The 57,135-nt window shown below is 71.1% G+C and carries 54 protein-coding genes and 1 pseudogene (1 of these 55 cut by a window edge); 29 read left to right on the plus strand and 26 right to left on the minus strand.

Annotated elements, in window-relative coordinates; genetic code table 11:
* Positions 1-1,067 precede the first annotated feature (1,067 nt).
* The 5 genes from ACIA77_RS42315 (at position 1,068) to ACIA77_RS42335 (ending at position 4,912) form a co-directional block, all read left to right on the plus strand.
* Positions 1,068-2,306, plus strand: a complete 1,239-nt coding sequence (locus ACIA77_RS42315; protein ID WP_395891794.1) for a diguanylate cyclase — start codon at positions 1,068-1,070, stop codon at positions 2,304-2,306.
* A gap of 99 nt (positions 2,307-2,405) precedes the next feature.
* A complete protein-coding gene (locus ACIA77_RS42320) occupies positions 2,406-3,218 on the plus strand; it encodes a heavy metal-binding domain-containing protein (RefSeq protein ID WP_395891795.1) in 813 nt (270 codons plus the stop codon).
* The gene (locus ACIA77_RS42325) at positions 3,215-4,033 is read left to right on the plus strand and encodes a heavy metal-binding domain-containing protein (protein ID WP_395891796.1); all 819 of its coding nucleotides are present in this window, start codon (positions 3,215-3,217) and stop codon (positions 4,031-4,033) included. The genes ACIA77_RS42320 and ACIA77_RS42325 overlap by 4 nt, the downstream gene beginning before the upstream one ends.
* A complete protein-coding gene (locus ACIA77_RS42330; RefSeq protein ID WP_395891797.1) occupies positions 4,033-4,449 on the plus strand; it encodes a hypothetical protein in 417 nt (138 codons plus the stop codon). Before ACIA77_RS42325 ends, ACIA77_RS42330 begins: the two co-directional genes overlap by 1 nt.
* Before the next feature lie 46 nt (positions 4,450-4,495).
* A complete protein-coding gene (locus ACIA77_RS42335) occupies positions 4,496-4,912 on the plus strand; it encodes a VOC family protein (RefSeq protein ID WP_395891798.1) in 417 nt (138 codons plus the stop codon).
* Here the strand turns inward: ACIA77_RS42335 and ACIA77_RS42340 are convergent.
* The 3 genes from ACIA77_RS42340 to ACIA77_RS42350 all read right to left on the minus strand — a co-directional run bounded on the left by ACIA77_RS42340 (position 4,909) and on the right by ACIA77_RS42350 (position 7,792).
* A complete protein-coding gene (locus ACIA77_RS42340) occupies positions 4,909-5,664 on the minus strand; it encodes an SDR family NAD(P)-dependent oxidoreductase (RefSeq protein WP_395891799.1) in 756 nt (251 codons plus the stop codon). The two genes, ACIA77_RS42335 and ACIA77_RS42340, sit on opposite strands and share 4 nt — an antisense overlap.
* A 71-nt stretch (positions 5,665-5,735) precedes the next feature.
* Complete coding sequence (locus ACIA77_RS42345; protein ID WP_395891800.1) at positions 5,736-6,335, minus strand: GTP cyclohydrolase II; 600 nt, start codon at positions 6,333-6,335, stop codon at positions 5,736-5,738.
* Positions 6,332-7,792 carry a carbohydrate kinase family protein gene (locus tag ACIA77_RS42350; protein ID WP_395891801.1) on the minus strand — a complete coding sequence of 487 codons (1,461 nt, stop codon included), beginning with the start codon at positions 7,790-7,792 and terminating at the stop codon, positions 6,332-6,334. Before ACIA77_RS42350 ends, ACIA77_RS42345 begins: the two co-directional genes overlap by 4 nt.
* Positions 7,793-8,303: 511 nt before the next feature.
* On the opposite strand from ACIA77_RS42350, the gene ACIA77_RS42355 reads away from it, so the two are divergent.
* Both ACIA77_RS42355 and ACIA77_RS42360 read left to right on the plus strand, forming a co-directional pair.
* Positions 8,304-9,377: an OmpA family protein gene (locus ACIA77_RS42355; protein WP_395891802.1), complete on the plus strand. Its 1,074-nt coding sequence runs from the start codon at positions 8,304-8,306 to the stop codon at positions 9,375-9,377.
* A gap of 13 nt (positions 9,378-9,390) precedes the next feature.
* Positions 9,391-10,236, plus strand: a complete 846-nt coding sequence (locus ACIA77_RS42360) for a hypothetical protein (protein WP_395891803.1) — start codon at positions 9,391-9,393, stop codon at positions 10,234-10,236.
* 89 nt (positions 10,237-10,325) lie between these two features.
* Here the strand turns inward: ACIA77_RS42360 and ACIA77_RS42365 are convergent, their stop codons facing one another.
* Both ACIA77_RS42365 and ACIA77_RS42370 read right to left on the minus strand, forming a co-directional pair.
* Entirely contained in the window at positions 10,326-11,192 is an 867-nt protein-coding gene (locus tag ACIA77_RS42365) for a hypothetical protein (RefSeq protein ID WP_395891804.1), read from the minus strand.
* A 64-nt stretch (positions 11,193-11,256) separates the two neighbouring features.
* Positions 11,257-12,273, minus strand: a complete 1,017-nt coding sequence (locus ACIA77_RS42370; protein WP_395891805.1) for a S1 family peptidase — start codon at positions 12,271-12,273, stop codon at positions 11,257-11,259.
* Positions 12,274-12,546: 273 nt separating this feature from the next.
* Here ACIA77_RS42370 and ACIA77_RS42375 point away from each other — a divergent pair, with 273 nt between their 5' ends.
* On the plus strand, positions 12,547-12,981 hold the full coding sequence (locus ACIA77_RS42375; protein WP_395891806.1) for an SRPBCC family protein: 435 nt from the start codon (positions 12,547-12,549) through the stop codon (positions 12,979-12,981).
* A gap of 27 nt (positions 12,982-13,008) precedes the next feature.
* Here ACIA77_RS42375 and ACIA77_RS42380 read toward each other — a convergent pair whose 3' ends face one another.
* Positions 13,009-13,320 carry a GNAT family N-acetyltransferase gene (locus ACIA77_RS42380; RefSeq protein WP_395891807.1) on the minus strand — a complete coding sequence of 104 codons (312 nt, stop codon included), beginning with the start codon at positions 13,318-13,320 and terminating at the stop codon, positions 13,009-13,011.
* A 279-nt stretch (positions 13,321-13,599) separates the two neighbouring features.
* Here ACIA77_RS42380 and ACIA77_RS42385 point away from each other — a divergent pair, with 279 nt between their 5' ends.
* The 7 genes from ACIA77_RS42385 (at position 13,600) to ACIA77_RS42415 (ending at position 20,682) form a co-directional block, all read left to right on the plus strand.
* Positions 13,600-15,822 (plus strand): germacradienol/geosmin synthase, encoded by a 2,223-nt coding sequence (locus tag ACIA77_RS42385; RefSeq protein ID WP_395891808.1) that lies wholly within the window; start codon positions 13,600-13,602, stop codon positions 15,820-15,822.
* A gap of 111 nt (positions 15,823-15,933) precedes the next feature.
* Positions 15,934-16,722, plus strand: a complete 789-nt coding sequence (locus ACIA77_RS42390; RefSeq protein ID WP_395891809.1) for an MBL fold metallo-hydrolase — start codon at positions 15,934-15,936, stop codon at positions 16,720-16,722.
* Positions 16,719-17,312: a DedA family protein gene (locus ACIA77_RS42395; protein ID WP_395891810.1), complete on the plus strand. Its 594-nt coding sequence runs from the start codon at positions 16,719-16,721 to the stop codon at positions 17,310-17,312. Before ACIA77_RS42390 ends, ACIA77_RS42395 begins: the two co-directional genes overlap by 4 nt.
* The gene (locus ACIA77_RS42400) at positions 17,309-19,453 is read left to right on the plus strand and encodes a phage holin family protein (RefSeq protein ID WP_395891811.1); all 2,145 of its coding nucleotides are present in this window, start codon (positions 17,309-17,311) and stop codon (positions 19,451-19,453) included. Before ACIA77_RS42395 ends, ACIA77_RS42400 begins: the two co-directional genes overlap by 4 nt.
* On the plus strand, positions 19,450-19,680 hold the full coding sequence (locus ACIA77_RS42405; RefSeq protein ID WP_395891812.1) for a glutaredoxin family protein: 231 nt from the start codon (positions 19,450-19,452) through the stop codon (positions 19,678-19,680). Before ACIA77_RS42400 ends, ACIA77_RS42405 begins: the two co-directional genes overlap by 4 nt.
* Complete coding sequence (locus ACIA77_RS42410; RefSeq protein WP_395891813.1) at positions 19,677-19,916, plus strand: ferrous iron transport protein A; 240 nt, start codon at positions 19,677-19,679, stop codon at positions 19,914-19,916. Before ACIA77_RS42405 ends, ACIA77_RS42410 begins: the two co-directional genes overlap by 4 nt.
* A gap of 10 nt (positions 19,917-19,926) precedes the next feature.
* The gene (locus ACIA77_RS42415) at positions 19,927-20,682 is read left to right on the plus strand and encodes a class I SAM-dependent methyltransferase (RefSeq protein ID WP_395891814.1); all 756 of its coding nucleotides are present in this window, start codon (positions 19,927-19,929) and stop codon (positions 20,680-20,682) included.
* 1 nt (position 20,683) lies between these two features.
* Here ACIA77_RS42415 and ACIA77_RS42420 read toward each other — a convergent pair whose 3' ends face one another.
* From ACIA77_RS42420 to ACIA77_RS42440, 5 genes are all read right to left on the minus strand, one after another.
* A complete protein-coding gene (locus ACIA77_RS42420) occupies positions 20,684-21,487 on the minus strand; it encodes a TetR/AcrR family transcriptional regulator C-terminal domain-containing protein (RefSeq protein WP_395891815.1) in 804 nt (267 codons plus the stop codon).
* A 55-nt stretch (positions 21,488-21,542) separates the two neighbouring features.
* Positions 21,543-22,064, minus strand: a complete 522-nt coding sequence (locus ACIA77_RS42425) for a hypothetical protein (RefSeq protein WP_395891816.1) — start codon at positions 22,062-22,064, stop codon at positions 21,543-21,545.
* Positions 22,065-22,197: 133 nt separating this feature from the next.
* Positions 22,198-22,392 (minus strand): ferredoxin, encoded by a 195-nt coding sequence (locus tag ACIA77_RS42430; protein ID WP_395891817.1) that lies wholly within the window; start codon positions 22,390-22,392, stop codon positions 22,198-22,200.
* Between the two features lie 18 nt (positions 22,393-22,410).
* On the minus strand, positions 22,411-23,643 hold the full coding sequence (locus ACIA77_RS42435; protein WP_395891818.1) for a cytochrome P450: 1,233 nt from the start codon (positions 23,641-23,643) through the stop codon (positions 22,411-22,413).
* A 153-nt stretch (positions 23,644-23,796) separates the two neighbouring features.
* A complete protein-coding gene (locus tag ACIA77_RS42440; protein ID WP_395891819.1) occupies positions 23,797-24,423 on the minus strand; it encodes a TetR/AcrR family transcriptional regulator in 627 nt (208 codons plus the stop codon).
* A 116-nt stretch (positions 24,424-24,539) separates the two neighbouring features.
* Here ACIA77_RS42440 and ACIA77_RS42445 point away from each other — a divergent pair, with 116 nt between their 5' ends.
* From ACIA77_RS42445 to ACIA77_RS42455, 3 genes are read left to right on the plus strand one after another with little or no spacing between them, the layout of a single operon-like run.
* Entirely contained in the window at positions 24,540-25,181 is a 642-nt protein-coding gene (locus ACIA77_RS42445) for a YbaB/EbfC family nucleoid-associated protein (RefSeq protein ID WP_395891820.1), read from the plus strand.
* 25 nt (positions 25,182-25,206) lie between these two features.
* Positions 25,207-25,524, plus strand: a complete 318-nt coding sequence (locus tag ACIA77_RS42450) for a type VII secretion target (RefSeq protein ID WP_395891821.1) — start codon at positions 25,207-25,209, stop codon at positions 25,522-25,524.
* Complete coding sequence (locus ACIA77_RS42455; protein WP_395891822.1) at positions 25,521-27,932, plus strand: hypothetical protein; 2,412 nt, start codon at positions 25,521-25,523, stop codon at positions 27,930-27,932. Before ACIA77_RS42450 ends, ACIA77_RS42455 begins: the two co-directional genes overlap by 4 nt.
* Positions 27,933-28,658: 726 nt before the next feature.
* On the opposite strand, the gene ACIA77_RS42460 is transcribed toward ACIA77_RS42455, so the two are convergent.
* Positions 28,659-29,363 (minus strand): SDR family oxidoreductase, encoded by a 705-nt coding sequence (locus tag ACIA77_RS42460; RefSeq protein WP_395891823.1) that lies wholly within the window; start codon positions 29,361-29,363, stop codon positions 28,659-28,661.
* 91 nt (positions 29,364-29,454) lie between these two features.
* Between ACIA77_RS42460 and ACIA77_RS42465 the strand changes: the two genes are divergently transcribed.
* Together ACIA77_RS42465 and ACIA77_RS42470 are read left to right on the plus strand one after the other, a co-directional pair.
* Positions 29,455-29,943: a winged helix-turn-helix transcriptional regulator gene (locus tag ACIA77_RS42465; RefSeq protein ID WP_395891824.1), complete on the plus strand. Its 489-nt coding sequence runs from the start codon at positions 29,455-29,457 to the stop codon at positions 29,941-29,943.
* 140 nt (positions 29,944-30,083) lie between these two features.
* Positions 30,084-30,656, plus strand: a complete 573-nt coding sequence (locus tag ACIA77_RS42470; protein WP_395891825.1) for a snapalysin family zinc-dependent metalloprotease — start codon at positions 30,084-30,086, stop codon at positions 30,654-30,656.
* 39 nt (positions 30,657-30,695) lie between these two features.
* Here ACIA77_RS42470 and ACIA77_RS42475 read toward each other — a convergent pair whose 3' ends face one another.
* The 8 genes from ACIA77_RS42475 to ACIA77_RS42510 form a co-directional block, all read right to left on the minus strand.
* Entirely contained in the window at positions 30,696-31,361 is a 666-nt protein-coding gene (locus tag ACIA77_RS42475) for a GntR family transcriptional regulator (RefSeq protein WP_395891826.1), read from the minus strand.
* The gene (locus ACIA77_RS42480; protein WP_395891827.1) at positions 31,358-33,511 is read right to left on the minus strand and encodes an alpha-galactosidase; all 2,154 of its coding nucleotides are present in this window, start codon (positions 33,509-33,511) and stop codon (positions 31,358-31,360) included. Before ACIA77_RS42480 ends, ACIA77_RS42475 begins: the two co-directional genes overlap by 4 nt.
* 26 nt (positions 33,512-33,537) lie before the next feature.
* A complete protein-coding gene (locus ACIA77_RS42485; protein ID WP_395891828.1) occupies positions 33,538-34,899 on the minus strand; it encodes an ABC transporter substrate-binding protein in 1,362 nt (453 codons plus the stop codon).
* A gap of 63 nt (positions 34,900-34,962) precedes the next feature.
* Positions 34,963-35,934: an acetylxylan esterase gene (locus tag ACIA77_RS42490; RefSeq protein WP_395891829.1), complete on the minus strand. Its 972-nt coding sequence runs from the start codon at positions 35,932-35,934 to the stop codon at positions 34,963-34,965.
* Positions 35,934-38,303, minus strand: a complete 2,370-nt coding sequence (locus tag ACIA77_RS42495) for a glycosyl hydrolase family 95 catalytic domain-containing protein (RefSeq protein WP_395891830.1) — start codon at positions 38,301-38,303, stop codon at positions 35,934-35,936. The genes ACIA77_RS42490 and ACIA77_RS42495 overlap by 1 nt, the downstream gene beginning before the upstream one ends.
* Positions 38,304-38,310: 7 nt before the next feature.
* Positions 38,311-39,225, minus strand: coding sequence for a carbohydrate ABC transporter permease (locus ACIA77_RS42500; RefSeq protein ID WP_395891831.1), 915 nt, complete (start codon positions 39,223-39,225; stop codon positions 38,311-38,313).
* Between the two features lie 10 nt (positions 39,226-39,235).
* Positions 39,236-40,141 (minus strand): carbohydrate ABC transporter permease, encoded by a 906-nt coding sequence (locus ACIA77_RS42505; protein ID WP_395891832.1) that lies wholly within the window; start codon positions 40,139-40,141, stop codon positions 39,236-39,238.
* Between the two features lie 77 nt (positions 40,142-40,218).
* A complete protein-coding gene (locus ACIA77_RS42510) occupies positions 40,219-42,222 on the minus strand; it encodes a fibronectin type III domain-containing protein (RefSeq protein WP_395891833.1) in 2,004 nt (667 codons plus the stop codon).
* Positions 42,223-42,798: 576 nt separating this feature from the next.
* Here ACIA77_RS42510 and ACIA77_RS42515 point away from each other — a divergent pair.
* From ACIA77_RS42515 to ACIA77_RS42535, 5 genes are all read left to right on the plus strand, one after another.
* A complete protein-coding gene (locus tag ACIA77_RS42515; RefSeq protein ID WP_395891834.1) occupies positions 42,799-43,959 on the plus strand; it encodes an AAA family ATPase in 1,161 nt (386 codons plus the stop codon).
* Positions 43,960-44,128: 169 nt separating this feature from the next.
* Positions 44,129-44,743, plus strand: a complete 615-nt coding sequence (locus ACIA77_RS42520) for a LysE family transporter (protein WP_395891835.1) — start codon at positions 44,129-44,131, stop codon at positions 44,741-44,743.
* A gap of 69 nt (positions 44,744-44,812) precedes the next feature.
* Positions 44,813-46,549 carry a glycoside hydrolase family 2 protein gene (locus ACIA77_RS42525; protein ID WP_395891836.1) on the plus strand — a complete coding sequence of 579 codons (1,737 nt, stop codon included), beginning with the start codon at positions 44,813-44,815 and terminating at the stop codon, positions 46,547-46,549.
* 51 nt (positions 46,550-46,600) lie between these two features.
* Complete coding sequence (locus ACIA77_RS42530) at positions 46,601-46,999, plus strand: carboxymuconolactone decarboxylase family protein (RefSeq protein ID WP_395891837.1); 399 nt, start codon at positions 46,601-46,603, stop codon at positions 46,997-46,999.
* Positions 47,000-47,090: 91 nt separating this feature from the next.
* Positions 47,091-48,953: an alkyl/aryl-sulfatase gene (locus tag ACIA77_RS42535; protein WP_395891838.1), complete on the plus strand. Its 1,863-nt coding sequence runs from the start codon at positions 47,091-47,093 to the stop codon at positions 48,951-48,953.
* Positions 48,954-48,967: 14 nt separating this feature from the next.
* Here ACIA77_RS42535 and ACIA77_RS42540 read toward each other — a convergent pair whose 3' ends face one another.
* Positions 48,968-49,636, minus strand: a complete 669-nt coding sequence (locus ACIA77_RS42540; protein ID WP_395891839.1) for a TetR/AcrR family transcriptional regulator — start codon at positions 49,634-49,636, stop codon at positions 48,968-48,970.
* Positions 49,637-49,710: 74 nt separating this feature from the next.
* On the opposite strand from ACIA77_RS42540, the gene ACIA77_RS42545 reads away from it, so the two are divergent.
* Complete coding sequence (locus ACIA77_RS42545) at positions 49,711-50,238, plus strand: TetR family transcriptional regulator (RefSeq protein WP_395891840.1); 528 nt, start codon at positions 49,711-49,713, stop codon at positions 50,236-50,238.
* Between the two features lie 446 nt (positions 50,239-50,684).
* Here ACIA77_RS42545 and ACIA77_RS42550 read toward each other — a convergent pair.
* From ACIA77_RS42550 to ACIA77_RS42560, 3 genes and pseudogenes are all read right to left on the minus strand, one after another.
* Positions 50,685-51,080, minus strand: a pseudogene (locus ACIA77_RS42550) (PGPGW domain-containing protein); the annotation flags it as partial.
* 96 nt (positions 51,081-51,176) lie between these two features.
* On the minus strand, positions 51,177-51,596 hold the full coding sequence (locus tag ACIA77_RS42555; RefSeq protein WP_395891841.1) for an SRPBCC domain-containing protein: 420 nt from the start codon (positions 51,594-51,596) through the stop codon (positions 51,177-51,179).
* The gene (locus ACIA77_RS42560; protein WP_395891842.1) at positions 51,593-51,931 is read right to left on the minus strand and encodes an ArsR/SmtB family transcription factor; all 339 of its coding nucleotides are present in this window, start codon (positions 51,929-51,931) and stop codon (positions 51,593-51,595) included. The genes ACIA77_RS42555 and ACIA77_RS42560 overlap by 4 nt, the downstream gene beginning before the upstream one ends.
* 166 nt (positions 51,932-52,097) lie before the next feature.
* Here ACIA77_RS42560 and ACIA77_RS42565 point away from each other — a divergent pair, with 166 nt between their 5' ends.
* Positions 52,098-52,451, plus strand: coding sequence for a YciI family protein (locus ACIA77_RS42565; RefSeq protein WP_395891843.1), 354 nt, complete (start codon positions 52,098-52,100; stop codon positions 52,449-52,451).
* Positions 52,424-53,710, plus strand: coding sequence for an RNA polymerase sigma factor (locus tag ACIA77_RS42570; RefSeq protein ID WP_395891844.1), 1,287 nt, complete (start codon positions 52,424-52,426; stop codon positions 53,708-53,710). Before ACIA77_RS42565 ends, ACIA77_RS42570 begins: the two co-directional genes overlap by 28 nt.
* Positions 53,711-53,752: 42 nt before the next feature.
* Here the strand turns inward: ACIA77_RS42570 and ACIA77_RS42575 are convergent, their stop codons facing one another.
* Together ACIA77_RS42575 and ACIA77_RS42580 are read right to left on the minus strand one after the other, a co-directional pair.
* The gene (locus tag ACIA77_RS42575; RefSeq protein ID WP_395891845.1) at positions 53,753-54,364 is read right to left on the minus strand and encodes an FMN reductase; all 612 of its coding nucleotides are present in this window, start codon (positions 54,362-54,364) and stop codon (positions 53,753-53,755) included.
* A 31-nt stretch (positions 54,365-54,395) separates the two neighbouring features.
* Positions 54,396-55,538 carry an LLM class flavin-dependent oxidoreductase gene (locus ACIA77_RS42580; protein WP_395891846.1) on the minus strand — a complete coding sequence of 381 codons (1,143 nt, stop codon included), beginning with the start codon at positions 55,536-55,538 and terminating at the stop codon, positions 54,396-54,398.
* 308 nt (positions 55,539-55,846) lie between these two features.
* Between ACIA77_RS42580 and ACIA77_RS42585 the strand changes: the two genes are divergently transcribed.
* Positions 55,847-57,135: the 5' portion of a type IIA DNA topoisomerase subunit B gene (locus ACIA77_RS42585; protein ID WP_395891847.1), read on the plus strand. The gene runs 763 nt beyond the window's last position; only the first 1,289 of its 2,052 coding nucleotides appear in the window; its start codon is at positions 55,847-55,849; its stop codon lies off the right edge, out of view.

Raw genomic sequence — 57,135 nt, forward strand, 5'->3', positions numbered from 1 at the left:
TTCCGGTCAGATCAGCGGGCCCAGTTGTTGTCGCGCACAGCCAGACCTCCCTTCGCCCAGTGGCGTGCCGGTCGTACTCACTCACCAGTTGTTGTCGCGCATCGAGCCACTCCTCTCGGGTCGCAGTCGTCTTCCGGTCAGATCAGCGGGCCCAGTTGTTGTCGCGCACAGCCAGACCTCCCTTCGCCCAGTGGCGTGCCGGTCGTACTCACTCACCAGTTGTTGTCCTGCATCTCGGAAACCTCCTCTCACTCGCTGAAACCTCCGCAGGGCCGGATCACCAGTTGTTGTCGCGCACGGGTTCGCTCCTCTCGGGTCGCAGTGGTCAGCCGGTCGGATCAGCGGGTCCAGTTGTTGTCGCGCACGTCAGCCACCTCCTCTCCGGGCCGGGCCGGTGGGAACGCAGGGTCACCAGTTGTTGTCACACACAGTCGAACCTCCTTCCGTGACAGGGATTTACCGACCACGAAGGTCACCAGTTGTTGTCCTGCATCGCAGATACCTCCTCTCACTCACCGAAACCGCACGGACCAAGGAACTCGCGGGCACGCCGGCCCGTAACCCCAGCCGCACCAACGACTCGGCGCACCGGTTGTTGTCTCGCCCAGCGGAACCTCCTCCCGAAGCAGCAGGGAAACCCTCGACCTCAGGTCGAGCTGAAGGGTCCAGACCAACCCGGATCGAGCACGGGATCCGCCGCAAGAAACCCACCACCAACCCGTCGCAGACGGTCGCGGACGCCGCGGCGACCGGGGATTATGCCGCGCCCGCGCGTCACCGAACGTGGTTGTCGCACGTCAGCAGCGGTGTGGCCGGAGACCGCGGAATCCCAGGTCCACTCGGGAATCACGGCGGGCCACCGCTACACACAGTGGTCACCTCCCCTCTGCGCCGTCCGGCCGCTGGGCTGTCCGGGCGAAATTCCCCGGCCGACTCCCAGAGTCCGGACGACGGGCGGCACACGGCGCGCCTCGTCGTTTACGGTAGAAGCCAACCGGGTGAGGTGAAGAGTGCGCGGACGAGCAAACCGGTCTGCCGGATGGTTCACGGGCTGGCGCCTTTGGCGGTTGCCCCCCTACGTCCGCACTTATGTGCTCCTCGTCAACTTCGTGGCGGTCGCCGCGGCGCTGAGCACCGCGTGGCTGGTGCCGGTGCACCAGGTGGACCTGATCCGCTTCGGCGTGCTGGCCGTGTGCGCGGCCGTGGCCATCGAGGCCACGCGCCACATCGAGCGCCAGCGCGAGTACAACCGCGCGCCGACCGTCGCGTACGTCGACACGAAGGCCGTGTGGAGCATCGCGGCCGTCGTGGCGCTGCCCGCGGTGCTGGCCACGGCGATGGTCGTGTTCACCTACGCCGTCGCGTGGTGGCGGGTCTGGCCGCGGGAACGGCCGGTGCTCCCCCACCGCTGGATCTTCTCCGCCGCGACCGTCCTGTGCGGCACGCAGGCCGCGGTCGCCGTGCTGGCGCTCGGCATGCACCACTACCCCGGGGTGCCGGCCGCCGGTTTCCTGCCGGGCCTGACCGACCTGGTCGTCATCATCTTCGCGGCCGCCCTGCGCTGGGCCATCAACACGGCGCTGGTCATGGTCGCCATCGCGCTGTCGAGCCCGCCGCGGTCGCTGTCGGACCTGTTCGCCGGCTTCGGCGACCAGCTGCTGGAAGCGGGCGCGATCGGCCTCGGCCTGGTCACCGCCGCGCTGTTGCTGCTGGCCAACCCGCTGGTGCTGGTCGGCGTCGTCGTGGCGCTGGTGGCCCTGCACCGCGGCCTGCTGCTCGCCCAGTTCCAGCGCGACGCCCGCACGGACGTGACCACGGGCCTGGCCACCAAGCGCTGGTGGCGCACGCTGGCCGAGCAGTACCTCGAGCGCGCCCGCACCGGCAACGGCACCGTCGGCGTGCTCCTGCTCGACCTCGACCACTTCAAGGCCATCAACGACACCTACGGCCACCCCACCGGCGACCTGGTGCTGCGCGAGATCGCGATCGCCCTGCGCAGCGAGGTGCGGGAGCAGGACATCTGCGGGCGCTGGGGCGGCGAGGAGTTCGCGATCATCCTGCCGAACGTGCCGACCATGGAGCACCTGAGCCACCTCGCCGACCGCATCCGCCGGCGCATCCCGCAGGTCGTCGTCGCCCTGCCCGAGCGCGACACCGTGATCAGCGACCTGACGGTGTCCATCGGCTGCGCGATGTACCCGGCCGAGCACCTGAGCGGCGTCGACGACGTGCTCGTCGCCACCGACACCGCCCTGTACCGGGCGAAGCAGGCAGGACGCAACCGAGTGGAGCCCGCCACACACTGACGGACGTTCCGGACAACCCCGCCTTCTCGTTCCGACGCGCCTTCCCCGTCGTGCCACGATGGACGTGAGGGCCCCGCCGAGGCCCGCGAGGAGGTCCGAGTGCCCGACTGGGATGGCCGTGGGCTGCCGCCGGTCGCGCGGGCGCGCGTCGACCGGGCCGGTTCCTCCGGCCTGCGCACCTCGCTGCTGAGCGTCCCCGCGGCGGTCGGCGCGGAAGTCGCCGGATTCACCCCCGTGGGGGAGGTCATGGGGTGCGTCGTCGAGCGGCTCGGCTGGGTTTCCGGCTTCGGCGTCACCCCCAACCAGCAGGCCGTCATCTACGCCGACGCGCTGCGCCAGGGCTACCGCGTCGCGCTCGACCGCCTGCGGCTCGAGGCCGACGCCATCGGCGCCGACGGCGTCCTCGGCATCACCACGTCCGTGACCAGGCTCGACGAGAGCATGCAGGAGTTCGTCGCCCTCGGCACCGCCGTGCGGGCTGAGACGCGACAGCGGCCGGGGCACGTGTTCACCACGGAGCTGCCCGGGCAGGACGTCGGCAAGCTGATGCAGGCCGGCTGGGTGCCCGCGGGCGTCGCGATCGGCATCTCGGCACACACCACGTTCGACTACAACATGCAGTACCAGACCACGATGTGGGCCGGGAACGTCGAGGTCGACGCCCACACCCGGCTCGTCACCCAGGTGCGCGCCGACGCGCGCGCCCAGTTCCACAAGTCGGTGCAGGCCATCGGCGCCGACGGCGCGATCGTGTCGAGGATGGCGCTCGACACCTGGCAGCTCGGTGAGGTGGCCGTGGCGGGGGTGTCGAGCGTGTTCGGCACCGCCATCGCGCGCTTCCACCGCGGGCGGGTCGCACCCACGTCCGCGCTCACCATCCTGCCGCTGAACCGGATGAAGGAGGCCCAGTGACCACCACGGACCCCGCCGCGCAGCACATCCCCGAGGATGCGATGCGCCGGCTCGCCGAGATGCGGCCGGGACAAACGACGAGCCTGTTCACCTCCGACCTGAGCGTGAACGAGTTCCTGCTCGTGCGCGAAGCCGGGTTCCGCCCGCTGGGGCTGGTGCTCGGGTCGAGCATCTACCACGTCGGGTTCCAGATGGGCCGCTGGAGCAAGAACCAGGAGATGGACCGGCTCTCGGCCGCGATGTACCACGCGCGCGAGCTCGCGATGACGCGCATGGAAGCCGAAGCGGACCTGCTCGGCGCCGACGGGATCGTCGCCGTGCGGCTGGAGATCGAGTTCAAGGAGTTCGGCAGCGACCTGGCGGAGTTCATCGCCGTCGGCACCGCCGTGAAGGCCGACGAACCCGGCGAGTGGCGCAACAACACCGGCAAGCCGTTCACCTCCGACCTGTCCGGCCAGGACTTCTGGACGCTCGTGCAGGCCGGGTACGCGCCGCTGGGCATGGTGATGGGCACGTGCGTCTACCACATCGCGCACCAGCGGTTCCGCCAGGCGATGAGCAACATCGGGCAGAACGTGGAGATCCCGCAGTACACCGAGGCCCTCTACGACGCGCGCGAGCTGGCGATGTCGCGCATGCAGGCCGAGGCCGAGCAACTGCACGCCGAGGGCATCGTGGGGGTGCAGCTGCTGTCACTGCCGCACCGCTGGGGCGGGCACACGACGGAGTTCTTCGCGATCGGCACCGCCGTGAAGCCGCTGCGCCCCGACCACCACATCACCAAGCCGCAGCTCGTGCTGCCGCTCACCGACTGATGGCCGGGTCAGAGCTCGGCCCGGCCGGCGAGTTCCACCTGCTGGTGGCCGCGCTGCGCGCCGACCGCACCGACGTCGAGTCCTACTCCCGCGTGCTGTCGGAGACGCTCGGTGACGCGCTGCCGCCGGGCATGGTCGAGATCGACCGGCGGCGCAGCTTCGCCGACCGCGTCGCCGGCCGGACGGGCCAGCCGGTCGAGGTGCGCGTGTCGACGCCGCACCAGCTGCTCGTGCTCACGGCCGCCCGGTCCGGCGGCGTGACGGCCGAGATCCGCCAGGTCGTCCGCGGCGTCGTCATCAGCCGCCGCGAGGCCGGGGTCGAGGAGTGGGTGACCGTGCTCGCCGAGGAGCTGCAGGCTCTGGCCTCGCGCGACGCGAAAGCCCGCGAAGCGCTGTCGCGGCTGCTGGGTGGTTGAACCGCCGACCCTTGACCTGCCCGGTATGCCCGGTTAGAACTCGAGAATGGACTGGACACTCGAGGTCGTCATCGTTCCCGTGTCCGATGTGGACCGCGCCAAGGCCTTCTACGCCGAACGCTGCGGTTTCCGCGTCGACCACGACACCGTCATCGGGCCCGGCAACCGCGTCGTGCAGCTGACCCCACCCGGCTCGGGCTGTTCGATCGTCATCGGCGAGGGGGTGGTGCCGCCCATGCCGCCCGGCTCGCTGAAAGGTCTGCAGCTCGTCGTCGCCGATCTGCCGCAGGCACGCGAAACCCTCGTGGCCGCCGGGGTCGACGTCAGCGAGATCCAGCTCCTCGGGCCCGACCCGGGTACGGGCCGGCCCGAGGACCTGGACAACATCGGGTTCATCCACTTCACCGACCCCGACGGCAACGCGTGGGCGGTGCAGCAGATCTCCGCGCGCGGGAAGGACTAGTCGACCAGGGCGCCGCAGCTGATGTTGGCCGTCGCGGCGGTCATGGTGCGGGCGCGGTCGGACGCGACGAACGCCGCGACGGCACCCACGTCGGCCAGCGTGGCGGCGCGGCCGAGCATCGTGGACTTCGCCAGTTCGGCGCCGAGCTGTTCAGCGGCGGGGAAGTCGGCCGGCAGGGTTTCGGGGACGCCGCCCGTCCGCAGCGTCACGGTGCGGACGCCGTAGCGGCCCAGCTCCGCGGCGAGCTGACGGCGCATGGCCTCCAGCGCGTGGAACGCCACCTGCAGGCCACCGACGGAGTGCTCGCGCACCGGGTCGCCGTCGCCGCCGAAGACGAGGATCACGCCGGAACCCTGGCGCTTCATGTGGCGGCCCGCGGCGCGCGCGGTGAGGAACGTGGTGCGCACGGCCGTGACGACGGGCTGTTCGTAGTCGGCCAGCGACATCTCCAGCAGCGGAGTGCCCTGCACGTCGCCGTGGGAGATGACGTTCACCGAGACGTCGAGGCTGCCGCCGGCGGCCGCCACGGCGTCGGCGTGCGCGTCGACGGCCTGCTCGTCGAGCGCGTCCAGCTCGGCGACGTCGGCTTGGCCACCGGCGGCGCGGATGTCGTCGGCGACCTTGTCCAGCTTGGCGCGGGTGCGGCCGGCGAGGAAGACGCGCGCGCCCTCTTCCGCGAACGCGCGCGCGATGGCGCCGCCGATCGCTCCGCCACCGCCGTAGACGACTGCGTTCTTTCCTGCGAGCAACATGGGCTCTCCCCTCGTCGGGTCACTGCCTTCACCCGTGCGTCGAACGAGAGAGCCGCCGATCGACAGCGGGCTCAGGCCACCGTGGCGGCGGGCACGATCGCGTGGCCGTGGCGCTCCTTGGCCTGCAGGTAGCGCGTGGTGTGCTCACCGGGGTGGTCGACGACCAGCCGCTCGGGCTTCACGATGATGCCCGCGGCCTCCAGCGCGGCGACCTTGGCCGGGTTGTTCGTCAGCAGCCGCACCCGTTCCAGCTGCAGCACGGACAACAGGCGCGCGGCGTGCTCGTACGTCCGCGTATCGGCCGGCACGTTCAGGTGCTCATAGCTCTCGAAGGTGTCGAGCCCGAGCAGCTGGCTGACCTCGTACCCGCGGGCCTTCACACCCAGCCCCGCGCCGCGGCCCTCCTGGTCGAGGTAGATCAGCACGCCGGAGCCCGCTTCGCGGATGAGCTCCAGCGATTTGTGCAGCTGCTCGCGGCAGTCGCAGTCGTTCGACTCGAAGATCTCGCCGTAGAGGCACCGGGAGTGCACGCGCACGAGGCAGTCGTCCGAGACGTCGCCGAACACAGCGGCGGCGGGCGGGTTCGGCCCGGGGACGTCATCGAGCACGTAGACGGTGAACGCACCGTCCGTACCGTGCAGCTCGTGCGTCCGCACGCCTTCAGAGGTCACGACTCGTACTCCAGGCTCTGTCGCTCCCGCGCCCGGTCGACCTGCAAGACATCAGGCGCCGAGTCGGTGAACTCTTCGATGGAAAGGGTGGCGGTCATTGCAGCAACGGCGTAATCCAGCGCTTTTTCAGTGAAGTCGCGACCTACGTCCAAGAGTTTTCGTATGAGCGCTGCCGAAAATCGTTCACGCGAAGCCGGGGTGTCGTTGAGCGGAACAGCGGGGGCTTCGATGTCCCGGCTCGAGGTGACTGTGCGGAGCCTACACCGGAAGTCTTCGACGACGCAGACCGCGTGGACGCCGAGGTTCAACAGCTGCTGAGCGACCGCGTCGACGTCGCCGGGACCGTTCGGATCGGACAGCAGCCGCCGCAGCTCCCACTCGCGGCCGACGACGTAGTCGACACCCCCGAGGTAGCGGTACACGGCTTGCGGAGTCGAGATCGGCGGCGAAGGTTGCAGCAGTACCAACGGTTTGTGACGCTGAGCGCCCGCCGTCGCGAGTGACCACTTCACGACCTCGACGGAGGGCTCGAACGTCACCAGAACTGCGTCGGCGCTCGCGAGCGCGTCCTGGATCGGGGGGCTGTGGAGATCCGCTATGGACAGTCCGACCTGCGTGTCGTTCATCCAGCCCACGTAACTGGCATCACCACTCTGGGTGACGAGCACGGCCGTGGTGGGAGTCTTCGCGCCGGGCGTTTCCTGCACGAGATCGGTCGGCAAGCCCGCTTCGTCGAGGTAGGAAACGATCGCGCGCGCGAGGTCGTCGCCACCGACCGACGCGATCAGCCGCGAATCGAGTTCCTGCCGGTGCAGCGCCACGGCGAGGTTGAGGCCCTTGCCGCCGGGGTGCCGGCGGAACGACCGCGCCTGCGTCGACCGGCCGGGGTTCGGCACGGAGTCGACGACCCACACGTGGTCCATCACCGCCCCGCCCACGACGACGACCGACTTGGCGTCCGCACGCCGGCGCCGGCCGGGCCGCGCGGGTGCGGCCTGCGGCGCGCCCGCGCACAGTTCGGCCAGCCGCTCGAGCGTTTGCGCCTCCTGCGAACCACGAAGGCTGCGCACGGACATCACCGGCGGCGCGGGGACGGCGTCGAGCAGCGCGTGGAGACGCGTCCAGTTGCGCGACAGGGCGGAGCGGCGCTCGCCGAGGTCGTCGGCGTAGAGGCCGGCCAGTTCCGGCGCGTCGCCGGCGCGTTCGCGCAGCACGCCGAGCGCGAGCACGGCGTCGGCGACGATCAGGTCGGTGGGCGACAGGTTCCGCACGGCGTCGGCGACCACGCGCACGATCGCCTCTTCCACGGGGGTGCCGGCGGAAACGACGGCTTGCACAGCGGGGAGCGCGACCAGCCGGCTGACATCGACCTCGGTCGAGCCGAGGCGTTCGACCGTGAGGCCGCTCCGCTTGCGCAACCCGAGGAAGGCGTTGAGGATGCCGTCGACCGTCGCCATCACCTCAGCGTATCCCCTCTCACGGCAATTGCCTCCCCTACCCCTGGCATTTGCATAAGGGCCGCGAAAGTCACCCCAATGCCGCATCGCTCACCGCGCGGAGCGGCACTTACCCGCCGGAAACCCGCGTGAAACTGGACCATTCGAGGTCCGTCCTCTCCCCGTTCGGCCGCCATCGGTGACCCGACGTCACGGCGCCGGGGAAAATTGGTCGGACCACAAGTGGCGACGTGGTTCAGGCAATTGACGCTCGACTCTGGCAAGTGTCATTCTGGCGCTGCTCATCGACGTTCGGGAGGTCGTCATGAAGCCCAGGTCCGCGAAGCCGGCACAACCGGCCCGACTGGTCGAAGTCCCCGCCTTTCCCATCATGCGGCGGGTTTCCACGAGAAGCACGCAGGCACGCCGCAGAGAGTACACCCGGGCGGCAATTGCCGTCGGAGGTCTGTCACTTCTCCTCACCGGGTGCGCGATCCCCGCCCGCAGCTTCACCCCGACCGGTGGCGACCGCGTGGTCGTGGTCGTCAGCGGCACGGCGAACGAGCCCAAGCCGTTCGCCACCGCCGCCACCCTCAAGATCCTCCGCGACGCCGCGAACAGCACCGACGCGTCCGCACAGGGCTCCGGGAAGAGCAGCGTCGCACTCGTGTCCGCGGCGGACGGCGGCGACGTGCCGTCGGTGCTCCTCACACCGCGGCGCGCGGACGGCGCCCTCGAGCACGGTCTGAACCGGCCGGCGCTGATCGACAAGAACGTGCAGCTGGCCGCCGACGTCATCGGCGCCACGGCCGCGCACCGCGCCGGGCTCGACCTGCTCGGCGGCATCGACCAGGCCGTGCGCGGGATCGACCCGGGCACGCTGGTCGTCGTCAGCTTCGGGTTGTCCACGGCCGGCGCGTTCGACCTGCGGCAGGTCGGCTGGAACGCCGACCCGGCCACGATCGCGAAGCAGCTCAAGACGGCCGGGCAGCTACCGCACCTCGGCGGCTGGCACGTGCTGTTCACCGGCCTCGGCGCCGTGGCGGGCGCGCAGCCGCCGCTGCCCACGCCCGCACGCGACAAGCTCGGCGCGTACTGGCGGGCCATCTGCCAGGCCGCCGGCGCGGCGTCGTGCGACGTCGACCAGTCGCGGGTGCCGGTGCGCCGGCCCGAGGCGACGATCGCGACACCCGCGGTGCCGGTGCCGGGTGTGGAGTCGGTGGTCGGCCCGAGCGGGCGGATCAGCACGACCGTCGCCGACAGCGCGCTCGGGTTCGCCGGCGATTCGGCGGACCTGTCCGCCGGGGCCCGCGACCTGCTGCGGTCGCTGGCCGAAAGCATCAGCGCGCGGCTGGCCGACCGGCCCGACGCGCCGGTGACGGTCCGCGGCTACGCGGCCGATCCGCCTGGCTCCACCGCGGCGGGCCGCCAGCAGCTCGCCGCGCTGCGGGCGCAGGCGGTGGCCGGGGCGCTCAAGGCGTCCGGTGTCACCAACCCCCTCGACGTCGCCGGGATCGGCACCCAGCCCGGCACGACGGCCGTCCTCGGCGGCCGGTTCGACGAACAGGCGGCGACCCGGATGCGCCGGGTCGAGATCACGTACTGAGGAGGCAAGGCTCATGACCAGCACCGATCAAACCCGTAACCTGCCCACGCCGCGGCCTCCCGCGGAACGGCGCATCGGCAGCACCACCGCCGCACAGGACCGGCTACTGGCCCGGATCCACGAACTGGGGTACCACACCGCGCGGGTCCTCGACGAGCACGTGGTCGGGCCGAACGGGCAGAACCTCACCGTGGCCGAGGCCCAGGCCAAGGCCGACCTGATCGACGACCTCATCGAGCTCGAGCAGGTGCGCGGCAGCCTGCGCCACCGCCGCGTCAACCGGCTGACGAGGGTGCTCACCCTGCTCGCGGTGACGATCGTCGACCTGCCGATCATGTTGTGGCTGGCCAGCTCCGTGTTCAACGTGGACTGGAGCGATCCGTGGGGCCTGCCGCTCGCGATCAGCGTGGTGATTTCGATCCTCGCCACGGGCGGCGCGGCGACCGCGCTGCACCACCTCGGGCACAACACGCGCCAGCACAAGAACCACCGCCGCCAGCTGGTCTGGCGGGACCTGTCGACGGGCGCGAAACTGAGCCTCGTCACGGTGGGACTGCTGGTGGCGCTGATGGGCGTGGTGATGTTCGTCCGCGTGTACACCGAGGGTGTCCTCAGTGGACTGTCGGACCTGGCCGTGCTGCTGGCGGTGCTCGTGGCACTCGTCATGGTGGTCTCGGCGACGCTCGTCTTCTGGACGGCCTTCCGCGACGGCTCCCTGGAGCAGGACGACCTGCGCCACTACAGCGAGACGGTCCGGCCGTACCTGCAGGCGAAGCGCCGCTACGAAGACGAGGCCCACGAGCTGCGCTGCCAGTACGACCTGCTGCGCGGGCGCAACGCCACCACCCCGGCCGACTGAGGACGGCGGTGTCCGCCACCCCCGGCGGACACCGCACGGCCCGCGGGCTCGAGAACCGAGCCGCGGGTTTTTTCACGTCCGGCGCGGGTTCAGGGCCGCGTGACACCCATCGGGTTGGGGATCGGCAGGCCGCCAGCATCGACGACGGCGCGGCTGAGCGGTTCGGCCAGTGCGAGCACGCGGTCGACGGCGTCCGGGCCGAGGGCGTCGAGCTGCTCGGCGGCCAAGTGGTCGGTCTGTTCCTCGACGTCGCGGCGGACTTCGGCCCCGCTGGGGGTGAGGGTGCCGTCGGCGGCGACCAGGCCGCGCGAGCGCAGGCTTTCCGAGGCCGCGGCCCATTCGTCGTCGGTCCAGCCGCGGGCCTTCTGCACGACCTCGCGCGTCGTGGCACCGGACGCGATGTGGGTGAGGGCGGCGTCCAGTCCGGAGAGGCCGGCGGAAACGGCGGCGAGCACGTGGCCGTCGCCGCGGTGTTCCCGCAGGGCGCAGGTCGCGAGCCACAGGCGGGCGAGCGGGCGGTCCGGCGGCGGCACGGCGGCCCAGGCGGCCGCGAGCGGACGGCCGTCGAAACGGCAGCCGGCGACGGCGCGTTCCAGCAACTCCACCAGCTCGAGCACCCCGTCGCCGCCCTGCTCCGGCGAGGGCAGCACCCGCGTCAATGCGGCTTCCACGGCGGCGATCCGCGTTCGCAGCACAGCTTCCGGACCGGCGAACGCCCAGGCGTCCGGCAGGGCCCGCGCGACCATCCGCGGCGCGAAACCGTAGAACATCGCCGTGACCGGGCCCGGACCGATCGGGCCCAGCGGCGCCGCGCGGCCCGCGAAGTAGCCCATCCACCAGCCGCGCAGGCCCACGGTCTTGGCGGCCTGCGCCGGCTCGGGCGCGAAGTAGACCACGGCGTGCACCGGCTCCAGCGCCGCCCAGAACCGCCTGGCCAGGCTCGCGTTCGGCTCCATGACCCCCAGCATGGCGCAGGCCCCTCCACCCGGCGAGTGGAGGGGCCTGCGGCGAAGCGGACGATCAGGCGAGCTCGAGCCCGTAGGACTGCAGCTCGAGGGTCAGCGGGTAGAAGTAGCTGGTCTGGGTGTCGCCACCGGAGAGGGTGCCGAGGCCCTTCGAGCCGTCGTAGGCCGGGCCGCCCGAGTCGCCGTGGTCGGTGTGGGCGGTGGTGCCGAACTCGTGGTTGAGCACGCCCACGTCGAAGTTCACGGACTCGTCGACCGAGGTGACCTCGCCGCTGCCGCCACCGGTGGTCTGGCCCTGCTTCTGCATCTGCTCACCGACGGTCGGCGTGCCGGCGCTGGTGATCTCCTGGCCGGTGTTGATCGCACCGTCACCCGACCCGTTCGGCCGGGTCAGCAGACCGGAGTCCGCACCGGGGCAGTCGCTCTCGACGATCTGGGCGCCTGAGACGTCGCCGCCCGACCAGGTGCCGCCCTCGTTGGTGCAGTGGCCGGCGGTGAGCATCATCGGCTCGCCGCCCTTGGTCACGTTGAAGCCCAGCGAGCAGATGACCTGGTTGTTGGTGATCGAGTCGCCGTCGGCGATGTAGGTCGCCAGCTTGCCGGAGCGGTGCTCGACGCGGGCCGCGTCGCCCAGCTTCGCGGCGGCCGCGGTGACCTTGTCGGCGGTCGCCTTCGACGCCGCGTCGTAGATCTTCACGACGACCTGGTTGTTCTTGGTGTCGATGCCCCACGCGGTCTGGGGCACGTTCTTCACGGCGTCCATGCTGTTCTTGGCGTTGGTCAGCGCCGCGAAGCTGTGCTTCACCAGCTTGGTGGCGTACCCGGCGGCCTCGGCCTTCTGCTCCGCGACCGCGTCGGTGACGTTGACGACGGCCTTGCCGCGGTCGAGGTAGATACCGCCGTTCGACAGGCCGAGGCTGTCGGCCACCTGCGTGGCCTGGGTGATGGCCTGCGCCTGCATCTGGGCGAAAGCCAGCGGGCTGGCCGACGCGGCGTTGACGCAGAGGCCGGCGGTGAGCGCTGCCGCGGAGAACACGGTGAAGCCCGCGGCGAACGTTTTCCGGGAAGTCATCGAATTTCCTCCAGGGGTGCTGGATGGATCCTGCGCGAGCGGCTCGCGCAAACCACGGTGGGACTCCCTCACTATTTGTTGCCGGGCAACCAACGCACCACCGACGAAGGTTGGTTAATAACCAAGTCAATCCGGCAAATCAGACCGCGCACGACCGTTCGGCCGATGTCCATTACGCCGAACAGCCGCACCCGTGCACCGGTCGTCGGCATGACGTACCCACTCACCCCCGGGCGGCAATCGCGGAACGTGGCTTCCGGTTAAGGTCCGCGGGTGCCCGACACCGAACTCACCAGCGTGTTCACCGTGGCGGCGGCGCCGGCTGACGTCGCCGCGCACCTCGCGGAACCCGCGAACTACGTGGGGTTGTCCCCGCTCGTCGTGGCAGTGCGCGACGTCGTGCGCGAAGCGGGGCTCACGCGCTACACCGCCGTGGAGCGGTTCCGCTTCCTCGGGTTCCTGCGCCACGACAACCGGATCGCCGTGACGATCCGCACCACCGGTTCGACGGCGGTGCACGGCGAGGTCGTCTCCCCCGGCGGCGTGCGCATGGGCTACCGGTTCGACCTCGAGCCCGACGGCGGCGGCACGCGCGTCACCGACACGCTGCGGCTGCACGCACCGCCGGGCCTGTTGCGCTTCGCGGCGTCACAAGCCCGCGCGGTGCAACTCGCCCGCGCGGGTGTGCTCGCCGACCGGCTCGGGTGAGTCCACAACGGACTCCCGGGTGAAACATCACTGCGCGGCGGAAGTGCCTTCCGGCCACCGCACGTGGTCCTCGTACCCGGTGTGCTTGCGCAGGTACGCCGCGATGAACGGGCACACCGGCACGATCACACCACCGCGCGCCACGACGTCGTCGAGCGCGTGCTGCGCCAGCGTCGTGCCGAGCCCGCGGCCGCCGAACGCCTTGTCGATCTCGGTGTGCGTGAACACCGTCTGGTCACCGCGCGAGAGGTACTGCGTGAAGCCGGCCAGCTGCCCGTCCGCGTAGACCTCGTAGCGGTGCTTCTCGTCGTTGCGGACCACGCGGGTCTCGTCGCTCATTCGTCTCTCCTCGAAGTCGGGGCATGCGAGTCAACGCCGCCAACACTGCCGTACTTCCCACCGCGCGGCTCGCGCCCGTTCACGGATGTCGGCTTGATCTTCACCGAAGACTGACGGTCCGGCGCCCGGGATCGACCCTGGGGTGATCCGGGCTGGGCTGCCCGGGCGACCCGCCGGGCGCGTTCGAGTGGAAGGCCGTGGCGAGTCTTTCGGGCCCACCGTGGTTTTTGGTTGCCTCACGGGGTCGGTGACCACGACTGGGAAGGCCAGGGCCGCGCTGTGCAGCCGTTCGTTCTGCCCGAGTTCTACATGCCCTACCCGGCCCGGCTGAACCCGCACCTGGAGGGCGCGCGGGACCACAGCAAGGCGTGGGCGCACACCATGGACATGATCGACGTCCCCCAGCACGGCACGGTGATCTGGGACGAGCACGACTTCGATTCCCACGACTACGCGCTGCTGTGCGCCTACACCCACCCGGACGCCGGCGCGACGGAGCTCGACCTCATCACCGACTGGTACGTCTGGGTGTTCTACTTCGACGACCACTTCCTCGAGCTGTTCAAGCGCACCGGCGACATCGACAGCGCCCGCGGCTACCTCGACCGGCTCGCGCTGTTCATGCCGGTGACCGGCGAGATCGTGGAAACCCCCGAGAACCCGGTCGAGCGCGGGCTCGAGGACCTGTGGAACCGCACGGTGCCCCACCGTTCCGAAGGCTGGCGGCGGCGGTTCGTGGAAAGCACCCGCAACCTGCTCGACGAATCGCTGTGGGAGCTCGCGAACATCAACGAGGGCCGCGTCGCCAACCCCATCGAGTACATCGAGATGCGCCGCAAGGTCGGTGGCGCACCGTGGTCGGCGAACCTCATCGAGCACTCCGTGCACGCCGAGGTGCCCGACGCCATCGCCGCGGCGCGCCCGATGGAGGTGCTGCGCGACTGCTTCGCCGACGCCGTGCACCTGCGCAACGACCTGTTCTCCTACCAGCGCGAGGTGGAGGACGAGGGCGAGCTGTCCAACGGGGTGCTCGTGTTCGAGAAGTTCCTCGGCTGCACCACGCAGGAAGCCGCCGACGCCGTCAACGACCTGCTCACCTCCCGGCTGCACCAGTTCGAGCACACGGCGCTCACCGAGGTGCCGGCGCTGTTCGACGAGCACGGCGTCGACCCGGCCGGCCGCGCCGAGACGTTCGCGTACGTGAAGGGGTTGCAGGACTGGCAATCCGGCGGCCACGAGTGGCACTTGCGGTCGAGCCGGTACATGAACGAAGGCGCGCTGAGCAAGCGCGACCCTGAGCTGCCTGGCGGCCCGACGGGATTGGGGACGTCGGCGGCGCGGATCTTCTCGTCGCTGGTGTCGACCGCGCCGCAGCGGTTGCGCAGTTTCTCGCACCGGCCCTACGAGGTGGTCGGGCCGATCGAGTGGCCCGACCTCCACCTGCCGTTCGACCTGCGCTTGAGCTCGCACCTCGCCGGGGCGCGCGAGAACGTCGTCGACTGGTGCCGGGCCATGGGCATCCTCGACGGCGTGGTGTGGGACGAGCGCAAGCTGCGCGCCATCGACCTGCCGCTGTGCGCCGCCGGCATCCACCCGGACGCTTCGGCCGGCGAACTCGACCTCACGAGCGCGTGGCTGGCCTGGGGCACCTACGGCGACGACTACTACCCCGTGGTCTTCGGCGCACCGCGCAACCTGCCGGCCGCCAAGGTCACCACCGAGCGCTTCAAGCTCTTCCTGCCCTTGGACGACGAGCCGATGCCGCCGCCGGAGAGCCCGCTGGAGGCCGGCCTGGCCGATCTCTGGCACCGCACCGCCGGGCCGATGGACGGAGAAGCGCGGGTGGCGTTGCGCAAGTCCGTGGTGGACATGTGCGAGAGCTGGCTGTGGGAGCTGGCGAACCAAGCGGAGAACCGGATCCCCGACCCGATCGACTACGTCGAGATGCGCCGCAAGACCTTCGGTTCGGACCTGACGATGAGCCTGTCCCGGCTCTCCCACGGCCGGCTGGTGCCGCCCGAGCTCTACCGGACGCGCACGATCCAGGCGATCGAGCACTCGGCCATGGACTACGCGTGCCTGCTCAACGACGTCTACTCCTACCGCAAGGAAATCCAGTACGAGGGCGAGCTGCACAACGCCGTGCTGGTGGTGCGCAACTTCCTCGACGTCGGCGAGCAGGCGGCGTTCGACGTCGTCGCCGACCTCATGGCGGCGCGCCTGAAGGAGTTCGAGCACGCCGTCGACGTCGGCCTGCCCGGGCTCTTCGAGGACTACTCGCCGGCGGACGAGGTCCGGGCCGCGCTCACGGCGTACGCCGACGAACTGAAGGACTGGCTGGCCGGGATCCTCAACTGGCACGAGAACTGCGCGCGCTACACCGAGGAGGAGATCCGGCGGCGGCCCGGGGTGCCGGAGCCCGCGCGGCCGGTCGACTTCGGCCCGACTGGGATCGGGACGGAGGCGTTGCGGATCTCCGCGATCCTGCCCGCCGTGCGGTAACTCCCGAGCCCGGGAACGTTGTGCAACCACCCTGCCCGGGCCGGGCCTCGACAGGGTGCATCCGGCCACGCTTGCGGGCGTTTCGGACGACAGCGGGTGATACTCGGTGACGTGAGAGGCTTGAACCTGCACTTCCTCGGCCACGCGACGACGCGGGTGGAACTCGGCGGCCGGGTGGTGCTGACCGACCCGGTGCTCACGAAGCGGGTGGGCCCGCTGACCCGAGTGGCGCCACTGCCGGACCCGGCGACGTGGCGGGGAGCCGACGTCGTCCTGGTGTCCCACCTGCACGGTGATCACCTGCACCTGCCGTCGCTGCGGCTGCTGGGCGACGCCGAGCTCGTGGTGCCGAAGGGCTCGGCGGGCTGGCTGCGCGAACGCGGGTTCACGAACCTCACCGAGCTCGAGCCGGGTGGGACGATCGTCGACGGCGACCTGCGCATCACCGCGACCGAGGCCGTCCACTCCGGGCACCGCTGGGGCCCGCGGCTCACGCACGGGCCGCAGAGCCCGGCGCTCGGCCACCTGCTCGAGGCGGGCGACTCCCGGGTGTACTCCGCGGGCGACACCGACCTGTTCGACGGCATGGCGGAGCTCGGGCCGGTCGACGTCGCCCTGCTGCCGGTGTGGGGCTGGGGACCGAACCTGGGCCCGGGGCACCTCACCCCGGAACGCGCCGCGGACGCCGCCGGGCTGCTGAAGGCCGCGGCCGTGGTGCCGGTGCACTGGGGGACCCTCGCCGTCCCGGGCATCCACCTGACGCCCCGGATGCGCAAGCTGCTGGTCGAACCACCGGAGCTCTTCGCCGAGCGGGTCCGCGCGCTGGGCCTGCCGACGGACGTGCTGCTGACCCGGCCGGGCGCGGCGGTCGCGCTGCCCGCGGCCGAGGAACGGGCGTGAACTGGGCGGACCCGTCGGCGATCGGCTACCCGGCGCTGTTCGGCGGAGTTCTGCTGGGCTCGGTCATCCCGATCGTGCCGACGGGAGCGCTGGTGGGCGCGGCCGCGGCGGTCGCCACCACGACGGACCACCTCTCGCTCCCGATCGTCATCCTGCTGGCGATCGCCGGCGCCTACCTCGGCGACGTGCTGACGTTCGCCGTGCCGCGCATGGGCAGTGAAGCCCTGCTGCGCTGGGTCGAGCGGCGTCAGCAAGCCGAGCGCCTCGCGAAGGGCCGCGAGCAGTTCGCCCGGCGCGGGTGGCAGCTCGTGGTGATCGGACGGCTCGTGCCGGCCGGGCGCATCCCGGTGCTGCTGGCGGCCGGGACGCTGGGGTACCCGTGGCGCAAGCTGCTGCCCGCCGGGCTCGTGGCCTGCGTGTTGTGGGCCGTTGCCTATTCTCTGCTCGGCATCCTCAGCGGCGGGATCTTCGACTCGCCGCTGATCGCCTCGCTGCTCGCCACCGTGCTGGTGCTGCTGGTCACCGTGCTGCTGACGGTGATCAGCAAGCTGCGGACGCGGGCCGCGGAACGAACGGGAGGACATCAGTGACGACACCCGCCCCGGGGAAGGGCCGCCTGCTGGGCGGCGGCCGGGTCATCGCCCGCGTGGTCCTCGTCTGGGCCGCCGTGACGGGCGTGCTGCGCCTGCTCGACCTGTGGCTCGACGGGTTCTCGATGGCTTCGTGGTGGCAGCCGACGGTGTGCGCGCTGATCCTCGGCCTGCTCACGTCCGTGGTGTGGCCGCTGGTCGTGCGCGTGGCCTGGCCGATCGCGTACTTCACGCTCGGCGTCGGCACGTATCTCTTCCTGGGCGCGGCGACGCTGGCGATCCTGCAGGCCGTGCCGGGCGTCGAACTGCACAGCTTCAGCTCGGCGGTCGTGATCACCGTGGTGATGTCCGCCGTGGGCGCGGTGATCTCGAGTGCGCTCGCCGTGGACGAGGACGAGATCTTCTTCCGCCGCGCGGCCCGCCGCCGGCGCCGGCACGCGCCCGGCACCGACCTCGCCGAGGAACCGCCCGGGGTGATCTTCCTGCAGATCGACGGGCTGGGTTACGACACCGTGCGCCGCGCCGTGCGCGACGGGGACATGCCGACGTTCGCCGCCTGGCTGAACGAGGGCACCCACTCGCTCACGCGCTGGCACACCGACTGGAGTTCGCAGACCGGCGCGAGCGTGTGCGGGATCCTGCACGGGTCGAACCACGACATCCTCGGCTTCCGCTGGTACGAGAAGGACCGCGACCACGTGATGGCGTGCGCGCACCCGAGCGACGCGGCCGAGATCGAACGCCGCCACACCGACGGGCGCGGCCTGCTCGCCGGCGACGGCGCCAGCCACGGCAACCTGTTCTCCGGCGACGCCGAGCACGTGAGCCTCACGATGAGCTCCATCCCGGTCCTGGTGCCGCGCAAGGTCCGCGGCCCGAGCCACGACCGCGTCGGCGCCGGGTACCGCGCGTACTTCGCGAACCCCGTGAACGTGCTGCGGACGTTCGGCGTCGCGCTCGTGGACGTGCTCCGGGAGATCTCGGCTTCCGTGCGGCAGCGCCGCGCGGGCGTGGTGCCGCGGATCCCGCGCGGCGGCATCTACCCGCTCGCGCGCCCCGGCACCACGGTGATCGCGCGCGACGTCGTCGTCTCCGCGATCATCGGCGACATGCTCGCGGGCCGGCCCGTGGTCTACGCCGATTTCCTCGGTTACGACGAGGTCGCCCACCACTCCGGCATCGAGCGCTTCGACACGCTCGAGGTGCTGCGCTCGATCGACCAGCAGTTCGCGCGGCTGCTGCGCGCGAGCCGGCTGGCGCCGCGGCGCTACCACGTCGTCGGGCTGTCCGACCACGGCCAGACGCAGGGCCAGGCGTTCGTCGACCGCTTCGGCGAGACGATGGAAGCGCTGGTCGGGCGGCTGTGCGGCGGTTCGCCCGTCGCGGAGCACGGCAAGCGCCGGCAGGCCGAGAGCTGGCAGGTCAACGCCGCGCTCGCCGAGGCGACCACGACCGGCGGCCTGATCGCGCGGCGGCTGCGCGCCCGCGTCGAGGACGCCGAATGCGCCGGCAACCGGCCGCGCACCACCAGCGGGTCACCCGGCGAGGTCACGCGCGTGGCGCCCGGCGTCGTCTGCGTGGTGTCCGGGCACCTGGCGATGGTGTCGTTCACCGAGCACGAGGGGCGCGTGAACCTCGAGACGATCGAACGCGAGTACCCCGACTTGCTGCCGACGCTCGTCGACCACGACGGCGTGGGTTTCATGCTCGTGCACAGCTCCGAGTTCGGGCCCGTGGTGCTCGGCCGCGACGGGCTCAAGCGGCTGGCGACCGGCGTCGTGATCGGCGAGGACCCGCTGACGGAGTACGGCCCGTACGCCGACGAGCTGATCAAGCGCGTCGACGCGTTCCCGCACTGCGCGGACATCATGATCAACAGCCGGTACGACCCGGAGTCGGACCAGTCGTCGCCGTTCGAACGGCACGTCGGGTCCCACGGCGCGCTCGGCGGGCCGCAGCAGCGCGGCTTCATCCTGTACCCGCGTGAGCTGCCGGCGCCGGGTGAGCCCGTCGGCGCGGAAGCCGTGCACCACGTGTTCCGCGACTGGCTGACGTTCCTGGGCCACCCGGAACCCGGTGGCGTGCACGAAGAAACCCCGGCGCTCACCGAGGTGACGGAAACTTCGGAGGTGGCTTCGTGAACCCGGTGGTCTACGGCGCGAGCTGGTGCCCCGACGTGAAGCGCAGCCGCGCGCTGCTCGACTCCGCGGGCGTCGAGTACGACTACGTGGACGTCGAGGCCGATCCCGAAGCGGAGAAGCTGGTGCGGGCGCTGCAGGACGGCGCGCGGCGCATCCCGACCATCGTGTTCGCCGACGGCTCGCACCTCGTGGAGCCCAGCGACGAAGAACTGTCGGCCCGGCTGTGACCCCGCTCGAGCAGATTCCGCTGGGCACGCGCGTCGTCGTCCGGTACCGGGTCGAGGGCGGGTTCACCGACGCGCTGGGTCCGCTGCGCGATCGCGACGCCACCACGTGCACGGTGGAGACCAAGCGCGGGCTCGTGGTGGTGCCTCTCGACGCCGTGGTGGCGGCGAAGCCCGTGCCACCCCCGCCGGCTCGCCGCGCGCCGAAATCGGGTGGCCCGCCGCCCGCGGACCTGTGACGATCGGGGCGTGGCACGCTCCTTCGACGACCTGGTGACCGAAGCCGCGACGGTTTCCGTGGCGGGCTGGGACTTCTCGTGGCTCGACGGCCGCGCGACGGAACAACGCCCGTCGTGGGGCTACCAGCGCCTGATCGGCGAACGGCTCGCCCGCGTCGAGTCCGCTGTGGACATCCAGACCGGTGGGGGTGAGGTGCTCGCGGGCGTACCCGTGCTGCCGCCGCTGACCGTAGCGACCGAATCGTGGCCGCCCAACCTGGCCAAGGCGAGCGCGCTGCTGCACCCGCGCGGCGCGACCGTGGTCGCCGACACCGACGAACCACCCCTGCCGTTCCGGCCGGGGTCGTTCGAGCTGGTCCTGAGCCGACACCCGGTGAAGGCGTGGTGGGCGGAGATCGCGCGCGTGCTGCGCCCCGGCGGCACGTACTTGTCGCAGCAGGTCGGGCCGGCGAGCGTGTTCGAACTCGTCGAGTACTTCCTGGGGCCGCAGCCCGCCGACGTGCGCGAGAGCCGGCACCCCGACCACGCGCGGGCCGGCGCCGAACGCGCCGGACTGGCGGTCGTGGACCTGCGGTTCGAGAAGCTGCGCACGGAGTTCTTCGACATCGGGGCCGTGATCTACTTCCTGCGCAAGGTGATCTGGCTGGTCCCCGGCTTCACCGTCGAGGAGTACCTGCCGCAGCTGCGGGCCCTGCACGAACAGTTGCAGCGCGGCCCGTTCGTCGCCACGACCACGCGGTTCCTGATCGAGGCCCGCAAACCCTGACTCAGCCCGCCCGCGCGATCGCGGTTTCGATGCCGTCGAGCAGCAGCTCCAGCCCGGCTTCGAGGCTGAGCCGCGCTTCGCGTTCGAGGTAGGGCTCGGTGCCGTCCGGATCGGGCAGCTGGGTCTGGTCCTCGCCGAGGCGGCCGACGAGCGGGTAGCGCTCGGTCAGATCGGGCACGAGCTCGCCCAGCACGGCCGCGCGCGAAAACCACCAGTCCTCTTCGGACCGGCCGGTTTCCCGTGCCGCCTGGCGGGATTCGGCCGCGATCTGCACCGAACCGCGCACGGTGGTGAGCAGTGCGCCGACGAGCCAGCGCACCCGCGCGACCGGCAGGCCCGTGGCGAACAGGACGCGCAGCACCAGTTGCTGCAGGCGGAACTCGCCCGGCCCGAGCACCGGGCGCGCGTAGGACACCTGCAGCAGCCACGGGTGGCGCAGGTGGAATTCCCACAGCTCCCGGGCGAGCTCGACGACGGCCGGACGCCAGCCGGCGGACAGGTCGTGGTCGTCGCGCAGCTCGGTGAGCGCGTGGTCGTACATGAGGTCGATGAGTTCGGTCTTGCCGGGCACGTACGTGTAGAGCGCCATCGCGGTGCGGCCCAGCCGCTCCCCCACGGCCCGCATGGACAGCGCGCCCATGCCCTCGACGTCCGCGATCGCGACGGCGGCGGCCACGATCTCGTCGACGCTCAGCCCCTGTTTCGGCCCCGGCGCCGGCTTCTGCAGCCGCTGTGGCGCGACGTCCTTGCGCCACAACAGCTCGAGCGACCGGCGCGGGTCACCCTGCCCGGCGAACACGACCACGGGAAACCCCCTCGGACGACGACTCCTTACAGCATAAGGGAGCCGTTGTCCGGGGTCAGAAGCCCAGCGCGGTGACCGTGAGCACGTACTTGCCCTGCAGCAGTTCGCCGCGCATCTCCGGCGAGATCGCGTGCGTCGTCGCCGTGTAAGTGCCCGGCGAAGCGGTCTGCACGGCGTACACGAAGTTGCTCACACTCGGGTCGACCACGAGGCTGACGGTGGGCGTGAGCGTCGGCGCGAAGCCGTTGACCGAGCGCACGTAGGTGAAGATCGAGTGCACCACGGCGCCGGCCGCGGCGGGGTCCGCGGAGCAGCCCGTGGCGGGCGCGGCGGGGAGGCCGGCGGTGGCGTCGTTGAACGCCGTGGCCACCGGGTTGGCCGTCGCGTTGGGGTTGGTGCCCATGCCGGCGACGATCGCCCCGACGCGGGTGTCCAGCGCCTGCGCGACCTCGCCGACCGCGGCGCAGCGCAGCGGCGACGGCGGGATCGGCGCGGTGGACGCCGCGGCGGGCACGGCGGCCGCGGCGAGCAGGGCGGGCGCGGCCAGCGCCACGAGCACGGAACGGCGGAGCGACACGGGTTTTCCCTTCCCCGGCTGACCAGGACGAGTCACCCTAGCCAGCGCCGCACCGGCCCCGACATTCCCCGGTCGGGCGTCACACCACCGTGTGGCGCCCGGCCGGCTTCAGCACGAATGATCCACAGTGGACTCAGTCCGTCAGCTCGATCGCCAGCGCCGGGCAGATCTGCGCCGCCTCGCGCACCTGCGCGTGCACCTCCTCCGGCGGGTTCTCGTCCAGCAGCACGACGATGCCGTCGTCCTCACGCTGGTCGAACACGTCCGGAGCCGCGAGCACGCACTGCCCCGCCCCGACGCACCGGTCCTGGTCGATGACCACCTTCACGGTCTGCCGTCCTCTCGTTCACCAGGTCACGGGGAGCGAGTGGACCCCGTAGACCAGCATGTCGTTCTTGAAGTTGAGTTCGTCCAGCGGAACCGCGAGCTTCAGGGTCGGGATCCGCCGGTAGAGCGTGCTGTAGACCACCTGCAGCTCGACCCGGGCGAGCGGCTGGCCGAGGCACTGGTGCACGCCGTAGCCGAACGCCACGTGGTGGCGGGCCTTGCGCGTGACGTCGAGCTTGTCCGGGTCGGGGAACGCTTCGGCGTCGCGGTTGGCGGCGTCGGACGCGGCGATCACGCCTTCGCCCTTGCGGATGTGCTGCCCCGCGACCTCCAGGTCCTCCAGCGCAACGCGCCGGCGTCCGGTGTGGACGATCGTGAGGTAGCGCAGCAGCTCCTCCACGGCGTTGGCGATCAGCGCCGGGTCGCCCTCGCGCACGAGGTCGAGCTGGTCCGGGTGTTCCAGCAGCGCCACGGTGCCGAGCGCGATCATGTTGGCCGTGGTCTCGTGGCCGGCCACCAGCAGCAATTGCCCCATCGACGCGACCTCGTCGGCCGTCATGGTCCCCTGCGCGACCTGTCCGGTGGCCAGGCGGCTGAGCACGTCGTCACCCGGGTCGGTCAGCTTCTTCTCGACCAGCCCGCGCAGGTAGGCCAGCAGCTCCTCGACGGCATCGAGCGATTGCTGCGGCGTGGCCTCCTTGGAGATGAGGACCTTGCTGACGCGGTGGAAGAACGCGCGGTCGGCGTAGGGCACCCCGAGCAGCTCGCAGATCACCAGCGACGGCAACGGCAGCGCGAAGGCGTCCACGAGGTTCGCCGGTTTGGGCCCGGCCAGCATCTCGTCGATCAGCTCGTCGACGATGTGCTGGATGCGCGGGCGCAGGCGTTCGACCTTCTTGACCATGAAGTCGGCGGTCAGCAGGCGCCGCTGGGTGGCGTGCTCGGGGTCGTCCATGCCGATGAACGACGTGGCGCGCTTGCGGCGCGCGGCGATGCCGGGCGACTGTGGCGGGTAGCCGGGCCGCCCGGGGTCCGCGCTGACGCGGGGATCGCGCAGCAGCGCGCGGACGTCTTCGTAACGCGTGAACAGCCAGGGTTCACTGCCGTCCCAGATCTTCGTCCGGGACACGGGTTCCTCGGCCAGCCGCCGTTCGAGCTCGGGCGGCGGGTCGAACGGGCAGCGCCCCCGCGCCATCGGGTACTCGGGCTCGACGACGTCCGGCGCGGCCTCCGCGGACAGAGCCTCCGACATCGGCTTCCTCCTACACAGAGTTACCAAACGAATGTTCGGATACTTACCGAACACATGTTAGGCAATCTGGTGGAGAGTTGGCCAACATCCGTGCACAAGATCACCGGGACGGCCGAGACCAGGCGGGTGGAAACGGGAGAAAACGCCCGCGCGTCAGGCGAAAACGAGCGAAACGAGCTCGTCGACGAACGGCACGACCGTGGCCGCGCCACCTCGTTCGGGCGAGTTGTGGAACAGCGCGACCCGGCCGTGGGCGCCGACGAACGCGATCACGCCGGCGCGTTCGGCGGGCACGCGCAGCGTGATCCCGGCGGCGGCGCAGCGCGCGAACCCTTCGCGCAGCAACTCGATCAGGTCGGGCAGCGGGCCTTGCGGGTACGCCTCGGGCGTGGGCCGGGTGGAGCCGTTGGCCATCATCAGCCGGTAGTGGCCCGGGTTCTCCATCGCGAAGTGGCAGTAGGCGTGGATGAGCGCGCGCACGCGGCCGACGGCGTCTTCGGGATCTTCGCTCGCTTCGGCGGCTTCCATCCCGGCGCGCAGGCGGGCGAATTCGTAGTCGAGCAACCCCTTGACGAGCGCGGCGCGGTCGGTGAAGTGCTGGTAGATGCTCGCGGGCGCGATCCCGACCGCGCGGGCGACGCCGCGGATCGTCAGGCCGTCTTCACCACCGAGCTCGGACAGCAGCCGGCTGGCCGCGTCGAGGATCTCCCCGCGCAGCCGATCGCCCTCGCCCCACCTGTTTCGCGTACGCCCGGCGTTGACCTGGACCTCTTCCGGCACGTGCCCATTCTTACCGCTTGACCTGCCCGGGTGTCGGGCGACCCGCCACGTTTCGTCGACGACCCGTCATCTGAGGTTCACCCCGACACGGGGGACAGATCGATATTTTTTTCCCGGTGGACGAGCAGGAGTGGCTGGACGACTTCCAGCGGCGGGTGGCCGACATGCGCGCGAAGAGCATGGTGCTGCAAGAAAAACTCGGCGCGGCCGAGGGCAAGGCGCGCTCTTCGGACGGGCTGGTGTCGGTGACCGTCACCCCCAACGGCGCGCTCAAGGACCTGCACATCGACGACCGGGCGCTGCGCTCGTCCGGCGGTGCTCAGCTCACCGCCGCGATCATGGAGACCTACGGCAAGGCGCAGCGGCAGGTGTCGCGCGAAGTCGCCGACGCGCTCGAGCCGCTCGCGGGCGGCACGGAGATGATGAGCGTGGTCCGGTCCTTCCTGCCGGAGGCGGAGGACGAGCCGGAGGAGCAGGACGCGCCGCGGCAGCCGGGAGAGCCCGAGGACGACGAGCGTCCGCAGCCCGGACGCCCGGTTCCGCCCGCCGGTGCGGTTCCGCCGGCGCCGCCGCGCGTTCCCCCTGTGCCACCGCGGGTTCCGCCTGTGCCGCCGGCACCGCCGGCGCCGCCTCGGATGCCGCCCGCGCCGCCGCAGTCCGGTCCGCCCGCCGCCGCTCCGCCGCAGCCGCCGGGACGCCCTTCGGGCCCGCACCGGCGCCGCGTGGACGGCGACGACGACGAGATGCAGCCCTGGTGACGGCCCGGGCGAGGGAGAACGACTGATGGACGGCTACACCGTCGACCCGAACATCCTGCAGACCTACGCGACCGATCTGGACGACCGCGGCAGCAAGGTGACCTCCGCGGCGAACCGGGTGCAACAGCTGAACGGCGGCGACATCAACGCGTTCGGCGTCGCCGTGGGCCAGGTGCTCGGGATTCCGACGCGCATCGCGCTCGGCGTGCTGCACGACCAGGTGAACGGCGCCGCGAAGGCGTACACCGACCAGGCGAGCAACGTGCGCACCGCCGCGGACCAGTACCGCAGCAGCGACACCTCGCAGTCCGACGCCCTCAAGGGATTGGGGCAACCGCTGTGACGACGTCGTTCGACCCCAACGCCAAGCCCGACTTCGGTGCCGGCGTGGTCATCACCGACTCGAACAAGTTCTCCGGCGCCGGTTTCCTGGACTCGTACACGTTCCTGATCAAGAGCTGCGAGGACATCAAGACCGCCGACGACTCCGACAAGGCGGCGCTCGGCGTCTCGATCGGGCTCGGGGTGGTGGCTTCCGCCGTCGACACGGTGAAGTTCGCGCTGAACCCGCTGGGCAGCCTGATCTCCGCCGGGCTCGGCTGGCTGATCGAGCACGTGAGCTTCCTGCGCGAGCCGCTCGACATGCTGATGGGCGATCCGGACCAGATCCAGCTGCTGAGCCAGGAAGTGCACACGGTCGCCGAGAGCATCCGGCAGATCGCGGAGGACCAGAAGTCCTCTTTGAACGGTGACATCAGCCACTGGGAAGGCTCGGCGGGTGAGACCTTCAAGCAGCGCATGCAAGAGCTCGCGGCCGATCTGGACAGCAAGGCCCACGGCACCGACATCGTCGGCTACCTGATCCAGACGAACATGGCCATCATCGCCGCCGTGCGGGGCCTGTTCCGCGACCTCATCACCACCGTCCTCGGCGACATGATCTCCACGATGCTGATCGCGCTCGCCGCCGCCATCCCGACGTTCGGCGCGTCGATCGTCGCGGGCGTCAGCTGGTGCGTCGCCCAGGCAACGCTCACCGCGACCTCACTCGGCGCGAAACTCGCGGCGGTCGTCGCGCAGGCCACGCGCTCCGCCGGCCGCATCGGCGACGTCGTCAAGGCCCTCAAGACCCGCCCGGGCGTCGGCGGCGCCGCCGGCGGCGGCAGCAGCGCCGCCCACGCGGGCGACGACATCCCGATGACGAACGTCGGCAACTCCGGCCACGGCGGCACCGGCGGCGGCACGGGCGGTGGGACGGGCGGCACCCACGCGGGCGACGACGTTCCCCCTCCGGTCCCACCCAAGGACAACACCGGCGGTGGCTCGGGTTCGGGTTCTGGTTCTGGCTCGGGCTCCGGTTCTGGCACCGGCGGCACGCACTCCGGCGACGACTCCGCCACTCCGCCTCCCGCCAACACCGGCGGCAGCGGCAGCGGCTCGGGTTCGGGCTCTGGCTCAGGTTCAGGCTCTGGCTCGGGTTCGGGCTCTGGCTCGGGTTCGGGCTCTGGCTCGGGTTCAGGCTCTGGCAGCACCCACGCCAGCGACGACGTCCCACCACCAGTCCCACCGAAGGACGACGCCCCGACCAACACCGGCGGCGGCCCAGGCTCCGGCTCCGGCACCCACTCCGGCGACGACGCCACCACGCCACCCCCAGCCAGCCACGCGGGCGACGACGTCCCTCCGCCGGTGCCACCGAAGGACGACGTCCCCACCAACACCGGCGGCTCAGGCTCGGGCAGCCATGCGGGCGACGACGTTCCCCCACCGGTCCCGCCGAAAGACGACGCCCCCACCAACACCGGCGGCGGCTCAGGCTCCGGCACCCACCCCGGCGACGACGCCACTACACCGCCCCCGTCCAGCCACACCGGCGAGGATGTCCCCCCGCCGGTCCCACCGAAGGACGACGCCCCCACCAACACGGGCGGCGGCGCGGGCGGCAGCCACACCGGCGACGACGTTCCCCCACCGGTGCCGCCCAAGGACGACGTCCCCACGAACACCGGTGGCGGCTCGGGCACCCACCCCGGCGACGATGCCACCACCCCGCCCCCGTCCAGCCACTCCGGCGACGACACTCCCTCGCCGGTCCCACCCAAGGACGACGCACCTTCCTCGCAGCACGGAGACGACACGTCCTCGACCGCCGGCGACCACGGCCACGACGACACCCTGCCGAGCACCCACCACGGCGACGATGCCTCGTCCACAGCCGGTAACCACGGTCACGACGACACGCCGCCCGCCGGACACCACGGCGACGACGCCTCGTCCACAGCCGGCAACCACGGCCACGACGACACCCCGCCGGGCACCCACCACGGCGACGACGCCTCATCCACTGGCGGAAACCACGGCCACGACGACACGCCACCCGGCAGCCACCACGGCGACGACGCGGCCTCCAGCAACGGCAGCCACCACGGCGACGACGCCGCACCCCCGGCCAACCAGCCGCCCCCGAACAAGACGCCGTGGACGAAGGCGCACGAGGATTGGCTGAAGCAGCACCAGCCGGAAGCGTTCGCGAAGTACAAGTACCTCGAGAACCAGCTGAAAGCGAACTACCCGCAGTCCTTCTCGATCCTCAAGCAGTGGATCGCGGACTCCGACAGCGCCAAGGAAATGTGGGCGTGGCCGGTGAAGGGCGGGCAGGAGATCGCCAAGCAGATGCTCGACATCCAGAAAACAGCAGAGACCGGCTGGGCCAACGCCGACCAGAACCAACCCGCCGACGGCGGCCACTGACCCACCACCACTGACCGGCACCGTCCGCCGGCCGGGGCACCTCCAGTCCCGGCCGGCGGACGGCTTCCTGCGCCAGGAACCGTTCGGCCACAGGTATTCCCCGGCGAAGTGCCCCGGACACACCGGCGCCTCGACAATCCGGCCGCCAAGTCAGCCGACCACGGCATCGGCGACCGGCGGCGCAAGCCAAGTGAGCCGGGCCTCCGCCGCCGGACGAAGCAGCACCGAGCTGACCAGCGGCTCTCACCGCACATGAGCCGAGCCCGGCACGCCACGACGGTTACAACACCAGCCGCGCCCGAACCCGCCCGCAGACAACGGCCTGACCAGAAGCACCGCAGCGCAAGCTGAGCCTGAGCCCCGGGCGGTACCCGACGGAGCACGCCGGGCGGCCAAAAACCCACCGCCATCGCCCGTGGCTCGGGCGAACGCGTACCGAGATAGTCGCCCCGCAACGACAGTCGGCCGGCCGAACCGCCGCACCTGCCTACAGCGCAAGCCAATCCGGACCCACCGAACGAGAAGCGCTGGGAGGCCGCCGCAAGACTCGGACAGGCACGAGCCGGCCAGAGCCAGATCCGCCCGGCCGACAACGGCAGCGCGGAGCCCCGGTAGCGCAAGCCAAGCGTGAATCAGGTCAGCGACAGCTCCGCTGGTCAGGAATGGCCCGCGGCTCACACACCGGCCACGAACCGCAAGCCACCCCCAGCTGCCCAGAGCAAGAACTCAGGAAACCAGCTGCGGGTACATCCCGGCCAGCTCCCCCGCAAGCCCCGCCCGCACGTAGCGGCTGAAGTCGTCGGCCACGACCTCGAAGGCGCCCTTCTCCACACCGTCGAGGGTGAGGGCGGCGATGTCCGCCGGGTTGGATTTGGGGTCGGTGACGTCGGCGGCCATGTCCGTGTCCATGTAGCCGACGTGCAGGGCGGTGACCTGGGTGCCCTGGTCGTGCAGGGCCAGGCGCAGGCCGTTGGTCAGCTGCAGGGCCGCGGCCTTGCCGGCGGAGTACGCGTTCAGGTGCGGCGCCGTGACCCACGACATCACGGACAGCACGTTCAGCACGGCCCCGCCGCCGTTCGAGGCCAGCACGGGGGCGAAGGCGCGAGTCGTGGCGAGGGGACCGAAGTAGTGGGTCTCCATTTCGAGCCGGACGTCGTCGAGGGAGCCGTCCAGGAACGCGGCGCCCGTCGAGACGCCGGCGTTGTTCACCAGCAGCGTCACGTCCTGCGCCTGCGCGGCGGCTGCGGCCACGGACGCCGGGTCCGTCACGTCCAGCGCGAGCGGCACCACGCCCGGCAAGTCGACCGTCTCCGGCCGGCGCGCGGCGGCGTACACCTTCGCCGCGCCGCGTTCGAGGAGGGCGGCCGCGAGTTCCCGGCCGAACCCGCGGTTCGCGCCCGTCACCAGCGCCACCGAACCCTTGATCTCCATGAGTCTCACCCTTCTGACTTTCTATCTGCAAGCTAGCCACCGCAGACACTACGGGGTAAACTTGCTACAGGCAAGTCAGCAAGGAGGAATCGTGGGCCGACGCACTAGCTGGACCGGCACTTCCTGCCCCATCGCCCGGGGAGCAGACGTCCTCGGCGAACCGTGGACGCTCGTGATCCTGCGCGACGCGCACCTCGGCACCACCCGCTTCGACGAGTTCCGCAGCCACCTCGGCATCGCGGACAACGTGCTGGCCGCGCGCCTGGCCCGCATGGTCGAGACGGGACTGCTCGCCCGCGTCCCCTACCGCGACGGCGGCCGCACGCGCGACGAGTACCGCCTCACCGAAGCCGGCGCCGACACGCTGCCCGTGATCCACGCGCTCGGCCGGTGGGGCGACGCGCACACGGATTCCCCCACGGCCGCGGAGCCGATGCAGCTGGTCCACACCACCTGCGGCGAGCTCACGCGTCCCGGCGAGCGGTGCGACCACTGCGGAGCCGGGCTCACCCGCACGGACCTCAACCGGCTCGAGCTGGACACCCACGAAGAAGTTCCGCTGGCGGCGCCCGTCGCCTGAATGTCAACCCGTGAAAGGTGTTGGCAAATCACCACTATCCGGACAGTACGAAAGTCGGGTCACAAACGGGGCTTGATTGCCTAGATTCGGTGCAGCGCGCGCAAATCAGGCAAACTCCCCAAACCCCGAGGAGCTTTCCGATGTCGAGGAAGTTCTTGCTGTCCGGTGCCGTCGCGCTCGCCGTCGCGGCCGCCCCGCTCGTCGGCGGCACGGCCACCGCGGCCACCGCCGCCACCGACCAGGCCGCCGCGGTCACCACGGTGTACTACAGCACTTCAGGCGCGCCGACGTTCCGCTCGGCGATCAACGCGGGCGCGGCCAACTGGAACGCCGCTGTGAAGAACGTCAAACTGGTCGAACGCTCGTCCGGTGCTTCCCTGCGCTACGTCGAGGGCAACGACCCGCGCGGCTCCTACGCCCAGTCCGACGGCCACGGCACGGGCACCGTCTTCATCGACTACACCCAGGCCCGCCAGTACGACAACACGCGGATCACCGCCCACGAGACCGGCCACGTGCTCGGCCTGCCCGACCACTACTCCGGCCCGTGCTCCGAGCTGATGTCCGGCGGCGGCCCCGGCCCGTCGTGCACCAACGCCACGCCCAACACGCAGGAACGGTCCCGAGTGGACTCCCTGTGGGCCAACGGGTTCCGCACCCTCGGCGCCGGTGGCGCGCAGCAGCGAATCTACGAAACGACGATGACCCGCTGAGCACAGGGGGTTCCCCGGAAACCCCGGGGAGCCCCCGCTTCACATCCGCGACAGCAGCCGGTCGCGCGCCACTTCCAGGTGCGCGGCCATCGCCTTGCGCGAAGCGGCGGCGTGACCGGCCACGAGCGCCTCGACGATCGCCCGGTGCTCCGAGATCGTCTGCTCCCCGAACGGCTGGTTGTAGTTGAGCCGGAAGAAGTGCAGGTGGCAGTGGGTGCGCGCGAACGCCTGCTCCACCGCCGCGTTGCCCGCGATGCGCAGCACCAGCTCGTGCAGCCGCGCGTCGTGCGCGGTCAGGGCTTTGTAGTCGCGGTACGCGTCGTGCGCCGGCGCCGCCGGGCACGTGGCGAGTTCGGCCTCCAGTGCCGCCACGTGGGCGTCGGACATCGCCTTCGCGGCCAGCGCGGCGCTCGGCGGTTCCAGCAGCAGCCGCAGCGCATACACGTCGTCGACCTCGCGCCGCGACAGCAGCTCGCTCACGCGGTACCCCCGCAACGGCAGGCGGCTCACCAGCTCTTCGGATTCCAGGCGCGCCAGCGCTTCCCGCACCGGCGTGCCCGACACCCCCAACTCGCGCGCGATCTCGTCGATGTTCACGCGGGCGCCGGGCGCGATGCCGTCGTTCATGATCAGCGCGCGCAGCTGCTCGTACACCCCGTCGGCGAGCACCTGCCGGGCCGGCAGTGCCTGGAACCCAGGCGTCACGATCGATCCACAGTGGACAGGTCAAGCAGCAGCGCCTGCGCCGGGTCCAGCACCGGCATCGGCAGGCCGGCCACGCTCAGCACCGCGCCCGGCAGGTCCACCGGCCCCGCGAGAGCACGCGTGAACCACTCCGGCGCCGCCACTTCGCGCAACGACGGCAGCCCGGCCTCGTCGCGCACCCGCACGCGGTAGGTCCGCGCCGGGTCCAGCCCGGGCAGCCGCACGCGCCCCGGCTGGCCCGCCGCGCCCGTCGTCAGCCGCGCCCAGCAGTACACCGCCCGGTCGTCGGCCACCACGCCGTGCAGGTACGCGTCGTCGTCGGGCAGATCGGCGCGGACGACCCGGCCGTGGTGCAGCAGCGGCCGCAGTTCCTTGTACAGCCCGGCCCACGCCGTGAACGCCGCCAGTTCCTCCGGCGAGCTGCGCGTGAGGTCCGCTTCGATGCCCGCGTGTCCGAACAACGCGGTGCTCAGCCGGAACGACAGGTCCGTCACGCGCGCGGTCGTGTGGCTGCGTTCGGCGCCGACGTGCGAGCCGATCACCTCCGGCGGGATCAGCTGCCCGGTCCAGCGCTGGATCGCCTGCCGCTCCAGCGGGTCGAGGCAGTCCGACGCCCACACGCGGTCGGTCCGGCCCAGGATCCCGAGGTCGACGCGCCCGCCGCCGCTCGCGCAGCTCTCGATCTCCAGCCGCGGGTGGCGCTCACGCAGTTCGTCGAGCAACCGGTACAGCGCAAGCGTTTGCGCCCGTGTGCCCGCCCGGCCCGTCACGCGGTCGACGGCCTCGTGCAGTTCGCGGTTGTGGTCCCACTTCAGGTAGTCGACGCCGTACTCACCCACCAACGCGTCGAGCGATGCCAGCAAGTACGCGTACGCTTCGGGTCGCGCGAGGTTCAGCGCGTACTGGTTACGAGCCGACCCGCCCAGTTCCGCCGGCCCCAGCACCCACGACGGGTGCTCCCGGGCCAGGTCGGAGTCCAGGTTCACCATCTCCGGCTCGACCCACAGCCCGAATTCCATCCCCAGCGCGTGCACGCGCTCCACCAGCGGCGTCAGCCCCCGTGGCCACACCTCGCGGTCGACGGTCCAGTCGCCGAGGCCCGCGGAGTCGTCGCGGCGGCCGCGGAACCAGCCGTCGTCGAGGACCACCCGCTCCACCCCGACCTTCGCACCCAGCTCCGTGAGCTCCAGCAGCCGGTCGAGGTCGTGCTCGAAGTACACGGCCTCCCAGGTGTTCAACGTCAACGGCCGAGGTTCACCGCTGTGCGCGGCCCGCGAGCGGTGGTAGGCGTGGAAGCGCGCGGCGAGCCCGTCGAGCCCCTCGGCCGACCACGCGAAGCACACCACCGGCGCCACGTACGACTCACCCGCCGCGAGCCGGACCTCACCCGGCCGCAGCAGTTCCCCGCCGCCGAGCACGCTCGCGTGCACCCCGGCCCCTTCGGGCAGCCGCTCGGCGAACCACTTCTGGTCACCGCTCCACGCCACGTGCATCCCCCACACCTCACCGGCGGCGAAGGAGAACCCGGGCTCGCCGACCGTCAGCAGGTACGGCGAATCGGCGCCGGGCTTGCCGCGCCGGACCTCGCGCACGTGGCCGCCGTACGCGAGCGGCACGCGCTGCGGACTGCGTTCGCGGCACCACTTGCCCGTGAAATCCAGGACTTCGGCCGCCCGGCGCGGCAGTGGCAACGCGGCCACCACCCCGGCCAGGTCGTACACGCCGTCGCCGGCGCGCCGCGTGACGGTAGTCGCGACCTCCAGCACTCCCGACGGCGTCAGCCGGTAGGTCAGCTCCACGTCCAGCCCCGACGCCGCGTCGGTGAGCTCCAGCGTCACCGTGTTCGCGTCGTGGCGAAAACCGCTCAACACCGGCCGCGGCACCGCGCCGCGGCCGGCCACGTGGCCCGACACCGCGGGGGTGCCGGACCACGTGTCCGCTTCGGTGGGCCACACCGAGAACGCGCGGGGCCCGTCGGGCGCGTTGTTGAGCACCGCGGCCCCGGCGGTCAGGCGCAGCGCCTCGGTGTCCGCTTCAGACAGTTCGCCGAGATCGGCGCCCCAGTGCAGCACCCGTGGCACCGGGTGGGCGAGTTCCACGGCGAAACTCGTCCCGCCGGCACGCAGGCCGACCACCGAAGGGCTGGGCATGTCGTCACTCCTGACTCCCGTGCGGCCTAGCTCTTGGCGAGCAGGGCGGCGCTCTGTTTCTGCATCTCGGGGAACACGTCGTCATTGCGGTCGTGCGCGTAGAACGACTCCAGCAGCGGCTCTTCCGCGGCCTGCACGGCGGCGCCGTTGGCGTAGACCTCGGCCGGGTACAGCGTGCCGTTCTTCAGCATCGTGGTGAACACCGACAGGTCCACGCCCTGCGGTTTCATGGCCGCGGTGGCGGCGTCCATCGAGGCCGGGATCGACGGGAAGAAGGTGCCGGTCTTCGACGCGGCCGTCTGGCACTCCTGCGAACCCATGTACGAGACCCACTTCCAGGTCAGGTCGGGGTTCTTGGTGCCGGCCCAGATGGTGTTGCCGTTGGAGTTCGACGTCAGCGCGCGGGTCTTGCCGTCCGGTCCCGCGGGCGGCGCGGCGATCCCGATCTTGACACCCGGCAGCTTCGCGAAACTCGGAGCGGACCAGGAACCCGAGAGTTCCATCGCGACCTTGCCCGAGCCGATCAGGTCCGCGTCGCTGACGGTGGACTGGCCACCGCCGGTGGTGAAGGTGCCGATCTTCGGCGCCAGGCCGCGGTCGGTGAGCGTGCGGATGTAGTTCGCGGTCTTGATGAACCGCGGGTCGTCGTAGTTGAACTTCGTCGGCCACTCCGGCTTGTCGCCCAGGCGCCAGCCGAGCGCCGAGGAGAACGCGCTGAAGGTCACCTGGCCGATGAAGTCCTTCGCGGCGAGCTGGCCCATGCCGTAGGTCGCGACGTTGTTCTTGTCGAAGCCGGGCTGGTCACCGCGCACGCCCTTCTTGTCGACGGTGAGGTGCGCGACCATCTTGTCGAACGTGCCGCCGTCGTCGGGGTTCCAGCTCAGGTTCTGCACGTCGGCGGCGGTGTAGCCGGCCTTGGTGAGCGCGTCGGTGTTGTAGTACAGCCCCGCGGCGGCCCAGTCGAGCGGCAGGCCGTACTGCTTGCCGTCGGTGAACTTCCACGAGTTGACGCCCACGGAGAACTTCTTGAGGTCGAAGTTGTCCTTCTTGAGGTAGTCGTCCAGCGGCAGCAGCTGGTGCTGGCTCGCGTACGCCTGCAGGAACTGCACGCTGTCCTGGAACGCGTCGGGCGCGGTGCCCGCGACGAACCCGGCGGTGAGCTTCGTGAAGTAGTCGGCCACGGTGTACTGCGAGATCTTCACCGTGACACCGGGGTTGGCCTTCTGGAAGTTGTCGGCGCACACCTGGTAGGCGGCGGCCTGGTGGTCGTCCCAGGTCCACCAGTTGACCGTGTTCCCGCCGGCGTTCGACGAGCCGCCGCCGCAAGCGGCCAGCACGGCTCCGACGGCCGCCACCAGGCCGGTGGCGGCGAGAGTGCGGATCTTCATGGGTATTCCTCGCTTCCGCGCCACGAAGGCGCTCGTCCACTCCACTGTGGATAAGAAATCTCTTCAGCTGCCCGGTTTCAGCAGCGGTTCGAACGCGGCGAGCACGTTCTCGAGGTCCTGTCCCCCGCCCGCTTCGTGGCCGTTGTACTCCCACACGTCGAGGTTCTTCGGCCCGCGATAAGCGTTGTAGGCGCCGAAAACGGTCGACGGTGGCACGACGTCGTCCATCAGCCCCACGGAGAAGTGAGCCGGCGCGCTCGCCCGGCTCGCGAAGCCGATCCCGTCGAAGTAGGACAGCACCCCGAACGTCGCCTCGACCTGGTGCCGTTGTGCGGCGAGGTAGCCGGCGAGTTCGGTGTACGGCGCCTTGCCCGCGATCAGCGAGGCGCGCCGGAAGTCGCACAGGAACGGGGCCTGCGCGGACAAAGCGGCGACGTCGGGCACGAGCGCCGCCGCGGCCAGCGCGATTCCGCCGCCCTGGCTGTTACCCGCCACCGCGACCCGGTCGGCGTCGACGACGTCGAGCGTCCGCACGGCCGCCACGGCCCGCGCCGCGTCGGTGAACACGCGGCGGTAGAAGTACGTTTCCCGGCTTTCGATCCCCCGCGTCAGGAACCCCGGGAACGCCGGCCCGCTGCCGACGGGGTCGCCGGTCGTACCGCCCGCGTGCGCACCGCCCTGGCCCCGCACGTCCACCTGCAGCTGCGCGTACCCGGCCGAAGGCCAGAGCAGTTCCTCGACCGCGCTGCCGCGGCCGCTGCCGTAGCCGTGGAACTGGACGACCGCGGGCAGCGGGCGGGGTTGTCCCTTCGGCACACGAAGCCACGCGTGGATCGGGTGCCCGCCGAAACCGGCGTAGGTCACCTCGAACACGTCGAGTGTCCGCAACGGCGTCTTCACGGGTGCCGCCACCACTTCGAGGTCGTACGCAGCCGCCTCGGCGAGGGTTTCGCGCCAGAAGTCGTCGAAGTCCCCAGGCGCCTGGTACGCGCTCGTGTAGGTGCGCAGCTCGGCGAGCGGCAGGTCGGTCAGCATCAGCGAGCACCGTCCCATCGGGACACTTGGCCGACGGCGAGCCGGACCTGCGTGCTGCCACCGGGCCACCGGACCACGACGTCGTCGTCCGGATCGCCGGACACCCGCGTCACTGCCGCCGAGACGAGCTGCCCCGCGCGCCACTCGACGTCAACTGCCAGCCCGCCGCGAGCGCGCAGGCCGCGCGCCGAGCCGTCGGGCCAGGCCACCGGCAGCGCGGGCAGCAGGTCGATCACCCCGGTGTGGCTCTGCACCACGAGTTCCGCGAGCCCCGCGGGGAAGCCGTAGTTGCCGTCGATCTGGACCGGCGGGTGCGTGCTGAACAGGTTGGGCAGCAGGCCACCCCACTCCGAGCCGTCGACGGGTGCGTCGCGGTGGCGGTCGCCGGTGAACGGCTGCGCCGCCTCCAGCAGCAGCGCCCGCGCGGTGTCCCCGTCGCCGAGTCGAGCGCGCAGTGCGATCTTCCACGCCCACGACCAGCCCATCGCGCCCGGCCCGCGGCGGTCCGTCAGCGCGGTCGCCGCGTCGGCGAGGTCGGTGCCCGCCGTGATCTCGCCCAGCGGGTACACGGACACGAGCTGCGACAGGTGCCGGTGTTTCGGGTCGTGCTCGGGGTAGTCCTCCGCCCATTCGGCCAGCCAGCCGCCGGCCGTCGCGCGCGGCGGCCGCAGGCGCGGCAGCGCGGCCGTGATCTCGGCGGTGACCGGGTGGTCGAGGCCCAGCGCTTCCGCCGCCGCCAGCGTCCGGCTGAACACCGCGCGGATCAGCGCCGTGTCCATCGCGACGGACCACGTCAGCGATTCTGGCTCGCCGGCTTCGGAGAGGAACAGGTTCTCCGGCGACGTCGATGGGATCGTGTCGAGGAACCCGTCCGGGCCTTCGGTGAGCCAGTCGAGGCAGAATTCGGCGCAGCCGCGCAGCAGCGGCCACGCCGTGTGGCGCAGGAACTCGCGGTCGCGCGTGAAGTCGTAGTGGTCCCAGGCGTGCTGGACGAGCCACGCACCGCCCATCGGCCAGATCGCCCACGACGGGTTGCCGTGCCCCATGCCGACGGCCAGCGCCCAGCCCCACGGATCGGTGTTGTGGTGCGTGACCCAACCGCGGGCGCCGTACAGCTCACGCGCCACGTCGGCGCCGGTCGCGGAGAGCTTGTCCAGCAGGTCGAACAGCGGACCGTGGCACTCGCCAAGACCGGTGGTCTCGGCGGCCCAGTAGTTCATCTCGGTGTTGATGTTCACCGTGTAGTTCGACGACCACGCCGGACGCAGTTCTTCGTTCCAGATGCCCTGCAGGTTGGCGGGCGGCGCGCCGGGCCGGCTCGAGGCGGCCAGCAGGTAACGGCCGTAGGCGAACAGCACCGTCGCCGTGAGCTGGTCGTCCTTTCCGGACAGGACGTCGGCGGCGACGTCGTACGTGCCGGTGCGCCGGGGCCCGAGCTGCAGGCTCGCCGCCGCCAGCAGCGGCCGCAGATCGGCTTCGTGCGCCCGCAGCAGCTCGTCGGCGCCGGCGATCACCGCGGCCGTAGCGGTTCCGGCGGCGTGGGCCTGGTGGCGTTCGCGCGAACGCGGCGCCGAGCCCGTCCAAACGTCAGCCGCGTTGGTCGAGGTGGCGACGGCGACGAGCAGGCGCGTGGCCCCGGCGACGGCGAGCCGTCCGTCCACTGCGGACACCACACCGTCGGTGTCGAGCCGCAGCGAGAGCGCGCCGAAGGGGTCGTAGCCGGGCGCCGCGCGCTCCGCGTACCGCAGCGGTTCGGCGACTTCCGGTTCGTGCTTGGGCGCGCCGTCCACGGGCAGCTCGATGCCCAGCGTGATCCCGGTGCGGTCGACGAGCCGCGTGACCTCACGCAGCGGCGTGCTCAGTGCCACGCCGAGATCGACGGGTGTGGAAGCCGTCAGCGACAGCACCACCGCGCCCGCTGGCCGGCTCGCCCACGCCACGCGGTCCACCGTCGCCGGCCCGAGCGTCAGCCGCTCGGTGACCACGCCGTTGGCGAGGTTGAGCGTGCGGCCGTGACTCTCGCCCTCGGGCAGCGTGAGCCACACGTCGCCCCACGGCAGGAATTCCTGGCTGTAGGGACCTTCGAACGCCATGAGCAGCGCTTCGGCCCGCCGGTAGTCGCGCGCTCGCACGGCTTCGCGCACCTCGGCGAGGCGCGCCGGCCCGGCGCCGGCGGCGACCACGCCGGCCAGCGCGGCACCCGGGCCCGCGGGGGTGCCGGACCACACCGTGGCGTCGTTCACCTGCACGCGGCTGCGCCCGGCACCGCCGAACACCATCGCGCCGAGCCGGCCGTTGCCGACGGGGCACGCCTCGGTCCACTCGGCCGCGGGAGCGGGCCAGGACAGGCGGAGATCTTCGTTCGTCACAGTCAGCTCACTTGAGCCCGGTGAACCCGATGGAGTTCACGATCCGCTTGCCGAACACCACGAACACCAGCAGCATCGGCAGCGCGGCGACGAGCGTCGCGGCCATCAGGCCCGGCCAGTCCAGCGCCTCCTGCGGCGACGACTGCTTGAACACCGCCAGCGCGAGCGTCAGCGGGCTCGTCGACTGGTCCGTGGACACGAGCAGGGGCCAGAAGTAGTCGTTCCAGGTGTTGATGAACGTCAGCAGCGCGAGCGTCGCGATCGGCGCCGAGCACATCGGCAGCACGATCCGGAAGCACACGCGCAGCGGTCCGGCGCCGTCGATGATCGCCGCTTCCTCGATCTCCGTCGAGAGCCCGAGCATGAACTGGCGCAGGAAGAAGATGTTGAACGCCGAGAAGAACGCGTTGGGCAGCACGAGCCCCGCGAACGTGTTCAGCAGCCCCAGGTCCTTCACCAGCACGAAGTTCGGCAGCAGCGTGAGCACCTGCGGCACCATCAGCGCCGTGAGCAGGATCGAGAACACTGCGTTGCGCCCGCGCCACTGCAGCCGCGCGAACGCGTAGGCGGCGAGCGAGGAGAAGAACACGGTGCACACGGTGAGCAGGGCCGCGTAGATGATCGAGTTCCGCAGTGCCGACGTCAGCCCGAGCGACGCGCCGGAACCACCCTGCGCCACGGCTTCCGCCGGCGACGCGAGCCCCAGCGCGCGCTTGAACGCGCCGAACGTGAAGTCCACCGGGAAGAACGACGACGGGTCGGTGGAGAGCGCGTAGTTGTTGGACAGCGCGGTGCGCAGCATCCAGTAGAACGGGAAGATCGTGACCAGCAGGATGAGCACGACGTAAGCCCACGCGATGATGCGGCCCGGCGAGACGTGCTTGCGCGCGCGGGCGGGCGCCGGTCGAGTCAGCGTAACCATGTCCCCTGCCCTAGTTCGTGTCGGATTCACCGGCCCGCGCGAGGCGCAGCTGGGTGAAGGTGATGGCGATCAGCAGCACGAACAGCGCCAGCGACATCGTGGCCGCGTACCCGAAGTCGAACTGCTTGAACGCCTTGTTGTAGATGTACATCTGCAGCACGTTCGACGCGTTGGCCGGACCGCCCTGCGTGGTCACGGCGACGATGTCGAAGATCTGGAACGAGCTGATCACCGTGAGGATCACGACCATCACCAGGATCGGGCGCAGCAGCGGGAGCGTCAGGCGGCGGAACATCTGGATCTCGCTCGCGCCGTCGATGCGCCCGGCCTCGTACACCGTGGCCGGGATCGTTTGCAGGCCCGCGAAGATGAGCACCGAGTTGTAGCCCATGGACTTCCACACGTTGATCGCCGCGAGCGTCGGCACGGCCCAGCCGCCGGAGCCGAGGAACAGCACCGGGTGGCCGAAGACCTTGGTGATGAGCACGTTGAGGATGCCGAGGCTCGGGTCGAGCATCAGCGACCACGTCAGCGCCGTCACCACACCGGAGATCAGGAACGGCAGGATCATCAGGCCGCGCAGGGTCGTCGACACGGCGAGCCGGTGGAGCACCACGGCGGTGACGAGCGAGACGAGCATGCCCAGCACCACCGACAGCACCACGAAGTAGACCGTGACGAGCAGCGACTGCCAGAACACGCCGTCGCCGATCAGCTCGGCGAAGTTGCCCAGCCCGATCCACTTCGGATCGGTGAGCACGTGGAACTCGGTGAAGCTGAGGTAGATCCCGCGCAGCGTCGGGTAGGCGAAGAACACCCCGAACCCGGCGATGGCGGGCAGCACGAGCAGCCACGCGATCCTCGCGTCGTGGCGGTGGGCGGCACCGCCGGGCCGGGTCTTGCGCGGTCTGTCCACCCGGGACGCCGTGGCGGCGCCTCGCGGGCGAAGGCTGTTTTCGGGCGTGGTCACCACCACGGCGTCCTCCTGGGTTCCTAGACGGTGAGCTGGTCGACGTCGAACACGCTGTCGCTCGGGTTGCCGAAGACGACCTGGTTGGTGCCGGCCATCAGGTAGATCGGCACCGTGATCGTCCGCGCGGTGTTCCAGTCGTTGTCGTTGGTACCCGGCACCGGCAGCCGGAACGAGCTGCCGTTGACCGTGACCACGGCCGAGCGGCTGGTGTCACCGTCGACGTAGCCGAGCTTCACCAGGTACGTGCCTTCGGCGGCGACCTTGATGTTGTTCATCGTGAGCAGACCGGATCCGCCGATGTACCCGACTTTCTTTCCGCCGGAGCAGGCGCAGTCGTACACGGTCGCGCCGCCGCCGGGGCTGCCGTTCTCCGCCTCGTACACGACCGGGCCCGAGGCCGCGGGCGTCACGTAGGACACCGGGGTGCTGGCGGCGGAGCCGCGGCCGGTCCGGTCGTGGCCGACCACGGTGAACTCGTACGACGTCGAGGGCTTGAGCCCGCTGACGGTCGTGCTGGTGCCGGTGGCCGAAGCGACCTTGCGGCCGCCGGCGAACACGTCGTAGCCGGTGATCGGGGCGAGCTTGCTCGCCGAGGCGTCCCAGGCCAGCGAGACGCTGGTGGGCGTCGACGCGGTGCCGTGGACGACGGCCGGAGCCGAGACCTGCACCGGGTTCACCGGGGTCAGGCGCAGCAGCTTCGACCCGTGCACGGGCAGGGCCGCGGTGAAGGAACCGTTGCTCAGCCCCAGTTCCTGGTGGCTCCACAGATCGCGGGCCTTCGCGGCGCCGGTGAGGCCGAAGTCGCCGAAGTTCGCCGTGACCTGCGCCGGCGAGGAGCCGAGGTTGAACAGCGCGAGGGTGTAGCTGCCGTCGGCGTTGCGGGCGTACCAGACCTGCTGGTCGCTCTTCTGGCTCACGGGTTTGGCCGGGACGCCCGCCTGGTCGACGGCGATGACCTCGTCGTTGGTGAGCAGCTTGGTGCCGTAGTCGTCGAGCTGCGTGAGGTCGTCACCGAGGTAGAGCGGGGCGGACTCGATGGCCCACAGCGTCATGTAGCTCTGGCGCTCGGCCTCGGTGATGCCGTCCATCTTGCCGCTGCCGACGTCGAGGGAGTCGAGGTTGTTCCAGTGGCCCGGGCCGGCGTCGGGGATGTACTGGACCACGTCGTTCCAGCGGCCCTTCACCGAGTTGTTCCAGGTGACGAGGGTGTCGCAGTAGCACTCGACGTCGGTGTCCACGCGCCAGCCGTTGGAGTTGTTCTGCCACACGTCCATCTGCGTGTGCGAGAGCGACCACGACAGGATGAACTGCATCGGGCGGCCGGTCTTCTTCAGTGCCGCGGACCAGGCCTTCACGTCGGCGGTGTTGTCGTGCGCGTCGCCGCCGCGGAACGAGCCCGGGCCGACGCCGTCGAGCTTCAGGAAGTCGACCCCCCAGCTCGCGAGCACGTCGGCCTCGGACTGGATGTAGGCCTGGGCGCAGGGGGTGGCGAAGTTGATCTGGTACGACTGGTTGTCCCAGCCGCTGGTCTGGCGCAGGTCGGGGTAGACGAGGTCGCGCGTGTGGCAGCCGGTGGTGCCGTAGATCGGCGAGTTTCCGTCGTTGTAGGCCTTGAGGTCCAGGCCGACGGCGAGGTAGGAGCCGAGCTTCAGGCCCTTCTTGTGCACGTAGTCCGCGACGTAGTTCATCCCGTCGGGGAACTTCTTCGCGTCGACGACCGGGCGGGCGTACTGGTCGAAGGACCCGAGCCAGCCGGCGTCGATGTTCACGTACTCGTAGCCGTGCTGCTTGAACTTGGCGGCCAGGACGTCGGCCTGCTGCAGCACGTGGGCTTCGTTCAGCCAGCTCGCGCCGCCGGTGGGGTTCACGCCGGGGTAGTTCGTGGACTCGAGGCTCCAGCTGCTCCAGCCCAGGTACGGCTTCTGGGCGAGCGGGGCGGTGTTCTGGGTGGTGGGGCTCGGGGTCGGGGTGGGAGCCGCCGGGGCGGCGGTGGCGGGGATCTGGATCGCCGAAAGCGTCAGCACCGAGGCGGCGATCCCGGTGAGGACGGCGAACCTCCGCCTCCCGGTTCTACCCGATGTTGGCCTGACAACCATGACCGCTCCTTCGAGGTCGGACCTTGGCACCGGACGGCCCGCGCGCCGCCCGGTGTTCCTGCTGACGTCAACCCGGTTTTCGCCGGGCCTTCAGTCGCTCGTGGCGCCGGATTCCGTCCCCAGACATCGGAGGTCCTGACGCGAAATGGCGCTCGTTGACGGACTCGGCTCACCCGCGGTTCCGAGGCCACGGAGGCGCCGGCTGCCCGTTACCCGAGTCGGGAATCCGAGCTTTTGCCCTGCTGCCACCACAGACACCTCTCCCGAACCGAGGATCCTATAGGATATGTGAACCGAGATTCTTACTTCGCGCTTCGACGGTGTCAACGAGGTCGCGGACAAAGATCTGACGAATCCGGTCCGGAGTCCAGAGCCCGCGAACACGGGCAGAATTAATTTCGCGACTGAGCGTGAGACGCGCTGGTGGGGGCACCCGCCCCGCACGGCTTCGTAGTCTCGATCGTTATCTGAATTCCTGTCGGTGGCCGGCGCTAGCGTCGGGGTGTGCTGAGGACACTGGCCGTCGAGAACTACCGCTCGCTGCGCGACCTCGTGCTGCCGCTTTCGGAGCTGACGGTGGTGACCGGCGCGAACGGCAGCGGCAAGTCGAGCCTGTACCGCGCGCTGCGGCTGCTGGCCGACGCCGCGCGCAACGGCGCCGTGGCCGCGCTGGCGCGCGAGGGCGGGCTGCCGTCCACGCTGTGGGCGGGGCCGGAGGCGATCGGGCGCGAGGTGCGGTCCGGGCGGTCGCCGGTGCAGGGCACGGTCCGGAAGCAGGCCGTCGGGCTGCGGCTGGGATTCGCGGGCGACGAGTTCGGGTACGCGCTGGACCTCGGGCTGCCGATCCCGTCGTCGTCGCTGTTCTCGCTCGACCCGGAGGTCAAGCGCGAGTGCGTGTGGAGCGGCCCGGCGCTGACGCCGCGCGGTTTGCTGGCCGACCGCGCCGGGCCGGCCGTGCGCACGCGTGACGCGAACGGGGCCTGGTCCGAAGACGTCCACTCGATCGGGCTGACCGACAGCATGCTGAGCGAGTTCGCCGACCCGCGGATCACGCCGGAGCTGCTGCTCGTGCGCGAACGGATCCGGACGTGGCGCTTCTACGACCAGTTCCGCACCGACGCGAGCGCCCCGGCCCGCGAATCCCGCATCGGCACCCGCACCCCCGTCCTCGACCACGACGGCGGGGACCTCGCCGCGGCCCTGTGCACGATCCAGGAATCCGGCGACGCGACCGCACTGGCCTCGGCCGTGGACGACGCGTTCCCGCGCGCCACCGTCGAGGTGACCGCGACGGACGGGCGGTTCGAGCTGCGCTTCCACCAGCACGGTTTGCTGCGTCCGCTGGCCGCCGCGGAGCTGTCCGACGGGACGCTGCGCTACCTCCTGTGGGTCGCCGCGCTGCTCTCGCCCCGGCCACCGGAGCTGCTCGTGCTGAACGAACCCGAGACGAGCCTGCACCCCGACCTGCTGCCGGCGCTGGCCGCGCTGATCACGCGGGCGGCGCGCAGGACGCAGCTCGTGGTGGTGTCGCATTCGCAGGTGCTCGTGCGGGCCCTGGAAGGCACGGGTGCCGCGTTGCTGGAACTGGAGAAGGAATTCGGCGCGACTGTCCTTTCCGGACAGGGTCGGCTCGACCGTCCGTCGTGGCATTGGCCGAAACGCTGACGCGGCTGTCCTCTCCGGACCCGACGGCCGAAAATCGGTTGCCCGCGGGGAGGTTCGCGGTGACGATTCCCGGCATGACCACGACCTCGCTGCCCGCCCCGCCGACCGTCCCGTTCCCGGGCGGCCGGAAGCAGCAGCGCGTGCCGCGGAGGTGCGACCGGTCGAAGCCGTGACGGCGCCGCTGGTCGCGGGCGCGCTGGCCGGTTACGGGATCGCCGTGCCGGTCGGAGCGGTCGGGGCCGTGCTGGTGGGGCTGGCGGCGCGGACGTCGCTGCGGGTGGCCGCGGCGGCGGCGCTCGGGGTCGCGACGGCGGACGGCGTTTACGCGGTGGTCGCCGTGGCCGGCGGAGCCGCGTTGACACCGGTGGTGGCGCCCGTGCTGGTGCCGCTGCGGTGGGCGTCGGTCGTGGTGCTCGTGGCGCTGGCCGCGTACACGGCGGTGGCCGCGATCAGGCGCTACCGAGCCGGCGACAGCGCCCGCGCCCCGGTGAACGCGCCGGTCGGCGTGGCCCGCGCGTACGTCAGCTTCCTCGGCCTCACCGTGCTCAACCCCGCGACCGTCATCTACTTCGCCGCTCTCGTCGTGGGCGGCACGGCCGCCGGCTCGGGCGCCGTGTTCGCCATCGCGGCCTTCGCGGCGTCGGCGAGCTGGCAACTGCTGCTGGCCGGCGGCGGCCTGCTGCTGGGGCGCGTGCTCGCCGGCCGCCGCGGCCGGCTGGGGACCGCGCTGGTGTCGAGCGCCGTCACGGTCGGCTTGGCCGCTCGCCTGGTGTTCCCGGGCTGAGCGATTTACAAGCTCCCGCGCACCCGGTAGAGATGATCACCGGGAGGTTCGCCGATGGTGCGCTGGGCCGTGGTTCTCGCAGTCGTGCTCTGCGGTCTGTCCGGCGCGCCGGCCGTCGCACAGCCGCGGTGGCACCGGCTCACGCCGCCGTTGAGTACACCGTGGACGGACGAGGTGTCGCCGGACAACGCGTTGCCGGAGTACCCGCGGCCGCAGCTGACGCGGCCCGATTGGCGCTCCCTCAACGGGGTGTGGGAGTTCGCGGCGGCACAACCGGGTGAAGCGCCGCCGTTCGGGCACTCGCTGCGTGAGCGGGTCCTGGTGCCCTACCCCGTGGAATCGGCGTTGTCCGGCATCAGGCGGCACGAGACGCGGATGTGGTACCGCCGCACGTTCACGGTGCCCGAGAGCTGGCGCGACCGGCGTGTGCTGCTGCACTTACAAGCCGTCGACCACGAAACGACGGTGTACGTCAACGGCCGTCAACTCGCGCACCACACCGGTGGTTACGACTCGTTCACCGCGGACGTCACCGAGGCGCTGGGCAGCGGGCCGCAGGAACTCGTCGTCGGCGTCAGCGATCCGACCGCGGCCGGGCAGCCGCTGGGCAAACAACGCGCGCCGGGCGCCGGGATCTTCTCCACACCGTCGTCGGGCATCTGGCAAACGGTGTGGCTGGAACCCGTTGCGGCGACGCACATCGAACGGCTCGACACGACTACAACCCTCGATGCGGTGACCGTCGGCCCTGTGACGACGGGGGCGGCGCGCGTCGAAGCCGTCGTGTCGGACCACGGCCGCGTGGTGGCGCGCGCGTCCGGCCGGGCACCGCTGACGATCCCGATCCCCCACCCGCACCCGTGGTCGCCGGCCGACCCGTTCCTCTACGACCTGCGCGTGGCACTGTCCACAGGGGACAGCGTGGGCTCGTACTTCGGCCTGCGCACCGTCGCCGTCGACCACGGCCGCATCCTGCTCAACGGCAAGCCTTCGGTGCAGCTGGGTCCGCTCGACCAGGGCTTCTGGCCCGACGGCGTCTACACGGCGCCGACCGACGAGGCACTGGAGTTCGACCTGCGCCAGGAGAAGGCCGTGGGCTTCACCGCGGTGCGCAAGCACCTCAAGGTCGAACCCGACCGCTGGTACTACCACGCCGACCACCTCGGCCTCCTCGTCTGGCAGGACATGCCGGCCCTGCGGGACGACGGCAGACCCACACCGGCCGCGGAGGCCGGATTCGAGTCGGAGCTGCGCCGCATGATCGACCAGCACCGTTCGTTCCCGTCGATCGTCACGTGGGTGCCCTTCAACGAAGGCTGGGGCGAGTTCGACGTCGCCCGCGTCGCCGACGAGGTCGCCGCCTGGGACCCGACCCGGCTCGTCGACGCCGAATCCGGCGTCAACTGCTGCCGCTCCACCCCCGACACCGGCCACGGCGACGTCTACGACAACCACACCTACCCCGGCCCGGGCACTCCGCCGTTCGACGCCCGCCGCGGCACCGTCGACGGCGAATACGGCGGCCTGGGCCTGAAGGTCCCGGGCCACGAGTTCGCGCCGCGGGGTTCCTTCGCCTACGAACTCGAACCCGATTCCGCCACGCTCACCGCCCGCTACGTCGAGCTCCAGTCGCACCTGGCGAACCTCGTCCACGCGGGCCTTTCAGCCGCCGTCTACACGCAGCTCACCGACGTCGAAGAGGAAGTCAACGGTTTCCTGACCTACGACCGCCGGGTGCGGAAGCTGGACTTCGCTGCGGCGCGGAACGCGAACCTCGCCGTGCTGCGGGCCTCCGGCCACCGCTGACCTTCCGCGTTCCGGACCGCACCCGCCCGCCTCTGGCCTACCGTCGAGATCATGACCGAAGAAGAGCGGTACGCACTCGGCCTCGAGACGATGAACGCCGTCAACGACGGCAGCGCCCAGCGGGTGCTCGACGGCCTCGCGGACGTCGCGCCGGAGCTGGCGCGGCAGATCGTCTCGTGGGGCTTCGGGGAGATCTACTCGCGGCCGGCGCTGGGGCCGCGCGATCGGCAGCTGCTGACGATCGGCATGCTCACCGCGCTGGGCGGGTGCGAGCCGCAGCTCGAGCTGCACATCGGGACGGCGCTGAACGTCGGTCTCACGCCCGAGGAGATCGTCGAGGCGCTCCTGCAGGCGGCCGGTTACTGCGGATTCCCCAAGGCCCTCAACGCCACCGCCGTCGCGAAAAAAGTGTTCGCCGAGCGGGGTTTGCTGCCGGTGGCGAACGGCTGACGCACGCCTCACCTCCAGCGGATGACGTCCGCCCCGGCGGGGCGCGGGCAGCATGGCGGGTCCTGGCCGGAGCGTCGCAGGAGGTGAGCGCATGACCGACACCGCCGGACTGCGGGACCTGCCCTTCGCCGACACCGCCGACCTCGAGAACGCCCGCCGCGGCTTCGTCGGCACCATCGACCCGCCGCAGATCCGGGCGGCCGACGGCCGCGTCGTCTGGGACGCCGGCGCCTGGGCCCAGGTCCTCGCGCAGCCGCGGCCCGGCACGGTGAACCCGAGCCTGTGGCGCCAGGCCCAGCTCGTCGCGCTGCACGGGCTGTACAAGGTCACCGAAGGCATCTACCAGGTGCGCGGACTGGACCTGTCCAACGTGACGCTGGTCGAAGGCCGCGACGGCGTCATCGTCATCGATCCCCTGATCTCGGCCGAAACGGCAGCCGCCGCGCTGCGCCTGTACCGCGAGCACCGCGGCAACCGGCCGGTGACGGCCGTGATCTACACCCACAGCCACGTCGACCACTTCGGTGGCGTGCGCGGTGTGGTCGACGGAGCCGACGTCGAAGCCGGTCGCGTGCCCGTGCTCGCACCGCAGGGGTTCCTGCGGCACGCCGTGGCCGAGAACGTCTACGCGGGCACCGCGATGGGCCGCCGCGCGGCCTACGTGTACGGCGCCGCCCTGCCGGTCGGACCGGCCGGGCAGCTGGGCGCCGGGCTGGGGATGAGCACGTCGACCGGCACGGTCACACTCATCCCGCCGACGCTCGACGTCACCCACACCGGCCAGGAGGAACGCCTCGACGGCGTCCGGCTCGTCTTCCAGCTGACGCCGGACACGGAAGCGCCCGCGGAGATGAACTTCTTCTTCCCCGACCACGGCGCGCTGTGCATGGCCGAAAACGCGACCCACACGTTGCACAACCTGCTGACGCTGCGCGGCGCCCTCGTCCGCGATCCGCACGGCTGGGCGCGCTACCTCACCGAGGCGATCGAGCTGTTCGCCGACGCGACGAGCGTCGAGTTCGCTTCGCACCACTGGCCCACGTGGGGCCGGGCGGAGGTCACGGCCCTGCTCTCGGAGCAGCGCGACCTCTACGCCTACCAGCACGACCAGACCCTGCGGCTGCTGAACAAGGGCTACGTCGGCGCCGAGATCGCGGAGGTGCTCGAACTACCGCCGGTGCTCGCCCGCGCCTGGCACGCCCGCGGTTACTACGGATCACTGAGCCACAACGTCAAAGCCGTTTACCAGCGCTACCTCGGCTGGTTCGACGGCAACCCGGCCCACCTGTGGCAGCACCCGCCGGAGCAGGCGGCCCGCCGCTACGTCGACGCGATCGGCGGCCCCGAAGCCGTGCTCGCGATCGCGCGCCAGGCGCTGGCCGACGGCGACCTCCGCTGGGTCGCCGAGCTCGCCGGGCACCTCGTGTTCGCGGAGCCGGCCAACGCCGAAGCGCGCGAGTTGCAGGCGACGGCGTTCGAACAGCTCGGCTTCGGCGCGGAAAACGCGACGTGGCGCAACTTCTACCTCACCGGTGCCGCCGAACTGCGCGGGCACACCGTCGGCACCCCGACTTCCCCGGCGTCGCCGGACCTGGTCGCGCAGCTGACCGTTCCGCAGCTCTTCGACAGCCTGGCCATCCAGGTCGACGGGCCGCGCGCGGCCGACGAGCGGATCGTGCTCGACTGGACCGTCGGCGACGATCCCACCGGGCAGTACTGGTCCCGGCTGAGCAACGGCGTGTTCACGCACGGCCCGGGCCCGTCCCGCGAACCGGCCGAGGCCCACGTCCACCTCGACAAGCCGGCGCTGGTGGCCCTGGTCGCGGGCGGGGTCGCACCGGCCGAGCTGGCGGCGTCCGACCGGCTGACCGTCGACGGTCCCGCCGCCGTGCTCACCCGGCTGCTGGCGGTGCTCGACCCACCCGATCCGGACTTCGCGATCGTCACGCCGTGATCAGCACGCCTTGATCAGCGCCGCCGTGCGACGAGCCCGGCCAGCAGGTTCGCGAGGCCCTCGGCGAGGTTCTCGCCGAAGAAGTCCGCCGCGGGGGCCGCACCCATCTCCGCGCGCACCACCTCGACGGCGTCGGTCGGGGTGGCGAAGGGCCACAGCCCGGCGACGAGCACGAACACGGCGCCCGAGAAGTGCGCGGCCCCGCCCGTCGAGAGCTCCGGCACGCACTCCCGCACCAGCGCGGCCAGCCGGTCGGTGTTCACGACCGCGCGCTGCTTGAAGCGCCGCGCCGACTCGACGGAGATGTTGCGCTCCAGCACCGCGCCCATCGAGCTGATCAGCTCGCACAGCACCCGGTCGTCCTGCAGCGTGCGCGCGATCGTCGCGGCGACGCGTTCCTCGCGCGCGAAACCGGGTCCGCCCCGCCCCGGCTCGAGCGCGGCCGTGACGACGGACAGCCACTCCCGCCACACCTCGTCGAGCACCTCGAGGAAGATCGCCTCGCGGCTGTCGAAGTAGCGCAGCACGTTGGACTTCGCGAGGCCGACGCGGTCGCTGAGCTCGCGGAGGCTGATGGCGGCGACCGGTCGTTCGCGCAGCATCGCCGTGGCCGTCGCGAGGATCGTGGCGCGCCGGGCCTCGACCTGTTCAGGGCGCCGGGCGCGCTGGAATCCGGTGCTCACGAACCCCGAGGTTAGCAGCCCAGCAGTCTCTTAACCGGGCGGCGACAACACCCGGTCAACTAGACTCGGCGGCCGTGATCACCCGCGATCCCGCCGCCAAGAGGCAGCGGCTCCTCGACGCCGCGTTCGCCGAGTTCGCCGCCCACGGCATCGCCGGCGCGCGGGTGGACCGCATCGCCGCGCGCGCGGAGTGCAGCGCGGGGCTGGTGTACACGTACTTCGGCAGCAAGGACGACCTGTTCGACGCCGTTTTCGAAGCGGCGACCGGCACCAGCACACCCCTGACCGCCGGCGACCTGCCGGGGTACGCCGGCCGGCTCTTCGATGCGCAGGAAGCCAACCCCGATACGCACCGGCTGGTCACCTGGTACCGCCTGGAACGCGGCGGCTCGGTCGCCACCACGAGCGGGGCGAAGGTCGCTGCCCTCCGCGAAGCCCAGCGGGCGGGCGAGATCAGCGACCGCTTCGACCCCGAGCAGCTGCTGGCGCTCGTCCACACGCTGGCGTCGATGTGGTCGGCGCCCCCGCCGGAAACGCCGGACCTGCCCCGCGAACGCCGCCGCGCCACCGTGACCGAAGCCGTGCGCCGGCTCGTGGACTAGCCGGAAACCCGTGAAAAACTCGGGGGCGTCCGGTTCCCGAACGCCCACGAGCCGCGGGTAGAAACGGGTCAGGAGATGACGAGGCTGGCGATCTTGCCGTCGCGCAGGTCGATGGTCATCGTGCCCGTGCCGTTGAAGCGGTTGCTCTTCACCCCGAGCGTCAGCACGTAGTTTTCGGTGCCGTTGCCCGGCTTGATGCCCTGGACGGTGAAATTCGCCCCGACGCCGATGTTGTCGGTCTTGTTCCAGCTCGCGACGCCTTCGTGGCCGTGGAACTTGCGGCCCCAGTCCTCGAGGAACGCGTCTTCGGTGAACGCGTCGACGAAGTTGTCGGTGTCGGCCGTGTTGGTGGCGTCCACGAACTGCTGGATGGCGTTCGGCAGCTGCGGGGAGTCCGAAGTGGTCATCCCCGGATTGTCCCCCGCGGGCACCGCCGGCGTCTCCCCCTGGCGCGAATGGACCCGGCGGTAGCTCCAGATCAGCAACGCGAACAGGATCACCGCGGACAGCTCCAGGCTCGACCCGGTGCTCCAGCCGTTGAACGGCACCCAGTCGACCGTGCCCCACACCACGCCGGCGGCCGCCAGCAGCAGCCCCGCGACCACCGATCCCGCGATCCGCAGCGGCGAGGCCACGCTGTCCTCCGCGGCCTTCATCGCCCGCACGCGAACGGGTTCCACGAACCGCTGCAGGCCCGGGAACTGCGACGCCAGCACCAGGAGACCCGCCAGGACCAGGAGCAACCCGGGCCCCGGCAGCACCAGCAGTGCGACCCCGACGAGGAACAGCACGCCGCCCACCACGGCGGCGATCGCCTGCTTCACCGGTTTGCCGACTTCCACGCCGTCCTCCTGTCCGTTTCCGCCAGTCTGCCTGGCTCGCGGACCGCGCGCCCGGAGAACCCCCGTGGCCCGTCCGAAGTGGACACCGTGGACGGGTCAGCCGCCGAGGTGGGAGCCGAGCTTGTCGAGCCAGTCGCCCGTGCCCCGCTCGCGCCACTCGGGTTCCTCGTGGCCGTCGAGGAACGTGCCCTGCTCCGTGAGCACCAGCCGGGTCCCCGCGCCGTCCGGCACGAGTTCGACGGTGGTGACCGAGACGGTCGCCAGGCCCGCGGGGCCGCTCAGCGTCCCGCCGTAGACGATGCGCTCGTCCTCGACGATGTCGTGGTACTCGGCCGCGAACGTGAGGTCGCCGCCGTGGTTGGTCTCCCGGCCGCCGACGCGGAAGTCGAGCGAGTGCTCGTCGGCGCCGAACCAACCGGCCTTCGCCGCCGGGTCGGCCCAGGCGGCGAACACCCGCGCGGGCGGGACGGGGTAGCGGCGTTCGAGCGTGAACGTGGAGTGCTTGACGGCGGTCATGACGTGGTCCCTTCGTGGTTTTCGGCGGCCAGCAGGCCGCCGAGGCGGTCGAGCCGGCGTTCCCAGCCCGTGCGCTGCTCCCCCAGCCACTGCTCGGCCAGGCGCAGCCCCGCGGGCTCCAGCCGGTACGTGCGGACGCGGCCGGCCTTCTCCGAAGCCACCAGCCCGCCCGATTCGAGCACTTTGAGGTGCTGCATCACGGCGGGCAGCGACATCGCGTGCGGCTGCGCCAGCTCCTTCACCGCGGCCGGTCCCCGGACCAGCCGCGCCACGAGCTCACGCCGGGTGGCGTCGGCCAGGGCCTGGAACACCCGGTCGAGCTGATGGTCAACCATGTGCTTAACCATGCGACGGCTCGACTCAATAGTCAAGTAGATGCTTAACTGAATTTGCCGGGCCGGGTTGTCTGTCCGGGGCCCGCCCGGTGGTCGTCTTGGCGAAACCACCTCGACCGCGCGGCGAGCGCGCGGTAGGAAACCACCAGAGGGAAGGGACCAGCCGATGCGTTACCTGATGCTGATCTGCGGCACGAGCCACGACGAGTCGAAGCCGGCCGACGAGCCCATCGACTCGGCCACCGAGGCGTGGGTGAAGGAGATGGACGGCCGCGGCGTGCGCCTGATGGGCCAGCGGCTGCGGCCGGCGAGCTCGGCGACGACCGTCCGTGTGCAGGACGGCGAAGTGCTGCTGACCGACGGGCCGTTCGCGGAGACCAAGGAGCAGATCCTCGGCTTCGACCTGCTGGAGTGCGCGGACCTCGACGAGGCCCTCGAGATCGCGGCGAAGCACCCCGCAGCGCAGTGGGGGCCGGTCGAAGTGCGCCCGCTGTGGCCGTTCGGCGGGGAGGAGAACTGAGCTCGAACGCCGCCGAAGCCACCGAGGCCGCGGTCACGGCCGCCTTCCGCGAGGAGGGCGGCCGGGTGGTGGCCACGCTCATCCGGCTGACCGGCGACTGGGACCTCGCCGAGGAGTGCGCCCAGGAAGCTCTCGCGAAGGCACTGGAACGCTGGCCGCGCGACGGCGTGCCCGCGCGGCCGGCCGCGTGGCTCACCACCACCGCCCGCAACCACGCGCTGACGCGGCTCAAGCGCAGCGCCACGGAATCCGCGAAACTGCGCGAGATCGCCGCGCTGGCGCCGGTCGCGGAGCCCGAAGCCGACCCGAGCGGCGTGCCGGACGACCGGCTGCGGCTCATGTTCACGTGCTGCCACCCGGCGTTGCCGCTCGAAGGCCGCGTCGCACTGACGCTGCGCACGCTCGCCGGCCTGACGACGGCGGAGATCGCGCGGGCGTTCCTCGTCAGCGAGTCCATGATGTCGCAACGGCTCGTGCGCACGAAGCGCAAGATCCGCGAAGCCGGCATCCCCTACCGCGTGCCGCCCGCGCACCTGCTGCCGGAACGCACGGCGGCCGTTCTGGGCGTGTTGTACCTGCTGTTCAACGAGGGTTACGCGGCGACCGCCGGCGACTCCGCCGCGCGCCACGACCTGTGCGCGGAAGCGATCCGGCTCGCGCGGACCCTGCTGCGACTGAGGCCCGCCGACCCGGAGATCGAAGGCCTGCTGGCGCTGCTGCTGCTCCAGCACTCCCGCCGCGACGCGCGCCTCGACGGGGCCGGCGACCTCGTGCCGCTCGACGAACAGGACCGCACGCGCTGGGACCGCGCGGCGATCCGCGAAGGGCTCGCGCTCGTCGACACCGCGTTGCACCGCGGCTCCCCCGGTCCGTACCAGCTGCAGGCCGCCATCGCCGCGCTGCACGCGGCCGCGGCTTCGGCCGCCGACACCGACTGGCCGCAAATCGCTGCCCTGTACGGAGAACTGGCCAACCGCGTGCCGTCCGCGGTCGTGCAGCTGAACCGCGCGGTGGCCGTCGCGATGGCCGACGGGCCGGAAGCCGGCCTGGCCCTCGTCGACGCCATGGCGGGCGACCTCGGCGGTTACCACCTGCTGCCCGCGACCCGCGCGGACCTGTTGCGACGCCTCGGCCGGTTCGGCGAAGCCGCCGACGCGTACCGCGCGGCGCTCGCGTTGGCGGGCAACGAAGCCGACCGCCGGTTCCTCAGGCGGCGGTTGTCCGAAACCAGCCCGGAAACGGGTTCGGAAACGCAGTGAAGGGCGCCTCGGATCGAGGCACCCTTCAGCGATTCAACGGGTTCAGTTCAGGCCTTCGGCGGCCAGCAGCTGCTCGAACGGCAGCGACGTGAGCTCGTCGGTGACCGCCTTCTCCGGCGCCGCCTTCACCAGCTCCGCGAGCTCGCCGGCCGCGCGCTCGACGCGGCGCTGCAACGCGCCCGTCGCGCTGACGCTGCCCCAGTCCGACGAAGCGGCGTACACACCCGTCGCGACGGGATGGGCGCGCAGGTAGGCGAACAGCGGGCGCAGCGCGAAGTCGAGCACCAGCGAATGCCGCTCCGTGCCGCCGGTCGCGGCCAGCAGCACGGGTTTGCCCTCCAGCGCGTCCTTGTCCAGCACGTCGAAGAAGGACTTGAACAGCCCGCTGTACGACGCCGTGAACACCGGCGTGACGGCGATCAGGCCGTCGGCGCGCGTCACCGTGTCGACGACTTCCTTCAGGCTGGGGCCGGGGAAACCGGTCAGCAGGTTGTTGGTCACGTCCACGGCGGTGTCGCGCAGCTCGATCACCTCGACGACCGTGTCGGGGCCCAGCGCGGCGCGGGTCGCGTCCGCCAGCCGGTCGGCCAGCAGCCGCGTGGACGACGGCTGGCTCAACCCGGCGGTGACCACGGCGAGGGTGCGTGCGGTCATTTCGTCCTTCTTCCGAACGTGTCCTGGTGGGTCAGACGAGAGTTTCGGTGTGCTCAGGGGTCTCAGCGGTCTCAGCGGTCTCGGCAGCCTTCGCCGCCTCGGCCTCCCGCGCCGCCTTCAGCGACTCGTGGGTCGGCGCGTCGGGCACGTGCTTCGGGCGCATCGCCTCGAGCTCCTTGCGCAGCACCGGCACGACCTGCTCGCCCAGGAGGTCGAGCTGCTCCAGCACGGTCTTCAGCGGCAGGCCGGCGTGGTCCATCAGGAACAGCTGGCGCTGGTAGTCGCCGAAGCTCTCGCGGAAGGTCAGGGTCTTGTCGATGACTTCCTGCGGGCTCCCGACCGTGAGCGGCGTCTGGTCGGTGAAGTCCTCCATCGTGGGGCCGTGCCCGTACACGGGCGCGTTGTCGAAGTACGGCCGGAACTCGTTCCACGCGTCCTGCGACTTCGGCCGGATGAAGGCCTGCCCGCCGAGCCCGACGATGGCCTGGTCGGCCTTGCCGTGCCCGTAGTGTTCGTAGCGCTGGCGGTAGAAGCCGATCAGCTGCTGGTAGTGCTCCTTCGGCCAGAAGATGTTGTTGGCGAAGAAGCCGTCGCCGAAGTAGGCGGCCAGCTCGGCGATCTCCGGGCTGCGGATCGAGCCGTGCCACACGAAGGGCGGCACGCCGTCGAGCGGGCGTGGGGTCGAGGTGAAGCCCTGCAGCGGCGTGCGGAACTTGCCTTCCCAGTCCACCACGTCCTCGCGCCAGAGCCGGCGCAGCAGCGAGTAGTGCTCGAGGGTGAGCGGGATGCCCTGGCGGATGTCCTGCCCGAACCACGGGTACACGGGGCCGGTGTTGCCGCGGCCCAGCATGAGGTCCACGCGACCGTCGGCGAGGTGCTGCAGCATCGCGAAGTCCTCGGCGATCTTCACCGGGTCGTTCGTGGTGATCAGCGTCGTCGACGTCGAGAGCACGATCTTCTTCGTCTGCGCGGCGACGTAACCGAGCATCGTCGTGGGCGAAGAGGGCACGAAAGGCGGGTTGTGGTGCTCACCGGTCGCGAACACGTCCAGGCCGACCTCTTCGGCCTTGAGCGCGATCCGGACCATCGCCTTGATGCGCTCGTGCTCCGACGGCGTGGTGCCGTTGGTGGGGTCGGTCGTGACGTCGCCCACCGTGAAGATTCCGAACTGCATGACCGCTCCTCAGCCAGGTCGTTCGTGGTGCTGCCTTACTTGTCGGCACAACCACTTGCGTGGAAGATGTATTCCTTGGTGACCATACCGGTGACCTGGGCCACCCGCCGCCTCACACCCCTGAACCACGGGAGACTCGCCACACCGGGGCCGGAGCACGCGGAAGCTGTCGGGGTGTGCGGATATCCTGCAGTACGGTGTCGGCTCGGGGCAGCCCCGAACCCCCGCGAACGCCCAGGTGACTGGGTCCGCGGGCACCAGCCTGAAACACCGCCGTGCAGTGAGCCAAGATCCGGGAGAGCGACCTCGTGACTGCTGAGACTCTGTACGGGGCCGACGACCTGACGCACCTCGAGGGCCTTGAAGCGGTCCGCAAGCGCCCCGGGATGTACATCGGCTCCACCGACAGCCGTGGCATCAACCACCTGTTCTCGGAGATCGTCGACAACTCCACCGACGAGGGCGTGGCGGGCCACGCCACCCGCGTCGTCGTGACCATCCACGCGGACGGCAGCGTGCAGGTCGACGACGACGGCCGCGGCATCCCCACCGGCGTCCACGCGAAATCGGGCCTTTCCGGCGTCGAACTGGTGCTGACCCGGCTGCACGCCGGCGGCAAGTTCGGCGGCTCGGGGTACAAGACGTCCGGCGGTCTCCACGGCGTGGGCGCGTCGGCGGTCAACGCGCTGTCGCACCGCTTCGACATCACCGTGAAGCAGAGCGGCAAGGTGCACCAGATGTCGTTCGCGCACGGGGTGCCCGGCGTGTTCGACGGGCCGGGCCCCAAGGCCAAGTTCACCCGCCGCTCCGGCCTCAACCTCGCCGGCAAGATGAAGCGCGGCGAGCGCAGCGGCACGTCGATCCGCTACTGGTACGACGCGCGCTACTTCGAGACGGGCGCGGCACTCGACGTCGAAGGCGTGCGCGCGAAGCTGCGCAACACCGCGTTCCTCGTCCCGGGTGTCACGTACGTGCTGCGCACGGCCCTCGAGGACACGATCAACGAGGAGACCTTCCACTACCCGCACGGGCTCGTGGACATGGTCGATTTCCTCACGCCCGCGGGCGAAAAGCCGGTGTGCGGCACCCTCGTGATCACCGGCGAGGGCACGTACAAGGAGAACGCGGCCGACGCCAACGGCGTCATGCAGTCCAATGTGGAGCGCCACGCCGAGGTGGAGGTCGCGCTGCGCTGGGGCACCGGCTACGAGCGCACCGTGGAGTGCTTCACCAACACCATCCGCAACGTGCACGGCGGCACGCACCGGCGCGGATTCGACCGCGCCGTCACGCGCGCGCTGCAAGACGCGATCGGCAAGACCCGCGGGCTGCTCAAGCCCAAGGAGGACCCGCCCACGCTCGAAGACGTGCTCGAAGGCATGACCGCCGTGATCCACGTGCGGCTGCCCGAACCGCAGTTCACGTCGCAGACCAAGGACGAGCTGTCCACGGCCGGCATCACGCGCGTGCTCCAGGGCATCGTCGACAAGCACGTGAAGGCGTGGGTCGACGACCGCAAGACCAAGTCCGAGGCGAAGGTCGTGCTGCAGAAGGTGGTCGACGCCGCGCGCGTGCGGCTGACCCAGAAGCAGCAGAA

This window comes from Amycolatopsis sp. NPDC051903, assembly GCF_044452505.1.
In the GTDB taxonomy this organism is placed as follows: Bacteria; Actinomycetota; Actinomycetes; order Mycobacteriales; family Pseudonocardiaceae; genus Amycolatopsis.

Excerpts from the sequence above, each read along its gene's own strand:
- ACIA77_RS42350 (WP_395891801.1), bottom strand. The coding sequence starts at position 7,792 with ATGGCGACGGTCGACGGCATCCTCAACGCCTTCCTCGGGTTGCGCAAG.
- ACIA77_RS42450 (WP_395891821.1), top strand. The coding sequence starts at position 25,207 with ATGGACGGCTACACCGTCGACCCGAACATCCTGCAGACCTACGCGACC.
- ACIA77_RS42370 (WP_395891805.1), bottom strand. The coding sequence starts at position 12,273 with ATGACTTCCCGGAAAACGTTCGCCGCGGGCTTCACCGTGTTCTCCGCG.
- ACIA77_RS42485 (WP_395891828.1), bottom strand. The coding sequence starts at position 34,899 with ATGAAGATCCGCACTCTCGCCGCCACCGGCCTGGTGGCGGCCGTCGGA.
- ACIA77_RS42365 (WP_395891804.1), bottom strand. The coding sequence starts at position 11,192 with ATGGAGCCGAACGCGAGCCTGGCCAGGCGGTTCTGGGCGGCGCTGGAG.
- ACIA77_RS42380 (WP_395891807.1), bottom strand. The coding sequence starts at position 13,320 with ATGAGCGACGAGACCCGCGTGGTCCGCAACGACGAGAAGCACCGCTAC.
- ACIA77_RS42360 (WP_395891803.1), top strand. The coding sequence starts at position 9,391 with ATGACCAGCACCGATCAAACCCGTAACCTGCCCACGCCGCGGCCTCCC.
- ACIA77_RS42470 (WP_395891825.1), top strand. The coding sequence starts at position 30,084 with ATGTCGAGGAAGTTCTTGCTGTCCGGTGCCGTCGCGCTCGCCGTCGCG.
- ACIA77_RS42435 (WP_395891818.1), bottom strand. The coding sequence starts at position 23,643 with ATGTCGGAGGCTCTGTCCGCGGAGGCCGCGCCGGACGTCGTCGAGCCC.
- ACIA77_RS42535 (WP_395891838.1), top strand. The coding sequence starts at position 47,091 with ATGACCGACACCGCCGGACTGCGGGACCTGCCCTTCGCCGACACCGCC.
- ACIA77_RS42460 (WP_395891823.1), bottom strand. The coding sequence starts at position 29,363 with ATGGAGATCAAGGGTTCGGTGGCGCTGGTGACGGGCGCGAACCGCGGG.
- ACIA77_RS42490 (WP_395891829.1), bottom strand. The coding sequence starts at position 35,934 with ATGCTGACCGACCTGCCGCTCGCCGAGCTGCGCACCTACACGAGCGCG.
- ACIA77_RS42330 (WP_395891797.1), top strand. The coding sequence starts at position 4,033 with ATGGCCGGGTCAGAGCTCGGCCCGGCCGGCGAGTTCCACCTGCTGGTG.
- ACIA77_RS42480 (WP_395891827.1), bottom strand. The coding sequence starts at position 33,511 with ATGCCCAGCCCTTCGGTGGTCGGCCTGCGTGCCGGCGGGACGAGTTTC.
- ACIA77_RS42580 (WP_395891846.1), bottom strand. The coding sequence starts at position 55,538 with ATGCAGTTCGGAATCTTCACGGTGGGCGACGTCACGACCGACCCCACC.
- ACIA77_RS42530 (WP_395891837.1), top strand. The coding sequence starts at position 46,601 with ATGACCGAAGAAGAGCGGTACGCACTCGGCCTCGAGACGATGAACGCC.
- ACIA77_RS42500 (WP_395891831.1), bottom strand. The coding sequence starts at position 39,225 with ATGGTTACGCTGACTCGACCGGCGCCCGCCCGCGCGCGCAAGCACGTC.
- ACIA77_RS42555 (WP_395891841.1), bottom strand. The coding sequence starts at position 51,596 with ATGACCGCCGTCAAGCACTCCACGTTCACGCTCGAACGCCGCTACCCC.
- ACIA77_RS42575 (WP_395891845.1), bottom strand. The coding sequence starts at position 54,364 with ATGACCGCACGCACCCTCGCCGTGGTCACCGCCGGGTTGAGCCAGCCG.
- ACIA77_RS42335 (WP_395891798.1), top strand. The coding sequence starts at position 4,496 with ATGGACTGGACACTCGAGGTCGTCATCGTTCCCGTGTCCGATGTGGAC.
- ACIA77_RS42340 (WP_395891799.1), bottom strand. The coding sequence starts at position 5,664 with ATGTTGCTCGCAGGAAAGAACGCAGTCGTCTACGGCGGTGGCGGAGCG.
- ACIA77_RS42560 (WP_395891842.1), bottom strand. The coding sequence starts at position 51,931 with ATGGTTGACCATCAGCTCGACCGGGTGTTCCAGGCCCTGGCCGACGCC.
- ACIA77_RS42565 (WP_395891843.1), top strand. The coding sequence starts at position 52,098 with ATGCGTTACCTGATGCTGATCTGCGGCACGAGCCACGACGAGTCGAAG.